The organism is Pseudomonas sp. TMW22091, from assembly GCF_022496705.1.
GTDB classification, from domain to species: domain Bacteria; phylum Pseudomonadota; class Gammaproteobacteria; order Pseudomonadales; family Pseudomonadaceae; genus Aquipseudomonas; species Aquipseudomonas saxonica.
This window is the reverse complement of sequence record NZ_SCFI01000004.1, coordinates 1-57,671: the sequence shown is the minus strand read 5'-3', so window position 1 is coordinate 57,671 and position 57,671 is coordinate 1. Positions and strand designations below refer to the sequence as shown.

Annotated in this window: 45 protein-coding genes and 1 other RNA gene (1 of these 46 running past the window's edge); 39 read left to right on the top strand and 7 right to left on the bottom strand. The window is 52.7% G+C overall.

The genetic code is table 11. The features are described from left to right. From gyrA to EQV93_RS09210, 28 genes are all read left to right on the top strand, one after another. On the top strand, positions 1 to 1,700 hold the 3' portion of the coding sequence (gene gyrA / locus EQV93_RS09345) for a DNA gyrase subunit A (RefSeq protein ID WP_146383747.1). The gene continues 964 nt to the left of window position 1, outside the view; the window shows 1,700 of its 2,664 coding nt (coding positions 965-2,664); the start codon falls outside the window, past its left edge; its stop codon occupies positions 1,698 to 1,700. Positions 1,701 to 1,895: 195 nt separating this feature from the next. Beyond that, positions 1,896 to 2,981: a 3-phosphoserine/phosphohydroxythreonine transaminase gene (gene serC / locus EQV93_RS09340; protein WP_122783291.1), complete on the top strand. Its 1,086-nt coding sequence runs from the start codon at positions 1,896 to 1,898 to the stop codon at positions 2,979 to 2,981. Beyond that, positions 2,981 to 4,075, top strand: coding sequence for a prephenate dehydratase (pheA, locus tag EQV93_RS09335; protein WP_122783292.1), 1,095 nt, complete (start codon positions 2,981 to 2,983; stop codon positions 4,073 to 4,075). Before serC ends, pheA begins: the two co-directional genes overlap by 1 nt. A 12-nt stretch (positions 4,076 to 4,087) precedes the next feature. Beyond that, a complete protein-coding gene (gene hisC / locus EQV93_RS09330) occupies positions 4,088 to 5,200 on the top strand; it encodes a histidinol-phosphate transaminase (RefSeq protein ID WP_122783293.1) in 1,113 nt (370 codons plus the stop codon). 28 nt (positions 5,201 to 5,228) lie between these two features. Then, positions 5,229 to 7,436 carry a bifunctional prephenate dehydrogenase/3-phosphoshikimate 1-carboxyvinyltransferase gene (locus EQV93_RS09325; RefSeq protein WP_240891564.1) on the top strand — a complete coding sequence of 736 codons (2,208 nt, stop codon included), beginning with the start codon at positions 5,229 to 5,231 and terminating at the stop codon, positions 7,434 to 7,436. Beyond that, on the top strand, positions 7,433 to 8,122 hold the full coding sequence (cmk, locus tag EQV93_RS09320; RefSeq protein WP_146383745.1) for a (d)CMP kinase: 690 nt from the start codon (positions 7,433 to 7,435) through the stop codon (positions 8,120 to 8,122). The genes EQV93_RS09325 and cmk overlap by 4 nt, the downstream gene beginning before the upstream one ends. A 123-nt stretch (positions 8,123 to 8,245) precedes the next feature. Then, complete coding sequence (gene rpsA / locus EQV93_RS09315) at positions 8,246 to 9,940, top strand: 30S ribosomal protein S1 (RefSeq protein WP_122783295.1); 1,695 nt, start codon at positions 8,246 to 8,248, stop codon at positions 9,938 to 9,940. A gap of 338 nt (positions 9,941 to 10,278) precedes the next feature. Then, a complete protein-coding gene (gene ihfB, locus EQV93_RS09310; RefSeq protein ID WP_240891435.1) occupies positions 10,279 to 10,575 on the top strand; it encodes an integration host factor subunit beta in 297 nt (98 codons plus the stop codon). A 24-nt stretch (positions 10,576 to 10,599) separates the two neighbouring features. Further along, a complete protein-coding gene (locus tag EQV93_RS09305; RefSeq protein WP_122783297.1) occupies positions 10,600 to 10,848 on the top strand; it encodes a lipopolysaccharide assembly protein LapA domain-containing protein in 249 nt (82 codons plus the stop codon). Positions 10,849 to 11,164: 316 nt separating this feature from the next. Further along, positions 11,165 to 12,535, top strand: coding sequence for a Wzz/FepE/Etk N-terminal domain-containing protein (locus EQV93_RS09300; protein ID WP_122783298.1), 1,371 nt, complete (start codon positions 11,165 to 11,167; stop codon positions 12,533 to 12,535). A 79-nt stretch (positions 12,536 to 12,614) separates the two neighbouring features. Further along, positions 12,615 to 14,099: an MBL fold metallo-hydrolase RNA specificity domain-containing protein gene (locus tag EQV93_RS09295; protein WP_240891563.1), complete on the top strand. Its 1,485-nt coding sequence runs from the start codon at positions 12,615 to 12,617 to the stop codon at positions 14,097 to 14,099. A gap of 39 nt (positions 14,100 to 14,138) precedes the next feature. Next, complete coding sequence (gene rfaH / locus EQV93_RS09290; protein WP_240891434.1) at positions 14,139 to 14,663, top strand: transcription/translation regulatory transformer protein RfaH; 525 nt, start codon at positions 14,139 to 14,141, stop codon at positions 14,661 to 14,663. A 164-nt stretch (positions 14,664 to 14,827) separates the two neighbouring features. Then, positions 14,828 to 15,718 (top strand): glucose-1-phosphate thymidylyltransferase RfbA, encoded by an 891-nt coding sequence (rfbA, locus tag EQV93_RS09285; protein WP_240891433.1) that lies wholly within the window; start codon positions 14,828 to 14,830, stop codon positions 15,716 to 15,718. Next, positions 15,718 to 16,260 (top strand): dTDP-4-dehydrorhamnose 3,5-epimerase, encoded by a 543-nt coding sequence (gene rfbC / locus EQV93_RS09280; RefSeq protein ID WP_240891432.1) that lies wholly within the window; start codon positions 15,718 to 15,720, stop codon positions 16,258 to 16,260. The genes rfbA and rfbC overlap by 1 nt, the downstream gene beginning before the upstream one ends. Positions 16,261 to 16,319: 59 nt before the next feature. After that, positions 16,320 to 17,597 (top strand): Vi polysaccharide biosynthesis UDP-N-acetylglucosamine C-6 dehydrogenase TviB, encoded by a 1,278-nt coding sequence (gene tviB / locus EQV93_RS09275; RefSeq protein WP_240891431.1) that lies wholly within the window; start codon positions 16,320 to 16,322, stop codon positions 17,595 to 17,597. Positions 17,598 to 17,635: 38 nt separating this feature from the next. Beyond that, positions 17,636 to 18,670 (top strand): NAD-dependent epimerase/dehydratase family protein, encoded by a 1,035-nt coding sequence (locus tag EQV93_RS09270; RefSeq protein WP_240891430.1) that lies wholly within the window; start codon positions 17,636 to 17,638, stop codon positions 18,668 to 18,670. A gap of 61 nt (positions 18,671 to 18,731) precedes the next feature. Continuing rightward, on the top strand, positions 18,732 to 20,177 hold the full coding sequence (locus tag EQV93_RS09265; protein ID WP_240891429.1) for a lipopolysaccharide biosynthesis protein: 1,446 nt from the start codon (positions 18,732 to 18,734) through the stop codon (positions 20,175 to 20,177). Further along, positions 20,174 to 21,091: a glycosyltransferase family A protein gene (locus EQV93_RS09260; protein ID WP_240891428.1), complete on the top strand. Its 918-nt coding sequence runs from the start codon at positions 20,174 to 20,176 to the stop codon at positions 21,089 to 21,091. Before EQV93_RS09265 ends, EQV93_RS09260 begins: the two co-directional genes overlap by 4 nt. A 50-nt stretch (positions 21,092 to 21,141) precedes the next feature. Further along, positions 21,142 to 22,374, top strand: coding sequence for an O-antigen polymerase (locus EQV93_RS09255; protein ID WP_240891427.1), 1,233 nt, complete (start codon positions 21,142 to 21,144; stop codon positions 22,372 to 22,374). 8 nt (positions 22,375 to 22,382) lie between these two features. After that, the gene (locus EQV93_RS09250; RefSeq protein WP_240891426.1) at positions 22,383 to 23,426 is read left to right on the top strand and encodes a glycosyltransferase family 4 protein; all 1,044 of its coding nucleotides are present in this window, start codon (positions 22,383 to 22,385) and stop codon (positions 23,424 to 23,426) included. A gap of 24 nt (positions 23,427 to 23,450) precedes the next feature. Further along, a complete protein-coding gene (gene asnB, locus EQV93_RS09245) occupies positions 23,451 to 25,328 on the top strand; it encodes an asparagine synthase (glutamine-hydrolyzing) (protein WP_240891425.1) in 1,878 nt (625 codons plus the stop codon). A 2-nt stretch (positions 25,329 to 25,330) separates the two neighbouring features. Beyond that, positions 25,331 to 26,473 (top strand): glycosyltransferase family 4 protein, encoded by a 1,143-nt coding sequence (locus EQV93_RS09240; RefSeq protein ID WP_240891424.1) that lies wholly within the window; start codon positions 25,331 to 25,333, stop codon positions 26,471 to 26,473. After that, positions 26,473 to 28,431, top strand: coding sequence for an asparagine synthase (glutamine-hydrolyzing) (gene asnB / locus EQV93_RS09235; RefSeq protein WP_240891423.1), 1,959 nt, complete (start codon positions 26,473 to 26,475; stop codon positions 28,429 to 28,431). Before EQV93_RS09240 ends, asnB (EQV93_RS09235) begins: the two co-directional genes overlap by 1 nt. Further along, complete coding sequence (locus tag EQV93_RS09230) at positions 28,428 to 29,558, top strand: glycosyltransferase family 4 protein (RefSeq protein WP_240891422.1); 1,131 nt, start codon at positions 28,428 to 28,430, stop codon at positions 29,556 to 29,558. The genes asnB (EQV93_RS09235) and EQV93_RS09230 overlap by 4 nt, the downstream gene beginning before the upstream one ends. Next, positions 29,555 to 30,517 carry a UDP-glucose 4-epimerase family protein gene (locus EQV93_RS09225; RefSeq protein WP_240891421.1) on the top strand — a complete coding sequence of 321 codons (963 nt, stop codon included), beginning with the start codon at positions 29,555 to 29,557 and terminating at the stop codon, positions 30,515 to 30,517. Before EQV93_RS09230 ends, EQV93_RS09225 begins: the two co-directional genes overlap by 4 nt. Positions 30,518 to 30,560: 43 nt before the next feature. Next, the gene (locus EQV93_RS09220) at positions 30,561 to 31,574 is read left to right on the top strand and encodes an MraY family glycosyltransferase (protein WP_240891420.1); all 1,014 of its coding nucleotides are present in this window, start codon (positions 30,561 to 30,563) and stop codon (positions 31,572 to 31,574) included. A 133-nt stretch (positions 31,575 to 31,707) separates the two neighbouring features. Beyond that, positions 31,708 to 33,705, top strand: a complete 1,998-nt coding sequence (locus EQV93_RS09215) for a polysaccharide biosynthesis protein (RefSeq protein WP_240891419.1) — start codon at positions 31,708 to 31,710, stop codon at positions 33,703 to 33,705. A 109-nt stretch (positions 33,706 to 33,814) separates the two neighbouring features. Further along, entirely contained in the window at positions 33,815 to 34,144 is a 330-nt protein-coding gene (locus EQV93_RS09210) for a ComEA family DNA-binding protein (RefSeq protein ID WP_122783317.1), read from the top strand. A gap of 110 nt (positions 34,145 to 34,254) precedes the next feature. Here the strand turns inward: EQV93_RS09210 and EQV93_RS09205 are convergent, their stop codons facing one another. Next, positions 34,255 to 34,422: a DUF2897 family protein gene (locus EQV93_RS09205; RefSeq protein WP_122783318.1), complete on the bottom strand. Its 168-nt coding sequence runs from the start codon at positions 34,420 to 34,422 to the stop codon at positions 34,255 to 34,257. Positions 34,423 to 34,649: 227 nt separating this feature from the next. On the opposite strand from EQV93_RS09205, the gene pyrF reads away from it, so the two are divergent. Beyond that, positions 34,650 to 35,348, top strand: coding sequence for an orotidine-5'-phosphate decarboxylase (gene pyrF, locus EQV93_RS09200; RefSeq protein WP_167654241.1), 699 nt, complete (start codon positions 34,650 to 34,652; stop codon positions 35,346 to 35,348). 44 nt (positions 35,349 to 35,392) lie between these two features. On the opposite strand, the gene EQV93_RS09195 is transcribed toward pyrF, so the two are convergent. Continuing rightward, complete coding sequence (locus tag EQV93_RS09195) at positions 35,393 to 36,397, bottom strand: NADP-dependent oxidoreductase (RefSeq protein ID WP_146383726.1); 1,005 nt, start codon at positions 36,395 to 36,397, stop codon at positions 35,393 to 35,395. A gap of 205 nt (positions 36,398 to 36,602) precedes the next feature. On the opposite strand from EQV93_RS09195, the gene EQV93_RS09190 reads away from it, so the two are divergent. Continuing rightward, positions 36,603 to 37,364, top strand: a complete 762-nt coding sequence (locus EQV93_RS09190) for an SDR family oxidoreductase (RefSeq protein ID WP_122783321.1) — start codon at positions 36,603 to 36,605, stop codon at positions 37,362 to 37,364. Between the two features lie 18 nt (positions 37,365 to 37,382). Here the strand turns inward: EQV93_RS09190 and EQV93_RS09185 are convergent, their stop codons facing one another. After that, positions 37,383 to 38,573 (bottom strand): benzoate/H(+) symporter BenE family transporter, encoded by a 1,191-nt coding sequence (locus EQV93_RS09185; protein WP_146383724.1) that lies wholly within the window; start codon positions 38,571 to 38,573, stop codon positions 37,383 to 37,385. Positions 38,574 to 38,810: 237 nt separating this feature from the next. On the opposite strand from EQV93_RS09185, the gene EQV93_RS09180 reads away from it, so the two are divergent. Further along, the gene (locus EQV93_RS09180; RefSeq protein WP_122783323.1) at positions 38,811 to 39,578 is read left to right on the top strand and encodes a GntR family transcriptional regulator; all 768 of its coding nucleotides are present in this window, start codon (positions 38,811 to 38,813) and stop codon (positions 39,576 to 39,578) included. A 154-nt stretch (positions 39,579 to 39,732) separates the two neighbouring features. Here the strand turns inward: EQV93_RS09180 and guaD are convergent, their stop codons facing one another. Genes guaD through xdhA form a run of 4 tightly spaced genes read right to left on the bottom strand, consistent with a single transcriptional unit; the run spans position 39,733 to position 45,736 of the window. Further along, entirely contained in the window at positions 39,733 to 41,031 is a 1,299-nt protein-coding gene (gene guaD / locus EQV93_RS09175) for a guanine deaminase (RefSeq protein WP_240891418.1), read from the bottom strand. Between the two features lie 8 nt (positions 41,032 to 41,039). Then, positions 41,040 to 41,882: a xanthine dehydrogenase accessory protein XdhC gene (gene xdhC / locus EQV93_RS09170; protein ID WP_122783325.1), complete on the bottom strand. Its 843-nt coding sequence runs from the start codon at positions 41,880 to 41,882 to the stop codon at positions 41,040 to 41,042. Further along, positions 41,875 to 44,286, bottom strand: coding sequence for a xanthine dehydrogenase molybdopterin binding subunit (gene xdhB, locus EQV93_RS09165; protein ID WP_240891417.1), 2,412 nt, complete (start codon positions 44,284 to 44,286; stop codon positions 41,875 to 41,877). Before xdhB ends, xdhC begins: the two co-directional genes overlap by 8 nt. Beyond that, positions 44,279 to 45,736, bottom strand: a complete 1,458-nt coding sequence (gene xdhA, locus EQV93_RS09160; protein WP_146383721.1) for a xanthine dehydrogenase small subunit — start codon at positions 45,734 to 45,736, stop codon at positions 44,279 to 44,281. The genes xdhB and xdhA overlap by 8 nt, the downstream gene beginning before the upstream one ends. Positions 45,737 to 45,961: 225 nt before the next feature. Here xdhA and EQV93_RS09155 point away from each other — a divergent pair, with 225 nt between their 5' ends. The 8 genes from EQV93_RS09155 to recR all read left to right on the top strand — a co-directional run bounded on the left by EQV93_RS09155 (position 45,962) and on the right by recR (position 57,433). After that, positions 45,962 to 46,621, top strand: coding sequence for a GntR family transcriptional regulator (locus EQV93_RS09155; protein ID WP_122783328.1), 660 nt, complete (start codon positions 45,962 to 45,964; stop codon positions 46,619 to 46,621). A gap of 2 nt (positions 46,622 to 46,623) precedes the next feature. Continuing rightward, the gene (smc, locus tag EQV93_RS09150; RefSeq protein ID WP_240891416.1) at positions 46,624 to 50,112 is read left to right on the top strand and encodes a chromosome segregation protein SMC; all 3,489 of its coding nucleotides are present in this window, start codon (positions 46,624 to 46,626) and stop codon (positions 50,110 to 50,112) included. A 258-nt stretch (positions 50,113 to 50,370) separates the two neighbouring features. Then, positions 50,371 to 51,249: a cell division protein ZipA gene (gene zipA, locus EQV93_RS09145; RefSeq protein ID WP_122783330.1), complete on the top strand. Its 879-nt coding sequence runs from the start codon at positions 50,371 to 50,373 to the stop codon at positions 51,247 to 51,249. 99 nt (positions 51,250 to 51,348) lie between these two features. Continuing rightward, positions 51,349 to 53,706, top strand: coding sequence for an NAD-dependent DNA ligase LigA (gene ligA, locus EQV93_RS09140; protein WP_240891415.1), 2,358 nt, complete (start codon positions 51,349 to 51,351; stop codon positions 53,704 to 53,706). Between the two features lie 218 nt (positions 53,707 to 53,924). Continuing rightward, an RNA gene (gene ffs / locus EQV93_RS09135) (signal recognition particle sRNA small type) lies at positions 53,925 to 54,021 on the top strand. A 227-nt stretch (positions 54,022 to 54,248) separates the two neighbouring features. Further along, entirely contained in the window at positions 54,249 to 56,297 is a 2,049-nt protein-coding gene (gene dnaX, locus EQV93_RS09130) for a DNA polymerase III subunit gamma/tau (RefSeq protein ID WP_240891414.1), read from the top strand. Between the two features lie 78 nt (positions 56,298 to 56,375). Further along, a complete protein-coding gene (locus EQV93_RS09125; RefSeq protein ID WP_122783037.1) occupies positions 56,376 to 56,714 on the top strand; it encodes a YbaB/EbfC family nucleoid-associated protein in 339 nt (112 codons plus the stop codon). A gap of 116 nt (positions 56,715 to 56,830) precedes the next feature. Next, the gene (recR, locus tag EQV93_RS09120; RefSeq protein ID WP_146383717.1) at positions 56,831 to 57,433 is read left to right on the top strand and encodes a recombination mediator RecR; all 603 of its coding nucleotides are present in this window, start codon (positions 56,831 to 56,833) and stop codon (positions 57,431 to 57,433) included. Positions 57,434 to 57,671: the final 238 nt, after the last annotated feature.

Below are 57,671 nucleotides of genomic sequence, written 5' to 3'. Positions count from 1 at the left end.
ACGCTCAGACTCAGCTGCAAGCGGTGTTCGGTATTAACATCGTTGCCCTGATCGACGGTCGTCCGCGCATCCTCAATCTCAAGGATCTGCTTGAAGCATTCGTTCGTCACCGTCGCGAAGTGGTTACGCGTCGTACGGTATTCGAGCTGCGCAAAGCCCGTGAGCGCGGTCATATCCTTGAAGGCCAGGCCGTTGCCCTGTCCAACATCGATCCGGTTATTGCGTTGATCAAAGCCTCGCCAACCCCGTCTGAAGCCAAGGAAGCGCTGATCAGCACGCCTTGGGAATCAACGGCAGTTGTGGCCATGGTTGAACGTGCTGGCGCCGATTCTTGCCGCCCAGAGAACCTTGATCCGCAATACGGCCTGCGCGACGGCAAGTACTTCCTGTCGCCAGAACAGGCTCAAGCGATTCTCGAGTTGCGTCTTCACCGCTTGACCGGTCTGGAGCACGAAAAGCTGCTGGCCGAGTATCAGGAAATTCTCAACCAGATTGGTGAGTTGATCCGCATCCTCAACAGCGCTGTGCGTCTGATGGAAGTGATTCGCGAAGAGCTGGAAGTCATCCGCGCTGAATATGGCGACGTGCGCCGTACTGAAATCCTTGATCATCGTCTCGACCTGACGCTGGGCGACATGATTCCGGAAGAAGAGCGCGTTGTGACGATTTCCCATGGCGGCTATGCCAAGACTCAGCCACTGGCTGCGTATCAGGCACAGCGTCGCGGCGGTAAGGGTAAATCAGCGACTGGCGTCAAGGATGAGGACTACATTGCTCACCTGCTGGTTGCCAACAGTCACACCACGCTGTTGCTGTTCTCCAGCAAAGGCAAGGTGTACTGGCTCAAGACGTATGAAATCCCTGAAGCTTCCCGTGCAGCTCGTGGTCGGCCGCTGGTCAACCTTCTGCCGCTGGATGAGGGTGAGTACATCACCACCATGTTGCCGGTCGAGGAATACACCGAAGGTCACTTCATCTTCATGGCAACCGCTAATGGCACCGTGAAGAAGACCCCGCTGGAATCCTTCAGCCGTCAGCGTAGCGTCGGCTTGATCGCGCTGGAACTGGACGAAGGTGATGTGCTGATCAGCGCCGCTATCACGGATGGCGAGCGCGAAGTCATGCTGTTCTCCGACGGCGGCAAGGTTACGCGCTTCAAAGAGTCTGACGTGCGTGCAATGGGTCGTACGGCTCGTGGTGTGCGCGGCATGCGCCTGCCAGAAGGTCAGAAGCTTATTTCGATGCTGATCCCGGAAGAAGGTAGCCAGATTCTCACTGCTTCGGCACGTGGTTATGGCAAACGTACGCCGATCAGTGAGTTCCCTGAATACAAGCGTGGCGGTCAGGGTGTCATCGCCATGGTCAGCAATGAGCGTAACGGCCGTTTGGTCGGTGCGGTTCAGGTGCAGGACGGCGAAGAAATCATGCTGATTTCCGATCAGGGCACACTCGTTCGTACCCGTGTTGATGAAGTGTCGAGCCTGGGTCGTAACACTCAGGGCGTCACCTTGATCAAACTGGCCAGCGATGAAACGTTGGTAGGGCTTGAGCGAGTTCAGGAGCCGTCGGAAGTCGAGGGTGAAGAGCTTGAAGGCGAAGGCGAAGGTGGTACTGAGCTCGAAGGCGAGACCGTTCGCGACGGTCTTGATGATGAGCAGCCGCTAGAGACAGGCGCTGACGAAGAGCAGCCGCAGGAATAAGCGGACACACAGGGGGCGGATGAAGATTCGCCCCCTTGTTGTATGTGCGCAGCGAGCGTGCTGGCGATGACTGACTAACACTCAACATCCATGCTGACTGTTACACCGCTATCACAAGCAGGCTCGATCGTGCGCTCAATGATGTGCCGCCAACCAATTAATTGCGTGACCCACCAAATCAGAGCGAGAGTGGATGTGAGCAAACGAGCCTATAACTTCTGCGCAGGTCCTGCTGCGCTCCCTGAAGCTGTCCTGTTGCGGGCCCAGTCAGAATTGCTTGACTGGCATGGCAAGGGCCTGTCGGTCATGGAGATGAGCCATCGAAGCGATGAGTTCGTGTCCATTGCGACCAAGGCTGAGCAGGATTTGCGTGACCTGCTGTCTATTCCCTCGAATTACAAAGTGCTGTTCCTGCAGGGCGGCGCGAGCCAGCAGTTTGCCCAGATTCCGTTGAATCTACTGCCCGAAAGCGGTACTGCCGACTACATCGATACCGGTATCTGGTCGCAAAAAGCGATTGAAGAAGGTTCGCGCTTTGGCCACATCAATGTGGCGGCCAGTGCCAAACCTTACGATTACTTTGCGATTCCGGGCCAGAACGAGTGGAATCTTTCCAAGAATGCTGCGTATGTCCACTATGCGCCCAACGAAACCATCGGCGGCCTGGAGTTTGACTGGGTTCCAGAAACGGGCGATGTGCCACTGGTTGCAGACATGTCTTCGGACATTCTGTCGCGTCCGATTGATGTGTCGCGTTTTGGGATGATCTACGCCGGTGCCCAGAAAAACATCGGCCCGAGCGGTATTTTGGTCAACATCATTCGTGAAGACTTGCTGGGCCGTGCCCGGTCGATTTGCCCGACGATGCTGGACTACAAGGTCGCAGCCGACAATGGCTCGATGTACAACACGCCGCCGACACTGGCCTGGTATTTGTCCGGCCTGGTGTTTGAGTGGCTGAAAGAGCAGGGTGGAGTTGAAGCAATCGGCAAGCTCAATGAAGTCAAAAAACGTACGTTGTATGACTTTATTGATGCCAGTGGCTTGTACAGCAACCCGATCAACACCCCTGATCGTTCGTGGATGAACGTGCCGTTCCGCCTGGCGGATGACCGTCTCGACAAGCCGTTTCTGGTGGGTGCCGAGGCGCGTGGGTTGTTGAACCTCAAGGGGCATCGCTCAGTGGGCGGAATGCGCGCTTCGATTTATAACGCTGTAGACATCAATGCGGTTAACGCGCTGGTGGCTTACATGGCAGAGTTCGAAAAGGAACACGGCTAATGTCCGAGCAAGAACTCAAAGCGCTGCGCGTACGCATCGACAGCCTGGACGAAAAAGTTCTGGAGCTGATCAGTGAGCGCGCTCGCTGCGCACAAGAAGTGGCGCGCGTCAAAATGGCTTCGCTGGCTGAGGGTGAAGTGCCGGTCTTTTATCGCCCGGAGCGTGAAGCTCAGGTGCTCAAGCGAGTCATGGAACGCAACAAGGGGCCGTTGGGCAACGAAGAGATGGCGCGTTTGTTCCGCGAAATCATGTCGTCCTGCCTGGCGCTGGAGCAGCCGCTGAAAGTGGCTTATCTGGGCCCTGAAGGCACCTTTACTCAAGCGGCGGCGATGAAGCACTTTGGTCATGCTGTGATCAGCAAGCCAATGGCGGCCATTGATGAGGTGTTCCGTGAAGTCGCAGCTGGCGCTGTCAATTTTGGCGTGGTGCCGGTTGAGAACTCCACCGAGGGGGCTGTGAACCACACGCTGGACAGCTTCCTTGAGCACGATATGGTGATTTGCGGCGAAGTCGAGCTGCGTATCCACCACCATTTGCTCGTAGGTGAGAACACCAAGACCGACAGCATCAGTCGTATTTACTCCCATGCGCAGTCATTGGCTCAGTGCCGCAAATGGCTGGACGCGCATTACCCGAATGTCGAGCGTATTGCTGTATCAAGCAATGCCGAAGCGGCCAAGCGGGTCAAGGGTGAGTGGAATTCGGCGGCCATTGCTGGCGATATGGCGGCGGGCTTGTACGGCTTGACCCGTCTGGCCGAGAAAATCGAGGATCGCCCGGATAACTCCACGCGTTTCTTGATGATTGGCAACCAGGAAGTGCCGCCGACCGGCGATGATAAAACCTCGATCATTGTATCGATGAGTAACCGTCCGGGCGCTTTGCATGAATTGCTGGTGCCATTTCACGAGAACGGCATCGACTTGACGCGTATCGAGACGCGGCCTTCGCGTAGCGGTAAATGGACCTATGTATTCTTCATCGATTTTGCTGGCCATCACCGCGACCCACTGGTCAAAAGTGTTCTGGAACAAATCAGTCAAGAAGCCGTGGCGCTTAAAGTGTTGGGTTCCTACCCGAAAGCGGTTCTGTGAGGCAGTCATAACATGAGCGGTGATTTTCTCGCCCTGGCGCAGCCGGGCGTACAACAACTTTCTCCATACGTCCCGGGCAAGCCTGTGGATGAGCTGGCGCGTGAGCTGGATATAGACCCGGCGACCATTGTCAAACTGGCGAGTAATGAAAACCCTTTGGGCGCGAGCCCCAAGGCGCTGGCAGCCATTCAAGGCGAGCTGGCCGAGCTGACGCGTTATCCAGACGGTAACGGCTTTGCTCTCAAGAGTCTGTTGTCTAGCCAGTGTGGCGTGCAGCTGGACCAAGTCACGCTGGGTAATGGCTCGAACGATATTCTGGAGCTGGTCGCGCGCGCGTATCTGGCGCCGGGCTTGAATGCGGTCTTCAGTGAGCATGCGTTCGCTGTGTATCCAATCGTCACTCAGGCCGTGGGGGCTGATGCGCACGTGGTGCCAGCCAAGGACTGGGGGCACGACCTTCAGGCCATGCTCAAGGCGATAGACAACAATACCCGTGTTGTTTTTATTGCGAACCCGAACAACCCAACGGGAACCTGGTTCGATGCAAATGCGCTGAATGAGTTTTTGCAGGATGTGCCTGAGCGCGTGCTGGTGGTGCTGGATGAGGCCTATATCGAGTACGCCGAGGGTGGCGAGCTGCCAGATGGTCTGGAGTTTCTCTCGGCTTACCCCAACCTGCTGGTTTCACGTACGTTCTCCAAGGCTTACGGCCTGGCAGCCTTGCGTGTGGGTTACGCGCTGTCGAGCGCCGTGGTGGCGGATATATTGAATCGCGTCCGTCAGCCCTTCAATGTGAATAGCTTTGCACTGGCTGCGGCCTGTGCCGCGCTGCAGGATGCCGACTATCTTGCAGAAAGCCGTCGTCTTAACGACGCGGGTATGCACCAACTACAGGAAGGTTTTCGCGAGTTGGGCCTGGGCTGGATTCCGTCCCGGGGCAATTTTATTGCGCTGGATCTCGGTCAGTTGGCCGCTCCTGTGTATCAAGGCCTGTTGCGTGAAGGCGTCATTGTGCGCCCGGTGGCCAATTACGGCATGCCGAACCACTTGCGTATCACCATAGGTTTGCCGGCCGAGAATGCTCGCCTTCTTGAAGCGCTGGCCAAGGTCCTTGTTCGTGGTTGATGTCATGTCGTTGCAACCTGTTACACCTATTGTGGGGCGCCTGGTGGTTGTGGGTCTGGGCCTGATCGGTGGCTCCTTTGCCAAGGGCATGCGCGAAAGCGGATTATGCCGTGAGGTCGTGGGTGTCGATCTGAATGCAGTTTCGCGCGCTCGGGCGGTAGAACTGGGCGTGGTCGATCGTTGTGAGCCTGACTTGGCTGCTGCGTGTATCGGGGCCGATGTCATTCAGTTGGCGGTCCCGATTCTGGCCATGGAGAAAATGCTCGGTCTGCTGGCCGGCATGGATCTCGGTGATGCTGTACTGACCGATGTGGGCAGCGCCAAAGGCAATGTAGTGCGCGCTGCGACTCAAGCCTTTGGTGGCATGCCGGCGCGATTTGTGCCGGGTCATCCCATTGCCGGTTCTGAGCAAAGCGGGGTTGAGGCATCGAATGCCAGTTTGTTTGAGCGCCATAAAGTTATTTTGACGCCTGTAGCCCAGACCGATCCTGAAGCATTGGCCCTGATTGATACGCTGTGGCGTGCCCTTGGGGCTGATGTTGAGCATATGCAGGTTGAGCGCCACGACGAAGTTTTGGCAGCAACCAGCCATTTGCCGCATTTGCTGGCATTTGGCTTGGTGGACTCTCTTGCCAAGCGCAATGAGAATCTGGATATCTTTCGCTATGCAGCGGGAGGTTTTCGGGATTTCACAAGAATCGCCGGAAGCGACCCGGTAATGTGGCATGACATCTTTCTCGCAAATCGCGAAGCGGTGCTGCGCACATTAGATACATTTCGCACTGATCTCGACGCCTTGCGCGACGCGGTCGATGCAGGGGATGGGCATCAATTGCTGGGCGTTTTTACACGCGCACGTGTTGCTCGCGAGCATTTCAGTAAAATCCTGGCCCGCCGGGCATATGTGGACCCTATGAATTCAAATGATCTGATTTTCCTGGCAAATCCTGGTGGCCAAGTTTCTGGCCGTATTCGTGTACCAGGTGACAAATCCATCTCTCATCGTTCGATCATGCTCGGCTCGTTGGCTGAAGGCACGACCGAGGTTGAGGGTTTTCTGGAGGGCGAAGACGCACTGGCAACGCTGCAAGCGTTCCGCGACATGGGTGTGGTGATTGAAGGGCCAAATGAAGGTCGCGTTACCATTCATGGCGTTGGGCTACACGGCTTGAAAGCGCCGCCAGGGCCTATCTATCTGGGTAACTCGGGTACCTCGATGCGTTTGTTGTCCGGCTTGTTGGCCGCGCAAAACTTCGATACCACCCTGACGGGCGATGCTTCTCTGACCAAGCGTCCGATGAATCGCGTCGCTAATCCATTGCGCGAAATGGGCGCCGTCATTGAAACCGCGGCTGAAGGTCGTCCGCCAATGACCATCCGTGGTGGTCATACCCTTAAAGGGATGGATTACACCTTGCCGATGGCCAGTGCGCAGGTTAAGTCCTGCTTACTGCTGGCGGGTCTCTATGCCGAAGGCAAAACATCGGTCACTGAGCCGGCGCCTACTCGCGACCATACCGAACGTATGCTGCAAGGCTTCGGCTACCCGGTTACGGTGAATGGCCCTACAGCTTCGGTTGAGTCTGGCCATAAGCTGACGGCGACTCATATTGAAGTGCCGGGTGATATCTCGTCTTCGGCTTTCTTTTTAGTGGCTGCATCGATTGCGCAAGGCTCTGACCTGTTGCTGGAGCATGTCGGCATCAACCCGACCCGCACAGGTGTTATCGACATTCTGCGTTTGATGGGGGCTGATATCACCCTTGAGAATCAGCGTGAGGTGGGCGGTGAGCCTGTTGCGGATCTGCGAGTGCGGGCGGCCAAGCTAAAAGGGATCGAAATTCCTGAAGCGCTTGTGCCGTTGGCCATTGATGAGTTCCCGGTATTGTTCGTGGCCGCTGCCGTGGCTGAAGGCAGAACGATTCTGCGCGGCGCAGAAGAGCTGCGAGTCAAGGAGTCTGATCGTATTCAGGTCATGGCGGACGGTTTGCTGGCTCTGGGTGTCAAGTGTGAGCCGACGCCGGATGGCATCATTATTGATGGCGGCACCATCGGTGGTGGTGAGGTGCACGGGCATGGTGATCATCGCATTGCGATGGCCTTCAGTGTGGCGTCCCTGCGTGCCACGGCACCGATACGTATCCATGATTGCGCCAATGTGGCGACTTCCTTCCCTAACTTCCTGGCACTGTGCAAGCAAGTTGGCATGCGGGTCGCTCAAGAGGCGCAGTCGTGAACAGCCCGGCACCGGTCATTACCATTGATGGGCCGAGCGGCTCAGGCAAGGGGACGGTAGCGGGGCGTCTGGCCAACGATTTGAAGTGGCGGTTGCTGGATTCGGGCGCCTTGTACCGTTTGCTTGCTTTCGCTGCGGCCAATCACGGCGTTGCGCTGGAAAACGAGCCTTTGCTGAGCAAATTGGCAGCGCATCTTGATGTGCAATTCGTCGGGGCGACGAATGGCAAGGCGGCGAGCATTATCCTGGAAGGCGATGATGTAACTCATTCCATCCGCAGTGAGCAAGTGGCGGCCGGAGCTTCAAAGGTGGCGGCGCTACCCGCTGTGCGCGCGGCTTTGCTCGAGCGTCAGCGTGCATTTCGTGAGTTGCCGGGGCTCGTGGCCGATGGTCGGGACATGGGTACAGTGGTTTTTCCCGACGCTCCGCTGAAGATTTTTCTGACGGCGAGCGCCGAGGAACGAGCGCGCCGCCGTTACTTGCAGTTGAAGGCCAAGGGCGATGATGTTAGTCTCCCGCGTCTGCTGAAAGAGATTCGTGCCCGTGATGAGCGTGACACGCAGCGTGCAATAGCCCCGCTCAAGCCGGCGGCTGATGCCATACAGCTGGACTCTACGGAGTTGTCAATCGAGCAGGTGCTTGAACGCATCATGAGTGAAATCGCACTTCGCGATATTGCCGGATGACCAAGAAAGCAGGCAGGAGACCAGAAATAGTCCTGTTTGCCTTCTTTTATATGAACGTAACCCACATTGTCTGGAGTGTGGCTGATGGGCGTATTCCTTCGCCCTTATTCAACAGGAATTAAAATGAGCGAAAGCTTTGCAGAACTCTTTGAAGAAAGCCTAAAAACCCTGAATCTTCAGGCAGGCTCTATCATCACCGCTATCATCGTTGATATCGATTACCAAGCTGGTTGGGTAACCGTTCACGCTGGTTTGAAGTCTGAAGGCCTCATCCCGCTGGAACAGTTCCACAACGACGCTGGCGAACTGAACATCAACATCGGTGATGAAGTTCACGTTGCGCTGGACGCGGTCGAAGACGGCTTTGGCGAAACCAAACTGTCCCGTGAAAAAGCCAAGCGCGCTGAATGCTGGATCGTTCTGGAAGCAGCCTTCGCAGCAGAAGAAGTGGTTAAGGGCGTTATCAACGGTAAGGTTAAAGGCGGCTTCACTGTCGACGTTAACGGCATCCGTGCGTTCCTGCCAGGTTCTCTGGTTGACGTTCGTCCAGTGCGCGACACCACGCACCTGGAAGGCAAAGAGCTGGAATTCAAGGTCATCAAACTTGACCAGAAGCGCAACAACGTTGTTGTTTCGCGTCGCAGCGTTCTTGAAGCAGAGAACTCGGCTGAGCGTGAAGCTCTGCTGGAATCCCTGCAAGAAGGTCAGCAAGTTAAAGGTATCGTTAAAAACCTCACGGATTACGGCGCATTCGTCGATCTGGGTGGCGTCGATGGCCTGCTGCACATTACCGACATGGCTTGGAAGCGTATCAAGCATCCTTCCGAAATCGTCAACGTTGGCGACGAGATCGATGTCAAGGTTCTGAAGTACGATCGCGAGCGCAATCGTGTTTCCCTGGGCCTGAAGCAACTGGGTGAAGATCCATGGGTTGCTATCAAAGCTCGTTACCCAGAAGGTACTCGTGTTACCGCTCGTGTAACCAACCTGACCGACTACGGCTGCTTCGCTGAGCTGGAAGAAGGCGTTGAAGGTTTGGTACACGTTTCCGAAATGGACTGGACCAATAAAAACATCCACCCTTCGAAAGTCGTACAAGTCGGCGACGAAGTGGAAGTTATGGTTCTGGACATCGACGAAGAGCGTCGTCGTATCTCCCTGGGCATCAAGCAGTGCAAATCTAACCCGTGGGAAGATTTCTCTGGCCAGTTCAACAAGGGCGATAAAATCTCCGGCACCATCAAGTCGATCACCGATTTCGGTATCTTCATTGGTCTGGACGGCGGCATCGACGGCCTGGTTCACCTGTCCGACATCTCCTGGAACGAAGTGGGCGAAGAAGCCGTACGTCGTTTCAAGAAGGGCGACGAGCTGGACACCGTTATCCTGTCTGTTGATCCAGAGCGTGAGCGCATCTCCCTGGGTATCAAGCAACTGGAAAGCGATCCGTTCTCCGAGTTCGTTCAAGAGAACGACAAAGGCGCAATCGTTAAGGGCATCGTGAAAGAAGTTGACGCTAAAGGCGCCATCATCACTTTGGCTCCGGATATCGAAGCGACTCTGAAAGCCTCCGAAATCAGCCGTGACCGCGTTGAAGACGCGCGCAACGTTCTGAAAGAAGGCGAAGAAGTAGAAGCCAAGATCATCAGCGTTGACCGCAAAAGCCGCGTAATCCAACTCTCCATCAAGTCGAAAGATGATGCTGAAGAGAAAGAAGCAATCCAGAGCCTGCGCGACAAGCCAGCTACCTCTGACATTGCTGCTGGTCCGACCACTCTGGGCGACCTGCTGCGTGCACAAATGGAAAAACAGAACTAAGTTCTGATTGACCATAGAAAAAGGGCGACTTCGGTCGCCCTTTTTTGTGTCTGAAATTTGAGATGCGCCGGTGTGGCGGCTGTGAGCGAGCGTGTACGGTGCTGCGCAATTGCAGGGGTAACCTTGTGAGCTTTGCGTTAGGCCGCATATAGCGTGTCTGGGAGAGTTCGAGAACTGCTCGGTGACGCTATGTAGGTCTGTCGGTGTGCGATAAAGAGCTGCTCACATGTTGCATCTGTTCTCGCAAAGATAGTCAAGTCCTGGGCTGTTCAAATTGTTGTGATCGTGCTAAAACCTTTGAAGCGCTGATCTAGCTGCTTGAAAAAGAAGGGAAAAATATGACGAAGTCGGAGTTGATCGAACGAATTGTCACCCATCAAGGGCTGCTCTCATCCAAAGATGTTGAGCTGGCTATCAAGACCATGCTTGAGCAAATGTCACAATGTCTGGCTACTGGAGATCGCATCGAGATCCGTGGTTTCGGCAGCTTCTCGCTACACTACAGAGCCCCCCGCGTGGGCCGAAACCCCAAGACCGGTCAGTCTGTGCGGCTCGACGGTAAATTCGTCCCGCATTTCAAGCCTGGCAAAGAGTTACGCGACCGCGTGAACGAAGAAGAGGAAGACGACAATTGATCCTTGTGGGAAAAGGAGGCGCCCATGCATATTTTTAAAAAGGCTGTGTTGAGCGTTGTCGCTCTGCTGATTTTTTTTGGCGTGGTGATTTTTATTCTTGAAAATCAACAAACCACGTCTTTGACATTCCTTGGCTGGCACTCTCCGCCGCTATCGACTGCGCTCTATTTTGTCGGTGCGTTGCTCGTCGGTCTGGCGATAGGTCCTCTTCTTGGCATGTTGGTTTACTGGCGCAAGCGAACCGCATTGAAGCGTGAGCTGCGCTCTGATTAAGGTTTTGCGTCATGTTCTAGCGCCAAGTGGTCCGAGTGATGTGCGAAAGCTGAAGACGTCCAAGCGGCGAATATCTCGATGGGCTGTGCGGCCATCTTCTGTAGGATCGTTCGCACAGGTGCGTGAGTTTCTAGTCAAGTCTTGTATTGTTTGGTAAAACTGGCAAAATCCGGTCTGTTCTCGATTGCCAGCTATTTTTGTGCTTCTTCAGGTGCGCAGTGACGCAAGCTCTGATGAAAAAAATTAGAAAATTAAGCACGTAAGAAAATTTCTGCATAACGAGCCCGCAGTTTCTTTTTGAAGGCAGGCCTTTGTTGTGACTAGTATTTCCCGGATCCCCCGTGGTTCATCAGTAGATGAAGTCGATCTCTTTGCTTTGTTTCAGGCAATCTGGAAGCAAAAGGCAATTGTTATCGCTGCTACCGTCGTCAGTGGGCTTATCGCTCTCGGTTATGCCTATGCTGTAACCCCAGAATACCAAGTCACCAGTGTGCTGCGGCCAGCGGCTATCAACGAGCTTGATGCCCTCAATCGTTCGGGCGTTTATCCGCTTCCGCCAAACGAAGCCTTGTTAAAAGTGGGAGCCAGTCTCGAGTCGTATGATTCGCGCCTTGGTTTCTTCCGCGACAATCAAGAGCTTTTCAGTGAGTTCAAAAGACCGGGTCGTACCCTTGAGCAAAGTTTCGAGGAGTTCAATCGCGACTCGCTCCGTCTTATGCAGCCGGATCCCAAAAAATCAGACTCCCTGACCTCGTTTATCAGTTTGGAGCTGAATTACCCTAAAGGGGTGGATGGCGTAAAGATACTCAATGGCTTCGTCGACTACGCAATCAAAGCTGAGCGTGAGCAAATTGCAGCGGATCTGGCGGTTATCGTTAACAACCGTTTAACTGAGCTCAAGGGCAAGATCAATGCTGCGCGTTCGAGTTATGAGAATGACAAGGAAGCGCGTATTGCCACACTTGAGGAGGCCGATACGCTTAAGCGTGTGAGGCTGGAAGACGAGTTGAAAGCCCTGCGTCAGCAGTTAAAAATGCGACGCACTGACAGAATGGCTCAGTTGACAGAGGCAATTGGTATCGCGAAGTCGTTGGGTATTCAGAAACCAACTACGCCTTCTGCGCTGGGTGATTCTGCGCGCACGGGTGACTCCAGCGTGATGCGAACGGAAATCAACAATCAACAAATTCCGTTGTATTTTATGGGCGTAGAAGCGCTTGAAGCCGAGCGCTCAGCTTTGCAACAACGGAAAACGGATGACTTCACCGAAAGTCGAGTCGCCCAGATTGCCAAAGAATTGCAGTTGCTGAAAAGCAATCGTGAAGTCGAAGTGCTCAAGCAACGCCAGAATGAAGATGTGTTCCTGAAAGGTGTGGAGCCGCTTCGTGCAGAAGTGGTCAGGTTGGGTAATTTGAGCAATCTCGACATCTCGGCGTTGAAGCTAGTGTCGGTGGACCGTAAAGCGCTGGCACCCACATCGCCGATCAAGCCAAGAAAAGCGTTGATCTTGCTGCTAGGTTTAGTACTAGGAGCAATGCTCGGTGTGCTAATCGTACTTGTTCGCTACTTTATGCTTGCGCGAAACGCCAGTCTTCATGCCTCCGCTTCGCCAGTCCTCCCTGCGACCTTGGGGAACGGCAGCGGAGCACCCAACAGCGGAAAGGTTTTGCAAAACGATCGGCCCTGAAAAGCATTAACGCCAGATGATTGCTGGCGTTATTTGTGGACTAATTGCCTCTTCATGGAGCTGTATCGAGAGCAAGTTTATGCCATATCCGCACATCCTTCACCATGGCGCAATTGATGGCGTCACTGGGTCATGTCACCAATTAAAGATGGACGCTCATAGCAGTCTGTTAATTGACTGTGGCCTGTTTCAAGGGATTGATCAGAAAGAAGGTGGCGGTGAAATAACGTTTTCCCTGGAAGGAGTCGACGCACTGGTCGTGACTCATGTTCATGCAGATCACGTCGGGCGCATTCCTTATTTACTGGCGGCAGGTTTCAAAGGTCCGATCATTTGCAGTGAGCCTTCGGCCAAACTACTTCCTTTAGTGCTGGAGGATGCGTTCAAACTTGTGTTCAGTCGTGATGCTCACACTGTACAACGTTACCTGCAGCAGGTTCGCCGACAGATAATAGCCATCCCGTTTGACCAATGGTTCTGTGTATCTGAGTCCCAAGCCTTGCATGCGCGTGTTCGTTTGCAGCAAGCCGGTCATATACTCGGTTCTGCTTTTGTTGAGTGCGACGTACGCTACCCAGAGACTGAAACTGACCAGCGCTTTGTATTTTCCGGTGATATTGGCGCTTCACACACGGCGTTAATAGCAAGCCCGCGTTCCCCTGAGCGTGCTGACATTTTGATCCTTGAGGGCACTTACGGCGATCGCCTGCATGAAGACAGAAAAAAGCGTCAAGCTTTGCTGGAACATGCCATCGACAAAGCCCTTGAGGATCATGGCACGATCTTGATACCTGCCTTCAGCCTGGGTCGTACCCAGGATCTTCTCTACGAGATTGAAGACATTCTCCATCGCAAATCATTAATCGTCCCTGGCAGGGAGAGCGCAGGTGACGATGTGTCTTTGCCAATCAATTGGCCGCAAGTCCCAGTAATAATTGACTCGCCACTGGCAAGTCGATTGACAGAAGTGTATCGCGAACTGGAGACATTCTGGAGTACTGACGCGCAACAGCGAGCCAGCTCTGGAAGGAAGCCTTTGCACTTTCGGCAGCTTATTACTATCGATAGCCACGCCAAGCATATGCAGACGGTGAATTACTTGAGCAGTACCGGTCGTCCTGCGATAGTCATTGCGGCAAATGGCATGTGCTCCAATGGTCGCATCGTAAATTACCTCAAAGCGATGTTGGGTGAGCCGCGGCATAATGTTCTGTTTATTGGCTATCAAGCACGGGGTACCCCCGGATACGCCATACAAAAATACGGCCCGCGTGGAGGGTATGTTGAGCTTGATGGAGAGAACTGTAGTATTCGGGCAGGCATCACGACCCTTGGCGGATACTCAGCGCATGCGGATCAATCAGGCTTGTTGAGTTTTGTGTCCGGCATGAATTCATGGCCCAAGCAAATTCATTTAGTGCACGGTGAAATAAGCGCTAAACAGGCGTTGGCACGGGAACTCACGAAGCTTTATGCCACTCAAAATCTGCCAGTGGACGTGCTGATACCCACAAGCGATCCTCAGTCAGCCCTTCAAAGCCAGCAGTTCGATAAGCAGCGATAAACATGATTGCAGCCATGGAAGATGTTTAATGTTGGGTAAATGGATATAACAACTACCACACCGGACCAATCCACCGCATTCAGGCAGTGTGACTGGTACCTGGTGCAATGTAAGCCGAGACAGGACGAGCGTGCCGAAGAAAATCTCGTGCGCCAGGGCTATGAATGCTCACGCCCTGCCTGTCAGCGCCTTCGGGAGGTGCGCGGCAAGCAGAAAGTCGTCCAAGAGTCTTTGTTTCCAGGCTATCTGTTCATACGTATGCCTAGCGGTGCTAATTGGGCTCCCTTGCGTTCCAGTCGCGGCGTAGCACGCGTGGTTGCGTTTGGGGGGCAGCCAGTGCCAGTAGGGCAGGGGCTGGTCGAGCGGCTGCAAGCACGTGCTCAAACTGCTGTTCTTTCACCCTTAATGCCGGGTGATAAAGTCACGGTAAGCGATGAAGGTTTTGCGGGGCTTGACTCAATTTTCATGTGCATGGACGGTGAGGAGAGGGTAATACTCCTGATTAATTTAATGAACCGTCAACATAAGATCAGTCTGCCGATGACGTCAATCGTCAACGGCTAAGCAGTACTCGGGCAACAGGCCTGGGCAATGAAGAATTTGTACCGTTCTCAGGAAATTGACGATCAATCCTGGGGCGGTAGCGTGTTCAAGAGATAACACCATTTAATCATTCACCTGCCGGCGCTGCAGGTGCTGTACAGAATAGAAAAGGAAATGTTCTAGAGATGACCACCCCGAACCGTAAAGGCATCATTCTCGCAGGAGGTTCAGGTACACGCCTGCATCCTCTGACTCTGGGCGTCTCCAAACAGATGCTGCCTATTTACGACAAGCCCATGATCTTTTATCCGCTCTCGGTATTAATGCTGGCAGGGATGCGTGAAATCTTGATAATTTCTACGCCTGAAGATTTACCTTGCTTTAAAAAACTACTGGGGGATGGTAGTCAATACGGAATCGAGTTGAGTTATGCCGAGCAGCCGAGTCCTGATGGATTGGCGCAGGCATTTATTATTGGTGAAGAATTTATCGGCGCTGATTCTGTATGTTTGATCCTTGGGGATAATATTTTTTATGGTCAGCACTTTTCGGATAATTTGAGAAGTGCCATGTCGCAGGCCACTGGTGCAACGGTGTTTGGTTATCATGTTTCAGACCCTGAGCGCTTCGGGGTTGTCGAGTTCGATGCCACGGGTTGTGCATTGAGTATTGAAGAGAAACCAGAAAAGCCTAAATCCAACTATGCAGTTACGGGTTTGTATTTCTACGATAATCAAGTAGTAGAAATAGCCAAAAATATCAAACCGTCCCCTCGGGGAGAGCTTGAGATTACAGACGTGAATCGCGCCTATCTGGAACAGAAACGTTTGACTGTAGAAATGTTAGGGCGCGGGTTTGCTTGGTTGGACACTGGCACTCACGAGTCCCTCCTCGAAGCGAGTCATTTTGTGCATACCATTGAGCAACGCCAGGGCTTGAAAGTGGCTTGCCTTGAAGAGATTGCCTTTAATAAAGGTTGGATTGACACTACTCAGTTATACAATCAAGCGGAATTTTATAAAAAAACGGGTTATGGGCAATACCTGAAGAAAATCCTGAATGAGCAAAGCGCCTAATGAAAGTAATACGAACTGCCATCCCGGATGTCCTGGTGTTTGAGCCATCGGTCTATTCTGATGAACGCGGTTTTTTCATGGAAAGTTTTAATGCTGCTCTTTTTCATGAACTGCTAGCGGAACATAATGTTGCCTGTCCCAGTCCTTTTGTTCAAGATAACCATTCCTGTTCGAAGAAAGGTGTATTACGGGGGTTGCATTATCAAAAGCAGCCCTATGCACAAGGAAAATTAGTAAGGGTGATCAAAGGTGCTGTGTACGATGTGGCTGTCGATATCAGACCTGAATCACCAACTTATATGAAGTATGTGGGTGAGAGACTAGATGCCTCTAATAAATATATGATGTGGATTCCTGAAGGATTTGCACATGGGTTTGTAGCGTTAGAGGATGATACTCATTTCCTTTATAAAACGACGAATTATTATGATAAGTCCTCTGAAGGCACCATTTTGTGGAGTGATCCTTCTCTAGCAATTCAGTGGCCTGATACAGGTGGATATATAGTAAGCGCTAAAGACGCTGAAGCATCATCGATGTGAATGAAGTGTCTTTGTCAGTTGTTTAAACCCTATATTTAGATGTTGGAAAGGTTAAAAGTATGCACTCCTTGAATGAATTGAAACTCGCCGTTATTGGATTGGGTTATGTGGGTTTGCCGTTGGCTGTTGAGTTCGGCAAGCATCGTGAGGTAGTGGGATTTGATATTAATCAGCCACGTATCAATGCCCTTAAATCAGGGAGTGACTCAACACTTGAAGTGAGTGATAGTGAACTGAAAGAGTCTGTGGGGCTGAGTTATACATGCAATGTAAGCGAGATGTCGGCCTGTAACACATTTATTGTCACAGTTCCCACTCCGATAGATCAACATAACAAACCAGATCTGACACCTTTAATCAAAGCTTCAGAAACTATAGGTAAAGTTCTGAAGAAAGGTGATATTGTAATTTATGAGTCCACTGTCTACCCAGGCGCTACAGAAGAAGACTGCGTTCCTGTATTGGAGCGTGTCTCGGGCTTGACATTTAATGTTGATTTTTTTGCCGGTTACAGCCCCGAGAGAATTAATCCGGGTGATAAGGAACATCGCGTTACTACAATTAAAAAAGTGACGTCTGGCTCAACCCCTGAAACAGCTGACTTGGTCGACTTGCTTTATAACCAAATTATTACTGCTGGTACACACAAGGCCAGCAGCATCAAAGTTGCTGAAGCTGCCAAAGTCATTGAAAATACACAGCGTGATTTAAATATTGCACTAATCAATGAGCTGGCGATTATTTTCAATAAGTTGGGTATTGATACTGAGTCCGTGCTCGAGGCAGCGGGTACAAAGTGGAACTTCTTACCTTTCAGACCTGGTTTAGTTGGCGGACACTGCATTGGAGTTGATCCTTATTACCTCACTCACAAGGCACAATCAATCGGTTATCATCCAGAAATTATTCTCGCCGGTCGCCGCTTGAATGATGGTATGGGTGCTTATGTTGTCTCGCAACTTGTTAAAGCAATGCTCAAGAAACGTATTCACGTTGAGGGAGCTCGTGTTCTGATCATGGGACTTACGTTCAAAGAGAACTGCCCAGATTTGAGAAATACAAGAGTTGTAGATATCGTTCGCGAGTTGGCAGAATACAATATCGCTGTCGATGTTTTTGATCCTTGGGTAAATGCACACGAAGCGGATGAAGAGTACGGTATACGTCCAGTGCAGTGCCCGGAAAATAATAAATATGACGGTATCGTGCTTGCAGTTGCACACAATGAGTTTCGTGAGTATGGAGCTTCCAGAATTCGCGAGTTTGGGAAGATTGATCACGTACTTTTTGACTTGAAATACCTTTTGGATCGTGAAGAGTCTGATATACGTTTGTAATTTTAGTTTTTTTAACTCAGCCACATGCGGATCCGACAATGTCTCAATATGAGAATGTACAAAATATTTTAAAGCAATCACCGAAAGTATGGTTGGTCACTGGTGTGGCTGGGTTTATAGGTTCTAACTTACTTGAGTTCCTTTTAGGTTTAGGCCAGAGAGTGGTTGGGCTTGATAATTTTGCTACGGGCCATCAACGTAATCTTGACGAAGTGAAGCTTAAGGTAGGGGGGGAAGCATGGTCCAACTTTACCTTTATAAACGGTGATATTCGTAAATTAACAGATTGTGAAAATGCATGTCAGGGTGTTGACTATGTTTTACATCAGGCAGCATTGGGCTCGGTCCCCCGATCTTTGAATGATCCAATAACAACAAATAGCACAAATATCGATGGTTTCTTGAATATTCTGGTCGCTGCACGAGATGCAAAAGTTAAAAGTTTTACTTACGCAGCTAGCAGTTCAACCTACGGCGATCATCCAGGTCTACCGAAAGTAGAAGATATAATAGGAAAGCCTTTATCTCCCTACGCAGTGACTAAATATGTCAACGAACTCTACGCTGATGTTTTCGCCCGCTGTTACGGATTCAATACGATTGGTCTGAGGTATTTTAATGTTTTCGGACAGCGCCAAGATCCAGAGGGTGCCTACGCCGCCGTGATTCCTAAGTGGGCGGCAGCAATGATTGAAAATGAAGACATTTATATTAATGGTGATGGTGAGACCAGTCGGGATTTCTGTTTTATAGAGAATACCGTCCAAGCTAACATTCTGGCAGCGACGACAGTAAGTGAAAGTGCAAAAAATCAAGTCTTTAACGTCGCTGTTAGTGGGCGTACTACATTGAACCTACTTTACTCGACTCTTCAAGAAACTCTAGCTCAATGTGGCGTTGTTTATAATAAAAAGCCGATATATAGAGAGTTTCGCGCAGGTGATGTACGCCATTCTCAAGCGGATATAAGCAAGATCCAATCACTATTGGGGTATAAACCTGAATTTGGAATGGTGGCCGGGGTTGAAAAGGCGATGCCTTGGTACATTGGTTTTGTAGGTGCTAATAGTTAATGATGCTTTGCCTGGTACTACACTTTCATCGTATTAGTATTATGTATAAAAGGATGATTGCGTGTTAGCAAAACACGGAATAACTTATCTTGTAGTTAAACTGTTTCCCGCAGTTTTGTCACTTTTATCGCTTGTGATTTTTACACATATATTGTCGCCTGAAGAATATGGTGTTTATTCATTAAGCATTTTAGTGGCTGGATTGGGCAATGCGGTTTTTCTCCAGTGGATAAGTCTGGGCATAGGCCGTTATTTGCCGTCGGCAGAAAACGCGCAGGAGCGTATGAATTTACTCGCGACCGCCCGTACACTATCGCTATGTGTGTCACTTATACTGATAGGAGGTACATTAGCAATTTGGTTGATGGGTTATTTAGGTTCATACGGTGTTGTGCTTTGGGCGGTCGGGAGTTTATGCGCCATCCAAGGATGGAATGATCTAAACCTTAGAATACAAAATGCCAATCTAAATCCTTTAGATTATGGGAAGATTCTGACCCTAAAAAGTGTTGTTGGTTTTGTATTAGGCGTGTTGAGCGCGTATCTTGGTTTTGGGGCAGAAGGGATACTAGTATCAATAATGTTAGGGTTTGCGTCTGCCAGCTTCTTGAGTAAAAATATATGGAGTAAATTACCCTGGTGGTTTATAGATAAACCAGTTTTGAGCAAGTTGCTGACATATGGTGCACCTTTGACCATAACCTACTTGTTGATTTTTGTTATAGACGCTTCGGATCGCTTCTTCATCGAGCGGATAATTGGAATTGAGGCGGTTGGGATCTATTCTGCTGCATATGAAATTAGTCAGTACTCCATAGGCACACTTGCGGCGGTAGTAAATTTAGCAGCTTTACCGTTAGTAATAAGTGCGATGGCCAAGCACGGTGTAGAGGGCGCTCAAGCCCAACTGCGTAAATCGTTTCTCTTTATTTTGGCAGTGGCTTTGCCCGTTTCGGGTGGTTTGTGTATGGTTGCCCCTGAAGTGGCCAATACGTTGATGGGATCACGATTCAGTGTAGAGGCAGAAAGAATCATTCCTTGGATTGCGCTGGCTATTTTCATAAGCGCAATGAAGTCCTATTATTTTGATTATGCTTTTCAATTGGCTCAATCTACACATGTACAAATGTTCATTGTTTTCGTGTGTGCCATTATTAATATAGCGTTGAATTTCTGGTTGATACCAAAATATGGGATGTTAGGCGCCGCCATTTCCACGGTTATTGCTTTCGCTGTGGCCTTGGGATTGAGTTGGATATTGGGGAGGAAAGTATTTCCTATGCCCACGCTACCCTATAAAGACACAGCTAAGTTGCTTGTAGCGTTTGCATGCATGATTATTTCCGTTGGAAGCTTGTCTCTGGATATATCGTTGTTGAGCTTGGCTGTTAAGGTTTTAGTAGGTGGTATGGTTTATGCTATTGCACTAATCATTATGGATATGTGGGGGTGCAAGATCATGTTGTCTAAATTGCTAGTCTCATTAAAGATGAAGTATAAGAAATGATTGAAAATGTGCCGTATTTTACAGTGTTCACGCCTACCCTGAATCGCGCCTATATTTTGCCAAAAGTTTACGAGGCTCTCCAATCTCAAACATTTCAAGATTTTGAGTGGATAATAATAGATGATGGTTCAAGTGATGATACTCGAATATTAGTCCAAGAATGGATTGCTGATGGCATATTAAATATTCGGTATTTTTATCAGCATAATCAAGGTAAGCACGTAGCTCATAATTTAGCGGTTGAGCACGCTGTTGGTGAATTATTTCTCGTTTTTGACTCGGATGATAGTTGTGTGAGCAATGCGTTGGAACGATTCAAGAGTCTATGGGAAGGTATTCCCTCGAACCAAAGGAATCAATTCTCTACGCTATCTGTCTTGTGCTTTGGGGAAGACGGTACTGTGCTAGGACGTGAATACCCTGAGTCACCTATTGATGGTATTACCCTTGATGAACAGCGCCGGTTGCGTTCATTTGGTGACAAATGGGGAATTAATGTAACCCGAGTATTAAAAGACTTTAAATTTCCAGTTTTTCCTGATGAGAAATTCATAGCAGAAAGTCTTGTTTGGAATCGAATATCTCAACATTATTCAGCTCGTTTTGTTAACGAAAAACTATGCCGGAAAATATACCGTGCTGATGGCCTGACCCATGCAGCGGTGAAATTAAGAGTTAATAACCCTTCTGGAGCAACGCTTGTATACTTCGAAGAGCTTTCAACGCTCACTGTCTTTTCTGAAAAACTAAAGTCTGCGATAAACTTTGTCAGGTTTTCATTGCGAAATAAATCTTACGTTGTGCCTCGTCCAGGGTTGCGAACATTCTTGTTTGTGTTCATTGCGTTCCCGGCAGGCGTACTTTTTTTTCTGCATGACACCTATAAGATCAGTAAGATCAACAGGGTTAGATAAGTTAGTTGGTGTATTTAGCCTGTGAGAGTAAATAGCTTATGTATAGCTTGATGGCAGGTCTGATTTTATTATCGTTTGCATCTTTTTCATGGTTTATATTAAGGGACTTCTTTCATCCCTCATTAGTGTTTACGGCAATTTGGGGGGTGGGATTGTGCGCTATTTCACTTACGCCAAACTTGGGTTTTTTTGAAGTGGAGTCCGATGCGTTATTGTTATTTGTTGCAGGTGGGCTGGTTTTTTGCTTTGCATCGATGGGGATGGAAAGATTACTTAGTCATACAGGTATTAATACGGAAAGTTTTTTTTATAGCGAAATTAATTACAAAAAAGTCTTTTTTACATTTGCGTTACTCCATATGCTGATTCTGCCTTTTGCTTTGGCTGATTTGCAGGCATTAGGGGATAGTTTTGAGCAGATAGCATATGCTGCAAGAGCTATGTCTGTAAGTGGCGATGCAGTTTTCGGAAAGATAACGTCAAATTATCTTTTGGTGGGTTTGGTGTTGATTCCCTTGATGCTTAAAGCGGTCGCTACCAAAAAAATATCTTTTACGGCTTTTTTAATAATATCTGTGCCATGGTGTATTTTCATATTGATTGGAACCGGTCGTGCTGCTTTAATTCAAATGTTACTTGGGCTGTTGATTGTATATCATTTGTCAAGTGGTAGGCTGCCCATAAAAGTAATTATAGTGGCTAGTTCTGTATTGGGGTTGGTATTGATAGCTGGTGCTGTTGCTACCAATAAAGTTGACTTGTCTGCGAATGCAGGGTTGGGGGGGATGGTTTTTGTTTTTTTAAGACATCTCGCTGGTTATGCTTTGCAAGGCCCAATATTGTTCTCGTTGTATTTTGATAAAATAATCGATGTTTTTCCAAATTGGAGTCCGTTTGTTTCTTTCTGTCACCTGCTTTCAGCTTTGCAAATGTGCACACCTCAATCGGTCCATGCGGATTTTAATCAGTACGGGCCTGGGTTAGATGGAAATGTATATAGTATATATTTTTCGATCTATCCAAATTTTGGAGCTGTTGGGGCTTTAGTTTTCTTAACTATGTATTCACTTTTCTCTACGTACATATATTTTTATGCTAAGTCTGGAAATTTACTATGCCTTGTAATTTCGGCCTACTTATATTCTGCCAGCGTGTTATCGCTCTTTTCTGATACTTTTCTTCCTTCATTGTGGTTTTTTATTAAAATTTTGTGTGTGGTCATAGCTGTGCTGATTTGTTTCAGCGTCCGCAGCCGTTCATTACAACAGCGTCATGTTGCCTGAGGTTTTTAATGAAAGATTATTGCTCGGTCATGGTTTTCACTCAAGGTAAACAAGTTCCTAGTACACGTTTCCGGGTTGAATATCTTAAAACGGCTCTTGATAAACGCGGTGTAAAGCTATCCCTAGCTAATGCGCATACTTCTGCATATCCTCCTTCATCCTTTAAGAAACGGTTCTTATGGATAGTTACTGAGTTGCTCACACGTATTAAGCAAGTCTGCAAAAGTCAAAAGCATGACGCCGTCATACTCCAGCGAGAGTTTCTATCTACGCTTCCCACGCTGGAGTTTCTAACAAAACGTCCGCGTATCCTTGACGTCGACGATGCGATATGGATGCATCGAAAGGGTTGGGCGGCGAATACGATAGCGAAGCATGCCGATCACATTGTTTGTGGTAATAACTTCCTTGCGGAATACTTTAAGAAATTCGGTAAACCCATCACGATTATCCCTACACCTGTTGATACAAGGCGATTTATTTCAGAAACAAAAGTCGAACCTCTGAAGATTATCGGATGGTCTGGAACCTCTGGAGGGTTTCGATTTTTGTACTCGATCCAAAAAACTTTGGCTGCTGTATTAAAAGATAACCAAGGTTGGAAGCTGCGTATTGTTTCAGATGTTCCGCCGATATTTACTGATATTCCAGAAGAGGATATCGAGTTTATTAAGTGGAGCGTGGGTGATGAAGTATCCACTATAGCATCCATGGATATAGGCATTATGCCGTTGGATGATAATGAGTGGTCTCGTGGAAAATGCAGCTATAAAATGCTGCTTTATATGGCTTGTGAAGTACCGGTTGTAGTGTCTGATTGCGGGATGAACAGTGAAGTGCTCGCGCATGGGCCAGTGGGATATGGCGCTGTTACTGAGTCAGATTGGTATGACTATTTAACGGTGTTGATCAATGATCCTATTAAGCGCGAGACGGCTGGAAAGATGGGGCGCAAGGTAGTTCTGGACCACTATTCTGTCGATCAAGCGATTGAGAAGTGGGAGCAGGTAATAAAATCTGTACTTCCCCATAAAGCTTACAATATTGATTAAATTGATCTATTAAAGGATTTCAGTGTGTGCGGACTAGCTGGTTATCTTAATTCTACACTCACTAGTGAGAGCGAACCCCATCTTCAATTAATGGTTTCTGCTCTCAGTCACCGAGGGCCAGATGATGCAGGTGCCTGGTCAGATAATAAATATATTGCTTTGGGCCATGCCCGACTCGCGATTCAAGATCTTAGCCCGGCAGGTCATCAGCCAATGCCGTCTGCTAGTGGCCGATATGTCATCGCGTTCAACGGTGAAATTTATAACCATTTAGTGCTACGCGGCATGCTTGAGTCCGCTGGTCTTGCCCCTAAGTGGCGCGGGCATTCGGATACCGAAACACTTTTGGCATGTTTCGAAAGTTGGGGTATAGAAAAAACCTTAATGTCAACAGTTGGTATGTTCGCTATTGCCTTATGGGATAGCTATAATTCACAGTTGACTTTGGCACGTGATCGTTTAGGCGAAAAACCTCTTTACTGGGGTTGGCAAAATGGTAATTTATTATTTGGCTCTGAGCTTAAAGCTTTGAAGGCACACCCTGCATTTGATGCAAACATAGATCGAAGTTCTCTGGCCCTTTTTTTACGTCACAATTACATACCTGCTCCATATAGTATTTACGAAGGTATTGAAAAACTTAATCCGGGTACGTATGTCACCGTCACGCCTAATGATACGAGGGCAGACGTCACACCACAGGAGTATTGGTCCTACAACAAAGTTGCGCGTGCAGGGCTTGATAGCCCTCTAGAAGGAGACTCAAGTTCCATTCTTGATACGTTAGAGAGTCGGCTTAGCCAAAGCATTCGCATGCAAATGCTAGCGGATGTTCCTTTGGGCGCTTTTTTGAGCGGAGGAATCGATAGCAGTTTAATCGTGGCGTTAATGCAGCAGCAGGCGGAACGCGCGGTAAAGACTTTTACTATTGGTTTTAACGAGGTGGGATTTAATGAGGCCGAATTCGCTGCAACTGTTTCTCGACATTTAGGTACAGAGCACACCGAGATCTACGTTGAATCTAAAGATGCTTTAGACGTTATACCTCTTCTGCCGCAAATGTATTGTGAGCCGTTTGCAGACAGCTCTCAAATTCCGACGTTCCTAGTTAGCCATTTAGCTAAACAGAAAGTTACTGTAGCATTAAGTGGTGACGCTGGGGATGAATTGTTCGGTGGTTATAACCCTTATCAGTTTGCACCTCGTATCTGGAAAGCTATAAGTAAGTGTCCACTACCATTGCGTCGCGTGGCGGCAGACCTACTTATGAAGGCACCCCTTAATGGGCAGCTTATAAAATTACTGGAAGTGGCAGGCTCTCCCACGAGAGAATCTTTTTACCATCAACTAATGAGTCACTGGAAACAACCCCTCAGCATAGTGAGTGGTGGACATGAATTACCCACTATTTTGACGACTCCTGAAAGTTGGCCTCAGGTTGATACATTCGAAGAGTGGATGATGGCCATTGATGCGCAAACCTACATGGTCGACGACATTCTAGTAAAAGTAGACCGTGCCGCCATGGCTAACAGTCTTGAGACCCGAGTCCCATTTCTGGATCACCGTGTAGTTGAAATGGCTTGGCGACTGCCTGCTGATTTTAAAATCAGGCAAGGGAAAGGCAAGTGGGCGTTAAGAGAAATTTTGCATAGGCACGTCCCTAAGCAAATGTTCGAAAGACCGAAGAAAGGCTTCTCTATACCGGTTGGTGAATGGCTTCGTGGACCATTACGCTCTTGGGCTGAAACTTTGCTAGATGATCAAAGATTGCTGCGTGAGGGTTTTTTCAATCCCAAACCGATACATGATATTTGGCAGCATCATCTTCAGGGTAAAACAGATCACTCCACTAAGCTTTGGGGGGTTTTAATGTTCCAAGCCTGGTTGGAGCAACAGTAAAAATGAAAATAGTACATGTAATTGTAGGCCTTAATGTTGGTGGCGCTGAATTGATGCTCTACAGATTGTGCAGTGCTTTATCTTCTGGCTCTGATGATGAGCATATGGTGATTTCCCTGACCTCTTTGGGCGAGGTTGGGTCACTGCTCCAAGCCCGCGGTATCACTGTTGTCCCGTTAGGAATGAGTGGTGTTACCAGTGCTTTGCACGGGCTTATAAAGTTGGTACGGGAGCTCAAACATGCCAAGCCTGACATCGTCCAAACTTGGATGTATCACGCTGATCTATTGGGCGGCGTGGCTGCGCGTTTAGTCGGTGTGCGTAAAATAATTTGGGGAATTCGAACAACTGACATCAATAAAGGCGGTGGTAAATTAACGATTTTGGTACGTAAAATTTGTTCATGGCTTTCAGCATCGGTACCCACAGTTATTATTTGTGCGGCACAGGCTTCTCGTAAAGCACATAGTGCAATTGGTTATGCTTCCAATCGTATGATCGTAGTCCCCAATGGCTTTGATATGGGAGCATTAGTCGCCTCTGAACAAGATCGCCAAGCTCTGCGCATGGCTTATGGCGTTGAACATAATGAGCTCCTTATAGGAAGTCTCGGTCGCTTCCATCAAGTCAAAGATCATTCAACCTTTATTCACGCTGCAGGCATTCTAGCCAAGAAATTTACCCATGTTAAATTTTTGCTTGTAGGCCGGGATGTCGATATTAATAATTTACAGCTCATGTCAAACATAAAATCCACAGGCTATGAAGAGCGTTTCATTCTGCTCGGTCAACGCCAAGATGTGGCTATTTGTTTAAAGGCAATGGATGTTTTCTGTTTGCATTCTTATACTGAGGGCTTCCCAAATGTCTTAGGAGAGGCGATGAGCATGGGCTTACCTTGTGTTACTACTGATGTAGGGGATGCAGCATTTCTAATAGGTGATAATGGTCTTGTCGTGCCTCCCCAGGCGCCTGTGGAATTGTCAACTGCTCTCGCTCACTTGATTGAATTGAGTCCTGAGGAGCGTCGCGAAATTGGACAGGGCGCATATCAGCGCATCGTTGATAATTTCACTATGAAATGTGCTGAACTTAGATTCAAAGAAATCTATGATGCTCTCAACTTGAACGAGGATATTCGTTAGTGTGCGGACTATGTGGGATATTTGACTCGCGGAATAGTAATTTATCCTCCGTAGTCACATTGATGAGTAATGCACTATTTCATCGCGGCATTGATGATGCCGGGGTGTGGGTTGATGAAACTCACGGGCTCGGCCTAGGCCACAGACGCTTGGCGATTGTGGATCTAAGTGCCGCTGGTCACCAGCCAATGCATTCTGAATGTAATCGCTTTGCTCTGGTTTTTAATGGAGAAATTTATAATCACTTCAATCTTCGGCGTAAAATAGACACTGAGTTGCCGTCCCCTTACGCGTGGAAAGGCCACTCAGATACTGAAACTCTCCTTGTAGCACTTATCAATTGGGGAATTGAGAAAACTTTACAAGAACTCGTTGGCATGTTCGCTTTTGCATTTTGGGATAAGAAAAACAAAGTGTTGAGCCTTGCCCGAGATCGCCTCGGTGAAAAGCCTCTTTATTACGGCTGGCAGGGTGAAGTTTTATTTTTCGGTTCTGAACTCAAGGCTATTAAGGCAGCTCCATATTTTCGGCCTGAGGTAGACCGAGATGCATTAACACTGCTCCTGCGGCACAACTGCATTCCTGCTCCATATAGTATCTATAAAGGAATTTCTAAGTTACTCCCAGGTCATTACATATCCCTTCCTCTTATAGATATCAGTGCGGCGAAGGCAACTCATTCGAAAGCCTATTGGTCTGTAAATGCAGTGGCTGCAGCTGGGCTTGCTGATCCATTTTTGGGAACTCCTGCGCAAGCGACCGACTTACTTGAGCGACAACTCACTGAATCTATTGGACAGCAAATGTTGTCGGAAGTACCTCTGGGCGCATTATTAAGCGGCGGCGTAGACAGCAGTGTTGTTGTTGCTCTGATGCAAGCGCAAAGTAAACAAGCCGTTAGTACTTTCACTATAGGCTTTGATGAGGGGGGGTATGACGAGGCGGTTCACGCTAAAGCGGTCGCCAAACACTTAGGCACCCAGCACAGTGAGCTTTACGTGCGTCCTGAAGATGCGCTGCCTATTATACAGAGGCTGCCATCGATGTACTGCGAGCCGTTTGCTGACAGTTCTCAGATCCCTACTTTCCTAGTCAACCAGATGGCAAGTAAACAAGTTAAGGTTGTTCTCAGTGGGGATGGTGGGGATGAGCTTTTCGGCGGTTACAATCGCTATTTAAGCGCAAAGAATGTCTGGGAGAAGATGCAGCGCCTACCGCCTGTTGCCCGTCGATTATCAGCACAGGCGCTCAAATCACTTTCTCCGACTACATGGGATCGCTTATTTGCGGTAGCCAAGCCAATTCTCCCCAAGCGCTTACATGTCAGTTTACCTGGCGATAAAGCGCACAAACTTGCTGGCGTTCTCAACCTTTCCAGCGGTCCTGAATTTTATTTGCAGCTCAATAGTCACTGGACTGAGCCTGCCAACATTGTCATTGGTGGTGTTGAACCTAAAACCACGTTTACTGATTCCGCACGTTGGCCTCAAACCGATTGTTTCGAACACTGGATGATGGCAATGGATGCGCAGACTTATATGTCCGACGACATATTGGTAAAAGTCGACCGCGCTTCTATGGCTTGCAGTATCGAGGGGCGTGTACCGATGCTTGATCATCGGGTGGTAGAGCTGGCCTGGCGATTCCCGCTCGATCTTAAAATTCGTAATGGTCAGGGAAAGTGGTTACTCAGAGAGGTGCTTTATCGTCATGTCCCCAGAGAGCTGATCGAGCGCCCTAAACAAGGTTTTGGGATACCGCTGGGCGCCTGGCTGCGTGGTCCACTGCGTGAATGGGCTGAGTCATTTTTAAGTGAATCCCGACTGTTAAAAGAAGGTTATTTTCACCCTGGGCCAATCAGAAAAATGTGGCAGGAGCATCTTGATGGAAGTGCAAATTGGCAATCTCAACTCTGGAATATATTAATGTTTCAAACGTGGCTGGATGAACAGGCATGAGTAAAGTTATTCTTTTTATTGTTAATGATCCCGGGTTCTTCATTTCTCATCGTCTGGCCGTTGCCAAAGGCGCTCAAGCAGACGGTTATGTAGTTCATATTGCATGCATGCCAGGGCCCGCAGTCGAAAGGTTCAGGACGGAGTCATTTGCCTTTCATTCTTTACCGTTGTCGCGAAGCGGGCGTAATCCTTTCGCCGAACTCGGTTTGATGTACGCGATTTGGAAATTGCTGTGGCGCGTGCGTCCCGATGTCCTGCATCTTGTAACTATCAAACCTGTGCTCTATGGCGGTATTGCATCTCGACTGGCTCCAGTGAAGGGTGTTGTTTCGGCCATTTCTGGATTGGGATTTGTTTTTCTCTCTAAAGGCATCAAAGCTTCACTTACACGTCGTGTTGTCAGCGGGTTTTATCGTGTCGCTTTAGGCAAAAAAAATCTGCGCACGATTTTTCAGAATCCGGATGATAGAGATTTGCTTTTGGCCATGGGCGGGTTAAGTAAGTCCAAAGTAACTATGATCCGAGGGTCTGGAGTTGATTTGTCCCAGTATGCAGCATTGCCTGAACCTGAAGGTGAGGTTGTGGTCTGCATGGCAGCCAGATTGCTCAAGGACAAAGGTGTACTTGAGTTTGTTGAGGCCGTAGAGATACTAATTGAACGTGGCGTTAAAGCTCGTTATCAATTAATCGGAGATATAGATCCAGGCAATCCTGCGACTGTCTCTTCGGAGCAACTTGACGAGTGGCGCAAGAAAGGCTGTATAGAATTGCTGGGATATCGGACTGATATCGCGACCCTTTTTGCCGCATCACACATTGTTACACTGCCGTCCTACAGGGAGGGCTTGCCAAAAGTATTGGTTGAAGCGGCTGCTTGCGGTCGGGCCGTTGTTACTACAGATGTTCCGGGATGCCGGGATGCTATTGATGAAAACATTACCGGGTTACTGGTACCTGTCCGAAATGCTGAAGCATTGGCAGATCAATTGCAGGTTTTGATTGAGAATCCTGCGCTTCGCCAAAAGATGGGTATTGCAGGACGTGAGCTTGCTACTAAGGCATTTGCTATAGAGAAAATCGTAGAGCAGCACATGGATGTCTACAGGCAATTGGAGCGCTCTGCGTGAACGATCAAACAACAGTTCTCATCACAGGATCTACCGGCTTTGTAGGCGCGGCATTGGTCAAGCAATTGGCATCTCTCATGACATGTCAGGTACGAGCACTTGTACGGTCTAAAGGAGTAGTGTTTGCAGAATCGGTGACTCCCGTTTATGTCGGTTCGGATTACCTGACCTCCGGTAATGTGCCGTTGACGGGCGTTGATGTATTAATTCATTGTGCGGCGCGTGTACACGTAATGTCTGATGCCAGTAGTGATCCGTTATCTGAATACCGCAAAATCAATGTTGATGGAACGTTGAATCTCGCAAAGCAGGCAGCACAATCGGGGGTGAAAAGGTTCATTTTCATCAGCTCAATCAAGGTAAACGGTGAGGAGACACAAGTCGGCACGCCTTTCACTGCGGAAGATATTCCAGCGCCCTCTGATCCTTATGGCGTGTCCAAAATGGAAGCCGAGCAGCAGTTGATGTCGCTTGGTAAAGAAATCGGGATGGAAATTGTGGTCATTAGGCCGGTGCTGGTTTATGGGCCTGGAGTCAAGGCAAACTTCCGTAGCATGATGAACTGGTTGAATAAAGGTTGGCCGCTCCCGTTGGGAGCTATTCGTAATCAACGGAGCTTTGTCGCGCTGGAGAATCTGATCGATTTGATCATTACTTGCATTGAGCATCCTGGGGCGGCAAATCAGGTATTTCTGGCAAGTGATGGCTACGATATGTCTACGACCCAATTGCTGAAGCAACTGGGGGAAGCATTAGGACGACCGGCCCGCTTGATTCCTGTCCCAGTATCCATCTTGGTACGCGCGGCCTCTTTACTAGGGCGGCGATCTGCTGCACAACGGCTATGCGGTTCTTTGCAAGTAGATATACAAAAATCTAGGGATTTATTGGGTTGGAGCCCGCCCTCGACGGTGGAAAATGCGCTACGCAAGACGGCAAGCAATTTTCAGTCCTCTTGAGTCGGATAGCCAATCCCAAGGTAGAAATATAATGGAGTTGTTAATGAACCGACTAGTCTGGCTTTTGCCCGCTGTGGCAATTCTAGCGCTACTACTAACCTGGATGTTGAAACGCTACGCGCTTTCCAGAAGTTTGATTGATATACCTAATGCGCGGAGTTCGCACTCTTTGCCTACTCCACGTGGAGGAGGAGTTGCTGTAGTCATTAGCTTTCTGATCGCTTTGCTTGTGCTTTGGACAGCAAACGACGTTTCGAACTCTGTTTTGTGGGCATTACTAGGTTCAGGTGCATCTATCGCCGTTATAGGCTTTCTGGATGATCACGGGCATATTGCTGCCCGCTGGCGTTTGCTTGGTCATTTCAGTGCAGCCTTCTGGGCCTTGTACTGGCTGGGTGGTATACCTGAAATCATATTTTTCAATACCCCCGTTAATTTTGGGTGGCTGGGTATTATTCTCGGTGCTTTCTATATTGTATGGATGTTGAATCTTTACAATTTCATGGATGGTATTGACGGTTTAGCCAGTGTTGAGGCCTTGTGTGTCTGCCTTGGTGCATGTGTGATTTATATTGCACTTGGTTATATCGAGCTTATTTGGTTGCCCTTAGCGTTATGTATGGCCGTACTGGGATTTCTTTTTTGGAATTTTCCTCCTGCGCGTATATTTATGGGAGATGCGGGTAGTGGATTTTTGGGGATAACGCTAGCTGTACTTTCTTTGCAAGCAGCATGGCATGATCCGAAGTTTTTTTGGGTGTGGATAATTTTACTCGGTGTGTTCATTGTCGACGCTTCATTCACCCTGATTCGACGCCTGTTCAGCGGATGTAAGGTCTATGAGGCCCACCGTAGCCATGCCTATCAATATGCTTCGCGCCAAATGGGCAAGCATTTGCCAGTGACCTTGGCTGTGCTGGCAATCAATATGTTCTGGTTGCTCCCCATCGCTATTGGTGTAGCTCTGCTGGAAATAGATGGATTGGTAGGGGTAGTAATTGCCTATATCCCACTGGTTTTATTAGCAATTAAATTTCATGCCGGTGAAAAAGAGTGAGTGGTACACATGCCTTGTTTTCTGGAGTTTAAGCTAGAGAATTTCCTGTACTTCAACTAATATTGTGGATTCCAATATTTTCAGTTACGTCGCACTTCAGCGATTCAGAAATTCAAGGTTGGCAAAAAAATCTATGGATAAGATTCGGGCATATTTACTCAGCCTATCACGCAAGCAAAAGCGGGTTATACAGGTCGCGACTGATGTGGTTCTCGTTTGGGTAGCGTTGTGGCTATCTTTCGTTGTGCGGCTAGGCATCGATGAAATGATTAACCCGGTTAGCTTACACCTATGGTTATTTATCTGTGCCCCACTTATCGCCATCCCCCTGTTCATCCGCTTCGGCATGTACCGCGCCGTCATGCGCTACTTCGGCAACGATGCCCTTATCGCGATTATCAAGGCCGTCAGTCTCTCATCGCTGATCTTGGCGGTTGTGGTCTATTGGTACAGCAACCACGACAACGTCGTGCCCCGCTCAATCATCTTCAACTACTGGTGGTTGAGTCTGATCATGCTCGGTGGCTTGCGTCTTGCCATGCGCCAGTACTTTTTGGGTGACTGGTTTGCAGCCGCTCAGCATGTTCCTTTCACCAGTCGTGACGACGGTTTGCCCCGTGTAGCCATTTACGGCGCGGGCGCTGCGGGCAATCAATTGGTCGCTGCACTGCGCATGGGGCGTGTGATGCGCCCTGTGGCGTTTATTGACGACGACGAAAGCATTGCCGATCGGGTGATCTCCGGCTTGCAGGTATTCAAGTCCGAAAACATTCAACAAATGATAGATCGCACCGGGGCGCAGGAATTGCTATTGGCGATTCCTTCTTCTTCGCGTGGGCGACGTCGTGAGATTCTGGGGTTGCTTGAAGGCTTCCCGCTGCACGTTCGCAGTATTCCTGGCTTTATGGATTTGGCCAGCGGCCGGGTAAAGGTCGATGATATTCAGGAAGTCGATATCGCTGACTTGCTGGGTCGTGATGCGGTACCCGCTCAAGGTGAATTGCTGGAGCACTGCATCAAGGGCCAGAGTGTTTTGGTCACGGGTGCAGGCGGCTCCATCGGTTCTGAGTTGTGTCGTCAGATTTTGGAACTTCGACCAACGACGCTTCTTCTGTTCGAACACAGTGAATTCAATCTCTACTGCATTCTTTCGGAACTTGAGCAGCGTATTGAGCGCGAATCGCTGTCGGTCAAGCTGTTGCCCATACTCGGTTCTGTGCGCAATGAGCAAAAGCTGCTGGATGTGATGAAAACCTGGAATGTCGACACGGTTTATCACGCCGCTGCTTACAAGCATGTGCCGATGGTTGAGCACAACATTGCAGAAGGCGTACTCAATAACGTCATTGGCACACTCAATACTGCTCAAGCGGCTTTGCAGTCGGGTGTGGCTAACTTCGTGTTGATTTCGACTGACAAGGCGGTGCGGCCTACCAATGTCATGGGCAGCACCAAGCGTTTGGCTGAAATGACACTGCAAGCGCTCAGCCGTGAAGCGGCGCCCGTATTGTTCGGTGACAAGGCCAATGTGTCCCGGGTCAATAAAACCCGATTCACCATGGTGCGTTTTGGCAATGTGTTGGGGTCTTCAGGCTCCGTCATCCCACTGTTCCATAAGCAGATCAAGTCGGGCGGCCCGTTAACCGTTACCCATCCCAAGATTACCCGGTATTTCATGACGATCCCGGAGGCCGCGCAGTTGGTGATTCAGGCCGGCTCAATGGGGCAGGGCGGTGATGTATTCGTGCTGGATATGGGCGAGCCGGTGCGTATCGTCGAGCTGGCAGAGAAGATGATCCATCTGTCTGGCTTAAGCGTTCGTTCCGATAAAAATCTGCATGGCGATATCGAGATTGAGTTCACAGGCCTGCGGCCTGGTGAAAAGCTTTACGAAGAGTTGCTGATCGGTGACAACGTTGTAGCCACCCAGCATCCGATGATCATGAGCGCCAATGAGGATATGTTGTCCTGGGATGAGCTGAAACAGCGATTGAGCCAATTGCTCTCAGCCGTTGATGAGGATGACTACACCCGGGTTCGGCAGTTGCTGCGCAATACGGTCAGCGGTTATGCGCCAGAGGGTGAAATTGTGGACTGGATCCACCAGCAGCGTCGTGCAGAGCCTTTATAACTACACACCCTGCAATGCACTGATTTTTGACACTCCATAGCCATCGCCTACGTTTGGAGTACAGCTCAGGAAAGCTGTTTCCACTTAACGATGTAATGGAGTGTCATTTATGCGTAGTGCCTTAATTTCTTCGATGTTTTTGGCTTTGGTGGTCGGTATCTCCAGCGGAGTTCATGCGTCTCCTGCGCCAGTTGGTGCTGATCCGATTGTAGCTGCGAACATCTTGCCGGATGCGGAGTTGGTCACGATCAACCTCAATACGGCCGATGAGGTGACACTCCAGCGTGAGCTCTCCGGTGTAGGCGCCGCCAAGGCCAAAGCCATTGTGGCGTACCGTGAGGCTAATGGTGAGTTCACTTCTGCTGATGAGTTGCTGGAAGTGAAAGGCATTGGCAAAGCCATTTATGAAAAAAATCGCGACAAGGTAGCGGTTAATTAAACCGGTTACTTGAATGCTTGAGGCCAGTCATTGACTGGCCTTTTTCGTTTCCAAGTTTAAGGTTTGTGATTGCAGCCGCTTCAAAATTACCGCTCAAACCACCCGCAATCTCACCCGTCCTTGTTCTCTTTCGCATCCATTTCAGCATTACGCTCGGCAACACGCTTACGCTGTTCTTCAGTCAGCTCGACTTTGTTGGCTGTCTCACGCAGGGTCATCAATGCGCCAACGATGGCGCCGATGGCAACGATCAGAATTAACCAGGCATACCACGGCATTGTGTTCTCCTTGAAGGGTTATACGCTGGGCAAGAGGTTTACCCAGCGGGCGTTCTTTCATATGTGAGTAAGGTGATGTTCAGTGGTTCAATTGTAGGCCGGTTATTCCAAATAGCACTCTATGGGGCCACCGGGATTAAAATCGTGAAAATTCGATCATCGGGTGCCGGAGAGCGGCTGGTTCCGCTACAATGCGCGCCGATTTCGACCAGCCTGAGAACCCGCTAATGTCCGACTGCCAGACTCCTATTATCGTTGCCCTGGATTTTCCTACGCGCGACGCCGCACTGAAACTGGCCGATCAGTTGGACCCCAAGTTGTGCCGCGTCAAAGTGGGTAAAGAGCTGTTCACCAGCTGTGCTTCAGAAATTGTCGGCACGTTGCGTGACAAGGGGTTTGAAGTATTCCTCGACCTTAAATTCCATGACATTCCCAACACCACCGCAATGGCTGTTCAAGCGGCTGCCGAGATGGGTGTGTGGATGGTCAATGTTCACTGTTCGGGCGGTTTGCGCATGATGGCTGCTTGCCGTGAAGTGCTCGACAAGCGTACTGGCCCACAGCCGCTGCTGATCGGTGTGACGGTGTTGACGAGTATGGAGCGCGAAGACTTGGCCGGTATTGGCCTGGATATCGAGCCACAGGAGCAGGTATTGCGCCTGGCAGCCCTGGCGCAAAAAGCCGGCATGGATGGTCTGGTTTGTTCGGCTCTGGAAGCACAAGCCCTGAAGGCTGCACACCCGTCGCTGCAATTGGTGACGCCGGGTATTCGCCCAGCGGGCAGTGCTGTCGATGACCAGCGTCGTATTCTGACGCCGCGTCAGGCGCTGGATGCAGGCTCGGATTATCTGGTGATTGGCCGTCCGATCAGCCAGGCAGCGGACCCGGCCAAGGCTCTCGCTGCAGTGGTTGCTGAGCTGGCTTAAGAGTCAGTAATCGCTGCCGCATTTACGCGGCAGCGATTACGATTTCAGACCTTTAGAATCAATTTGCCGTTGTTCTCACCGCTGAACAACTTCATCAGGGTTTCCGGGAACGTTTCCAGACCCTCGACAATATGTTCTCTGCTTTTCAATTGGCCTTTGGCCAACCATCCCGCCATTTCTTGCCCCGCAGCGACATAGCGGTCGGCGTAGTCCATCACGATAAAGCCTTCCATGCGCGCGCGGTTGACCAGCAATGACAGGTAGTTGGCCGGGCCTTTTACAGCCTCTTTGTTGTTGTACTGGCTGATGGCGCCGCAGATGATGACGCGGGCCTTGAAGTTCAGTTGGCTCAGGACTGCGTCGAGGATGTCGCCACCGACGTTGTCAAAATACACGTCGACCCCTTTGGGGCATTCACGTTTAAGGCCCGCGATGACGTCTTCGTTCTTGTAGTCGATAACCCCGTCAAAGCCGAGTTCTTCGATCAGCACTTTGCATTTCTCTTTACCCCCGGCAATGCCGACCACACGGCAGCCTTTAAGCTTGGCTATTTGCCCGGCAATACTGCCCACCGCGCCTGCTGCTCCCGAAATCACAACCGTGTCACCGGCTTTAGGTGCGCCGACCTCGAGTAATGCAAAGTAGGCCGTCATCCCTGTCATGCCCAGTGCAGACAGATACACCGGCAAGGGGGCAAGTTTTGGATCGACCTTGTAAAAGCCCTGGGGTTCTCCGAGGAAGTAATCCTGTACGCCCAAGGCGCCATTCACATAGTCGCCAACAGCAAAGTCCGGGTGGCAGGAGGCAATTACTTCGCCGACCCCAAGAGCGCGCATGACTTCACCCAGGCCCACAGGCGGAATATAGGATTTGCCCTCATTCATCCAGCCACGCATCGCCGGGTCGAGGGACAGGTATTGATTTTTGACCAGAATCTGGCCTTCTTTCGGTTGCCCGACCGGCACTTGCTGGTACGTGAAGGTATCGCGGGTGGCTGCACCAACGGGGCGTTTGGCGAGAAGAAATTGGCGGTTGGTCTCGGTGGTCATCGCAGGCTCTCAGCGTTAAAGACAAAGCCTGTTGATAGACCTTCTTGAAGCGGTGAGCAAGTGCCTGCTGAGTTACGAATGGTTTTTTATCAGTTTGAGTGATTATTGTGGTCGGGTGTTTATCACTTCGATAAATAAGCGCTTGATAGACGACAGCGTAGCGTTTCCTGGCTTGAGAGCCTGTACCCCTGTGAGGACAAGAATAATGAGCATGACGTTTTCCGGTCAGGTTGTGGTGATCACCGGAGCCGGTGCTGGCATTGGGCGCGCCACCGCGTTGGCCTTTGCCGCTGAGGGTTTGAGCGTGATAGTGGCTGATGTCGATGTGCCGCGCGCCGAGCAGACCGTTGAGCTCATTCGGGCTGCGGGTGGTAACGCGCACTGTGTGCCGTGCGATGTGACCCGCGAACTGGATGTGAAGCATCTGATGGAGCAGGTGTTGCTGATTTACGGTCGCCTTGACTACGCCTTCAATAATGCCGGTATTGAAATTGAACAGGGGCGCCTGGCTGACGGCACGCAGGACGAATTCGACGCCATCATGGGCGTCAATGTTAAAGGCGTCTGGTTGTGTATGAAGTATCAGTTGCCGCTATTGATGGCTCAGGGCGGTGGTGCAATCGTCAATACTGCGTCTGTGGCAGGGTTGGGAGCAGCGCCGAAGATGAGTATTTACTCGGCGTCCAAGCATGCGGTGATTGGGCTGACCAAGTCGGCGGCCATCGAATATGCCAAAAAGCATATTCGCGTCAATGCGGTGTGCCCGGCGGTGATCGATACCGATATGTTCCGCCGGGCCTACGAATCTGATCCCAAAAAGGCTGAGTTTGCGGCAGCCATTCACCCGGTGGGACGTATCGGCACCGTTGAAGAAGTCGCCAGTGCCGTTTTGTATTTGTGCTCCGACGGTGCCGCGTTCACCACCGGGCATGCATTGGCGGTCGATGGTGGCGCGATGGCGATCTAAAGGGTTGACCGACAGCCCCTACTTGGCTTTCCAGTTCAAGATCATCAAGGTCAACACCCCTGCGACGATGCCCCAGAACGCCGAGCCTACTGAAAACAGTGTCATGCCGGAAGCGGTCACCATGAAGGTAACAAGCGCCGCTTCGCGTTCTTTCGCTTCGCTCATGGCGATGGTCAAGCCATTGATGATGGAGCCGAACAGGGCCAGTGCTGCAATCGACAACACCAGTTCTTTGGGCAAGGAGGCGAACAGTGCCGCCAGTGTGGCCCCAAAGATGCCGGCAATACCGTAGAAAATCCCGCACCACATCGCCGCCGTGTAACGTTTTTTCGGGTCTTCGTGCGCATGCGGCCCGGTGCAGATGGCGGCGCTGATCGCGGCGAGGTTGATGCCGTGGGAGCCAAAGGGCGCCAGCAGTAGCGAGGCCACGCCCGTGGTAGTGATCAGCGGGGAGGCGGGGACGGTGTAGCCATCGGCGCGCAGCACTGCAATCCCCGGCATGTTTTGCGACGTCATGGCGACCACAAATAAAGGGATGCCGATGCTGATGGTGGCCGCCAGCGAGAATGAAGGCGTGGTCCACACGGGTATGGCCACCTCCAGAGCAAAACCGCTGAAGTCCAGCAGCCCGAGCAAGCCCGAGAGCAGTGTGCCGACCACCAATGCCGCCAAAACGGCATAGCGTGGGGTCAGGCGCTTCACGATCAGGTAGGTGGCGAACATGCCGATTACTAGCCCGGTGCGGTGTTGGGCTGCGACGAATATTTCACTGCCGATTTTGAACAGGATGCCGGCCAGCAAAGCCGCCGCCAGTGACGCCGGTATGCGTTTGACCAGCCGCTCGAAGCTGCCGGTCATGCCGCAAATGATCACCAGCACTGCACAGGTGATGTACGCACCGATGGCCTCGTCATACCTGACGCCACCCAGGCTGGTAATCAGCAGTGCGGCACCGGGTGTCGACCAGGCAATGGTGATGGGCGTGCGATAACGCAGCGACAAGCCTATGCTGCACACCGCCATGCCAATGGATAGCGACCAGATCCACGAAGAAATTTGCCCGCTGCTCAGGCCCGCTGCCTGACCGGCCTGGAACATGAGCACCAGCGAGCTGGTGTAACCGGTCATCATGGCGATAAAGCCGGCAACCACCGCCGAGGGTGACGTATCGGTCAGCGGATGCAGGCGCGGCAGAGTGGCGTCGTTCATGAAGCGAGAGTCCTTGTTCTTGAATAAGTACGGTTGCGATGGCGCTGGCGTCAGCCTAAGCGCAAACGTTACATTTCGTTGCCATACAGACGGTGGCGCAAATGACCGTACAGTCGTACTGGCACTGCTGGTTGTGTACAATGCGTGCTGTTTTTTTCGCATTAATTCTCTGTCAGCGACGTCCGTTTACGTATTAACGTAGCGCCTATTCGCCGCCGCTTTCCCACACGAGTGCCCATGAACGAACAGTTGCAGCCTCTCAAGAAACAACCCCGTGCAGGCAAGACCGGCCGCACTGGAACCCAGGATGACATCGTCTACGCGCATATTTTCGAGGCGATCCTCGAACAGCGTCTGGCGCCTGGCACAAAGTTGAGCGAAGAAGCGCTGGGCGAAATCTTTGGGGTGAGTCGCACCATTATTCGACGCGCACTGTCCCGTCTGGCTCACGAGGGCGTCGTGTTATTGCGGCCCAATCGTGGCGCGGTGGTGGCGAGCCCTAGCGTAGAGGAAGCACGCCAGGTGTTTTTCGCCCGTCGACTGGTTGAAAAGGCGATCACGGAATTGGCGGTTGTGCATGCTACGGCCGAGGATTTGTCGCAGCTACGCGGCATGGTGCAGGACGAGCGCGACAGTTTTTCGCGAGGTGATCGCGGGGCTGGCATTCGGCTTTCGGGTGAGTTCCACCTCAAGCTGGCCGAGGCGGCCAAGAATGCGCCCTTGATCAGCTTCCAGCGCAGTCTGGTGTCGCAGACGTCCTTGATTATTGCCCAGTACGAGAGTGGCAACCGTTCGCACTGCTCATACGACGAGCACATGCAATTGATCGACGCCATTGAAGCGCGGGATGCCAAGCAGGCGGTGCATTTGATGATGCACCACATGGATCACATCGACAGCAAGCTCAACCTCGACGAAGAAAGCGCGTCGGATGATTTGCATGCGGTGTTTTCGCACTTGCTGCAAACCAAAGGTAAAAATTCACGTTCAGCCCCCAAACTCTGAGCTTTTCGTAGCAGTTGCCGAAGGCGACGTCCGATCACGCAGTGATCGTAAATTGGGTGAGTGCGGCCAATCAGAAATAACGCATTCTGCGACTTTACGACGGCTGCGCCGCCGGACGCAGCCTTCGGCAGCTGCTACGGGTTGAGGCTTGTCCTTAGCGTGCGTGCACCAAATTGCCCGCTGCATAGGTCTCTTTCACGGTGCGGTCGTCGCCCAGGGTCATCAATACGAACAGGGTTTCAGCGATGTTTTTCGACTGCTGAAGGCGATAGCTCATCAATGGCGTGGCGTTGTAGTCGAGAACCAGGAAATCGGCATCGCTGCCCGGTTGCAGGTTACCGATACGGTCTTCAAGACGCAGTGCCCGTGCTCCGCCCAGGGTCGCCAGATACAGCGACTTGAACGGGTTGAGGCGGGCGCCTTGCAGTTGCATGACCTTATAGGCTTCGTTCAGGGTGTTGAGCAGCGAAAAGCTGGTGCCGGCACCCACATCCGTTCCCAAACCGACATTGAGTTTGTGCTTTTCAGCCATCGGCAAGTTGAACAAACCACTGCCCAAAAACAGGTTGGACGTCGGGCAGAATGCGACAGCTGAACCTGTTTCTGCCAACCGTGCGCACTCTTCATCACACAGGTGCACGCCGTGGGCAAACACTGAGCGCTCACCCAGCAGTTGGTAGTGGTCGTACACATCCAGATAGCCTTTGCGTTCAGGGAAAAGCGACTTCACCCACTCGATTTCCTGCAGGTTCTCGCTGATATGGGTATGCAGGTACACGTCCGGGTATTCGCCCAGCAGTTTGCCGGCCAGCGTCAGCTGCTCAGGGGTGCTGGTGGGGGCGAAGCGGGGAGTGACGGCGTAATGCAGGCGGCCTTTGCCGTGCCAGCGCTCGATCAGGGCTTTGCTTTCGCTGTAGCCGGATTCGGCGGTGTCGGTCAGGTACTCGGGCGCATTGCGGTCCATCATCACTTTGCCGGCGATCAAGCGCAGGTCCAGACGTTGGGCGGCTTCAAACAGGGCGTCAACCGATTGCGGGTGAACGCTACCAAATACCAGTGCGGTGGTGGTGCCGTTGCGCAGCAGCTCCTTCAGGAAAATATCCGCGACTTCGTCGGCGTGCGCCTTGTCGGCGAACTGCTTTTCGCACGGGAATGTGTAGGTGTTCAGCCAGTCCAGTAATTGTTCGCCATAGGCGCCGATCATGCCGGTCTGCGGAAAATGGATGTGGGTGTCGATAAAGCCCGGCGTTATCAGCGCGTCGGTGTATTCGGTGATGGGGGTGTCGCTGGCCAGCGTCGCCAGCAGTTCACTGGCGTGGCCGACATCGCTGATCTGACCGTTCTCAACCACCAGCAAGCCGTCTTCGAAGTACTCGTAGGACGCTTCTATTCCGACTTCGGCAGGGTCGGCGATGCTGTGCAAAATGGCGGCGCGGTAGGCTTTGCGGGTCATGACGTTTCTCAAGTCGTGGCGTGGCTGCGTCTTGATGACGGCAGCAAGTGCGTAATGGGTTCGGCGCGGGCGGTGTGCTGGCCGAAATGGGCATTGTAGGTGGCGATAATTTCGCCGGCGATGGAAATGGCAATTTCAACAGGCAACTTGCCTTTGACTTCACTCAACCCCATCGGGCAGCGCATGCGCTGCAGGTGTTGTGGACTGATACCTCGATCGCGCAGGCGATGCTCGAACTTTACGCGCTTGGTTTTGGAGCCGATCAAGCCAAAATAAGTAAAGTCGTTGCGTTTGAGCAGTGCGGCGCTGAGTTCCAGATCCAAAGCGTGATTATGCGTCATCACGATGCAGTAGCAACCGGCTGGCAGGTCAGCTATTTCGTCGACGGGTTCATCGGTGACGATTTTACGCACGCCCGACGGAATGTGCTCGGGGAATTCCAGCTCGCGTGAGTCGATCCAGCGCACGCGGCAGGGCAGGCTGGCAAGCAGCGGCACTAAGGCGCGCGCTACGTGGCCTGCGCCAAACACGGCGATCTGCGCCTGCACCTGCCCCATCGGTTCGAACAGCAACACGGTGGCACCCCCGCAACACTGGCCCAGACTGGCGCCCAGGCTGAAGCGCTGCAGTTGAGTGTCTTGTTTGCCGCTTTCGAGCATGTCGCGGGCAATGGTCATGGCTTTGTATTCCAGATGCCCGCCACCGATGGTGTCGTAGGTGCGGGTGGCGCTGACCACCATTTTCGAGCCGGCATTGCGAGGGGTCGAGCCGAGTTCTTCGATGATGGTGACCAGCACGCAAGGTTCGCCTTGTTGCTGCAAGTCGGCGAGGGCGCTTATCCAGTTATTCATGGCAATGTCCTTCGACAGCGACGGCTTCATGAGTACGGTGTGTATTCACCCTGTGTTTGCGCATTTGCTCGCAGCCCCACAGCACGCGTTCGGGCGTAGCCGGTGCGTCGATGCTGGGGTGCACGCGGTAATCCGCCAGGCTGGCGACGGCGTCCTTGATGGCGCACCACGCAGCGATGCCGAGCATAAACGGTGGCTCGCCCACGGCCTTGGAGTGGAATACCGTGTCTTCCGGGTTTTTGCGGTTTTCGACCAAGGTGACGCGCAAGTCCAGCGGCATGTCGGCGACGGCCGGGATCTTGTAGCTGGCCGGGCCATTGGTCATGAGTTTGCCTTTGGCGTTCCACACCAGTTCTTCCATGGTCAGCCAGCCAGCACCCTGGAGGTAGCCGCCTTCGACCTGACCTATATCGATGGCCGGGTTTAACGAGGCGCCGACGTCGTGCAGGATGTCGGTGCGCAGCATTTTGTATTCGCCGGTCAGGGTGTCGATGATGACTTCGGCGCAGGCGGCGCCAAAGGCGAAATAGTAGAACGGCCTGCCGCGTGCCTGGGTGCGGTCATAGAAAATCTTCGGTGTTTTGTAGTAGCCCGTGCTCGACAGCGACACTTGGCCGAAGTACGCCTGCTGGATCAGGCTTTCAAAGCTCAGCAGTTGTTCGCCAATGCGTACTTGGCCATTGCGGAAAACCACCGACTGATGCTCGACTTGATATTTATCAGCCGCAAAGGTCACCAGACGCTGCTTGATGATTTCAGCGGCGTTTTGCGCAGCCTTGCCGTTCAGATCGCTGCCGCTGGAGGCTGCGGTAGGTGAGGTGTTAGGCACTTTGTCGGTATTGGTCGCAGTGATTTGCACCCGGCTGACGTCGATCTGGAATACCTCGGCCACCACTTGCGCAACCTTGATGTTGAGGCCTTGGCCCATCTCGGTGCCGCCGTGATTAAGGTGGATGCTGCCATCGGTGTAAATGTGGATCAGTGCGCCGGCCTGATTGAGAAAGCTGGCGGTAAAGGAAATGCCGAATTTGACCGGGGTCAATGCCAGGCCTTTTTTCAGGATGGGGCTGCTGGCGTTGAAGGCTATGATCGCTTCGCGCCGCTCTGCGTACTGGCTGCTGGCTTCCAGTTCCGCGGTCATTTCTTCGAGCAGGTTGTGTTCCACGGTCTGGTGATAGTGGGTCACGTTGCGTTCGGTCTTGCCGTAGTAGTTGGCCTTGCGCACGGTCAGCGGGTCGAGTCCCAAATGGCGGGCGATACGGTCCATGACTTCTTCAATGGCCACCATCCCTTGTGGCCCACCAAAGCCACGGTAGGCGGTGTTTGAAGCGGTGTTGGTCTTGCAACGATGGCCGTTGATGGTCGCGTCGCCCAGGTAATAGGCGTTGTCGGCATGGAACATGGCGCGGTCAACGATAGAGTTGGACAAGTCCGGTGAATAGCCGCAGTTGCCCGCCAAATCCAGCTGGATCCCTTGCAGTCGGCCTTGATCATCAAAACCGACGTCATATTCGATGTAAAACGGATGACGCTTGCCGGTCATCATCATGTCTTCCACACGCGGCAAGCGCATTTTTGTCGGCTGGCCAGTCAGCCGTGCCACCACTGCGCACAAGCAAGCCGGGCTAGCGGCCTGTGTCTCCTTACCGCCAAAGCCTCCGCCCATTCGACGCATGTCGACGACGATTTTGTTCATTGAAACGTCGAGGACTTCGGCCACCAGTTTCTGGATTTCAGTCGGATTCTGCGTCGAGCAGTAAACGATCATCCCGCCATCTTCGGTGGGCATGACAGAAGAAATTTGCGTTTCCAGGTAGAAGTGTTCTTGCCCGCCAATGTGCAAATTGCCTTGCAGCCGATGAGTGGCTTTGCTCAGGGCGCTGCTGGAATCGCCGCGTTGGTGGGTGTGGCTGTCGAGCACAAAATGCTTTTTGCGCAAGGCCTCCACCACATCAAGCACGGGTTCCAGATCTTCGTACTCAATAATGGCTGCCATCGCGGCTTTGCGGGCGGTGTCCAGGTCGTATGCGGCCACAGCCAGCACCGGTTGGCCAACAAACTCGACGGTGTCGATGGCCAGCAGCGGGTCGCCGGGCAGTAGCGGGCCAATGTCTTTCAGGCCGGGAATATCGGTGTGGGTGATCACCAGCCGAACGCCATCGAAGGCATAGCAAGGCGAGGTATCAACTCTGAGGATTCTGGCGTGAGCACGGTCGGACAGGCGTGCGTAGAGATGCAACTGGTTAGGAAACTCCAGGCGATCGTCGATGTACTGCGCTTCACCGGACACGTGTTTCTCGGCGCTGTCGTGTTTGACGCTACGGCCCACACCGGTCTTCAGGTCTTGCTGGAAGAGGGCGCTGAGCTCGGCTTGTGTCGGTTCGGTCTTGTGCTGGTTAGACATAAGCGGTCACCCGCGTTTCGAGGTGGGGTGTTTGCTGCTCGATGAAATATTTGCGCAGCAGGTTTTGCGCGCTCAACAGGCGGTATTCCTTGCTGGCGCGAAAGTCGGAGAGCGGGGTGAAATCGTCGGCCAGTGCGGCGCAGGCATGCTCAACGGTGGCTGAGTTCCAGGGTGAACCCAGCAAAACGGCTTCGCAGCTGATGGCCCGTTTGGGCGTTCCCGCCATGCCGCCATAGGCAATGCGTGCCTCGGCTACTCGGCCCTGGTCGATGCGCAGGTTGAAGGCTGCACAGACGGCGCTGATGTCGTCATCCAGGCGTTTGGATACTTTGTAGGCGCGAAAGGTATGGCCAGGTTTGGCGCAGGGTATGACGATCTTTTCAATAAACTCGCCTTCCTGACGGGCTGTCACTCGGTAGTCGATAAAGAAATCTTCAATCGCCAGCGTGCGACGAACTGCACCTTTGCGCAGGACTAGCTGCGCGCCGAGTGCAATGAGCAGGGGCGGGGTGTCGCCAATCGGTGAAGCATTGCCAATGTTGCCGCCCAACGTGCCTTGATTGCGAATTTGCAGTGAGGCAAAGCGGTGCAGCAACTCCCCGAAGTCCGGGTATTCAGTTGTGAGCGTTGCATAAGCGTCTGTCAGCGTGACGGCAGCGCCGATTTCCAGCTGATCGCCGACGCGTTCGATGTGCTTCATGTCGGCCACATTGCCGACATGAATCATGACCGTTAGCGGGCGATGCATCTGAGTCACTTCCAGTGCCAGATCAGTCCCGCCCGCCAGCAGGCGTGCTTGTGGCTGCGCTTGATACAGTTCGGCCAGATCGTCGATGGTCAGGGGCGACAGGCAGCGTTTGTCATCTTTGTGCAGCTCAGCGGGCGGTGCGGTTGCGATGGCTTTAAGCCGGTTGAGAGTCTGGCTGTGGTGCGCATCAAATTGGTCCGGTTGGCGAGAGCAGCAGGCCTGTTCGGCGGCTGCCAGAATCGGCCTGTACCCTGTACAGCGACACAGGTTGCCGGCGAGGGCTTCGTGGGCTTGCTGGCCATCATGATTGCCCGTGGTGTTTTTTTGCAGGGCGAACAGCGACATGACAAACCCCGGCGTGCAAAAACCACACTGCGAGCCGTGGCAGTCCACCATTGCGCGTTGCACGCTGTGCAGTTGGCCTTGATGCTTGAGGTCTTCGACGCTGATCAGTTGTTTGCCGTGAAGGGTCGATACAAAGGTCAGGCACGCATTAATGCTGCGGTAGCGCAATTGCTCGGCGCCTTCCTGATTGGTATGCAGCTCGCCGACTACGACGGTGCAGGCGCCGCAGTCGCCGCTGGCGCATCCCTCCTTGGTACCGGGTTTGTGCGCATGCTCGCGCAAGTACTCCAGCACGGTAATATTCGGATCCAGTGCGTGCTCAGTGCGCAATGTCTGGTTAAGTAGGAACTGGATCACGCATCACCTCGCAAAATCATTATTTTTCTTCAAGCGGGATCTACTGAATCTAGTCAAAGCTGACCTTCGGGTCAACAAATGGCCTTCGGCGATCCCTGGAATTCATATCCACCCGATTTAATTGCTTAAATCGTGCCAAATTGGGCCCTTGGGCCTCTGCGCGAGTACGTATCAACTGAGTTACACTGCGCCGCTTGCACTGATCAAAGATTCTGAAGGTAAAACATGACGTTCAAGGCGCCGGATAGCCTCGCCGAGCAAATCGCTCACCACCTCGCCGAACGGATCATTCGCGGGGAGCTCAAGCCTGGGGAGCGTATTCAAGAACAGAAGGTCACGCTGGCGCTTAATGTCAGCCGTGGTTCTGTGCGCGAAGCATTGCTGATCCTTGAACGCCGCCATTTGATCGCCATCCTGCCTCGGCGCGGCGCCCAAGTGACTGAGCTGACCACGCACAATGTGCAGAGCCTGTGTACGTTAATGAGCGAGATGTACATCTTGCTCGGTAACGCCGTGGCCCAGCGCTGGTCGGTGCCTGCCGACCTGGGCCCGTTCCTGCAAATCCAGCAGCGTTTGACCGCCTGCCTGGAGCGTCAGGACATCAGCGCCTTTGTTGAGGAAAGCTTCAATGTGATGCGTGCGGCGTATCCATTTGCGGATAACCCGTACTTGCAGGAAACCGTCGAAAACCTGCAGCCAGCCATGAGCCGTGCCTATTACCTGGCACTGGAACAGCGCAAGGCCGAGATGAGCGAGTTTCTGGCCCTGTTCGCGCAGTTGCTGGAGGCCGTGCTGGCGCGTGATTTGCCGCAAGTTCGAGTGGTCCTGAGCTGCTACTCCCAGCGCAGTTGTGCGCTGGTGTTGTCTGCCTTGACGGGTGCCTGAGCGTGCGTCTGACCTGTATCAAGCTGGCTGGCTTCAAGTCTTTCGTCGATCCGACCACGGTTAACTTCCCGAGCAATATGGCCGCGGTGGTTGGTCCTAACGGATGCGGCAAGTCGAACATCATCGATGCCGTACGCTGGGTAATGGGCGAGAGTTCGGCTAAAAACCTGCGTGGCGAGTCGATGACGGACGTCATTTTCAATGGCTCCACAACCCGCAAGCCGGTCAGTCAGGCCAGTATCGAACTGGTCTTCGATAACTCCGATGGCACTTTATTGGGCGAGTACGCGGCTTACGCTGAAATTTCCATTCGCCGTAAAGTGACTCGCGACAGCCAGACCACCTATTACCTCAATGGCACCAAGTGTCGTCGACGCGATATCACCGATATTTTCCTCGGCACCGGCCTTGGCCCGCGCAGTTATTCGATCATTGAGCAGGGCATGATCTCGAAGCTGATCGAGTCCAAGCCCGAAGACTTGCGCAACTTTATCGAAGAGGCGGCCGGCATCTCCAAGTACAAGGAGCGCCGCCGCGAGACTGAAAACCGTATTCGTCGTACCCATGAAAACCTCGCCCGTCTAACCGACCTGCGAGAAGAGCTGGGGCGTCAGCTTGAGCGCTTGCACCGTCAGGCGCAGGCCGCTGAGAAATATCAGGAGTACAAAGGCGAAGAGCGCCAGCTCAAAGCACAGCTGTCGGCCCTGCGCTGGCAGGCGCTGAACGATCAGGTCGGGCAGCGCGAAGCGGTCATTGGGACTCAGGAAGTCAGCTTCGAAGCCTTGGTGGCTGAGCAGCGTAATGCCGATGCCAGCATCGAGCGCTTGCGTGATGGGCACCATGATCTGTCAGAGCGCTTCAATTTGGTGCAGGGACGCTTCTATTCGGTCGGTGGCGACATTGCTCGGGTGGAACAAAGTATTCAGCACGGTCAGCAGCGTTTGCGCCAGTTGCAAGACGATTTGCGTGAAGCGGAACGCTCGCGCCTTGAAACCGAGTCGCACCTGGGGCATGACCGCACGATGTTGGCAACCTTGGGTGAAGAGTTGGAAATGCTCGCACCCGAGCAAGAGCTGACCAGCGCAGCGGCTGAAGAGGCCGCCGCCGCGCTGGAAGAGTCTGAACACACCATGCACGGCTGGCAGGAGCAGTGGGATGCGTTCAATCTGCGTTCGGCTGAACCGCAGCGTCAGTCTGAAATCTTGCAGGCCCGTATCCAGCAGCTGGAGACCAGCATGGAGCGCGTGGCTGAGCGTCAGCGCCGCTTGGCAGAAGAGCGTGCCTTGCTGGCGGCAGACCCTGAAGACGCGGCCATTCTTGAGCTGAGCGAATTACTGGCCACCAGCGAGCTGACCCACGAAGAACTGCAAGCGGCTGAAGAACAACTGGTTGAGCGGCTTGAGCAGGTGCGGCATGACTTGCAGCAGGCCACGCAGAATCAACAGCAGGCACAAGGCGAGCTGCAGCGCCTCAATGGTCGTCTGGCTTCCCTTGAAGCCTTGCAACAAGCGGCGTTGGATCCGGGCACGGGTGCCGGTGAGTGGCTGCGTGAGCAGCATCTGGCCGAGCGTCCGCGTCTGGCCGAAGGGTTGCGAGTTGAGGCGGGTTGGGAGCTTGCCGTTGAAACCGTACTGGGGGCCGACCTTCAGGCCGTGCTGGTGGATGATTTTGCTGCGCTTGATCTTCCCGGGTTTTCTCAAGGTGACTTGCGTCTGTTCAGTGCCGGTACTCAGGCTGAGCGAATGGCTGGCAGCTTGCTGGATAAGGTTGAAGCTGACTTTGACCTGGGACCGTGGCTGGGTCAGGTCAAGCCGGTGGAGACCCTTGAGCAGGCGCTGGCTTTACGCAATCAATTGGCTGACGGTCAAAGCCTGATCAGCCGCGACGGGTATTGGGTGGGGCGAAACTTTCTGCGGGTGCGCCGTGCCAGCGAGGCTGAAAGCGGCGTGTTGGCGCGCGGTCAGGAAATCCAGCGTCTGGGCCTGGAGCGCGATGAGCGTGAAGCCACCCTGGCGACTCTTGAAGAGCACTTGCAGCACCTGCGTGAGCAGCAACTGACGCAAGAAGAGGCTCGGGAGCAGGTTCGCCGTCGCTTGCAGGACGAAGCCCGTCAGCAAGGAGAGATCAAGGCAAAGCTGTCGGCCAGTAAAGCCAAGGTCGAGCAATTGACCTTGCGTCGTCGCCGCCTCGATGAAGAGCTGGCCGAGTTGGGCGAACAGCGTGCCTTGGAGCACGAGCACGTGGGTGAATCTCGCTTGCAGCTTCAGGACGCGCTGGACGCCATGGCCACCGATACCCAGCAGCGCGAATTGCTGCTGGCTCAGCGTGACAGCTTGCGCGAGCGGCTCGATCGGGTGCGCCAGGAAGCGCGTCAGCACAAGGATCATGCGCACCAGTTGGCCGTTCGATTGGGCTCGCTAAAAGCGCAGCACGATTCCACCCGTCAGGCCCTTGAACGGCTTGAAATGCAGGCCGAACGCCTGGCCGAGAAGCGTGAACAGCTCAACCTTAATCTGGAGGAGGGCGAAGCCCCTCTTGAAGAGCTGCGTCTTAAACTCGAAGAGTTGCTCGACAAACGCTTGACCGTGGATGAAGAGCTTAAGGTGGCTCAGGCGGCCCTTGAAGATGCCGACCGCGAATTGCGCGAGGCTGAAAAGCGTCGTAATCAGGCAGAGCAGCAGTCGCAGTTGATTCGCGGCCAGCTTGAACAGCAGCGCATGGAGTGGCAGGCGCTGACCGTGCGACGCACCACGCTGCAAGATCAGTTGCTGGCCGATGGTTATGACTTGCATGGTGTGCTTGCCACCCTCAATGACGAGATCAATGAACAGCAGGCCGAAGAAGAATTGGAGCGCATTGCTGCGCGTATTCAGCGTCTGGGTGCAATCAACCTGGCAGCCATTGATGAGTATCAGCAGCAGTCCGAGCGCAAGCGTTATCTGGATGCCCAGGATGCCGATCTGGTCGAGGCGCTCGAAACGCTGGAAAACGTGATTCGCAAGATCGACAAAGAGACGCGCAGTCGCTTCAAAGATACCTTTGATCAGATAAATGGTGGATTACAGGCGCTTTTCCCAAAAGTTTTCGGTGGTGGCAGCGCTTACTTGGAACTGACGGGCGAAGATTTACTCGATACAGGGGTAACGATCATGGCGCGTCCACCGGGCAAGAAGAACAGCACGATCCATTTGCTGTCCGGTGGCGAGAAAGCACTGACGGCTCTGGCCTTGGTTTTTGCCATTTTCAAACTCAATCCGGCACCGTTTTGCATGCTCGATGAAGTCGATGCACCGCTTGATGATGCCAACGTGGGCCGTTATGCCCGACTGGTTAAAGAGATGTCGCAGACCGTGCAGTTCATTTACATCACCCACAATAAAATCGCCATGGAGATGGCCGATCAGTTGATGGGCGTGACAATGCATGAGCCCGGTTGCTCGCGTCTGGTAGCGGTCGATGTCGAGGAGGCAATGGCAATGGTCGATGCATGAGCTATAAGCATGTAAGGGCGAAATATTTTGTTAGTAAGTGATTTCCTGGAAATTTGACCGAATTTGTTTATAGAGCGAAGGTCACACGGCATTAGCTCATTGCGACGGACGGTGTAAAGTTATCTTTGGTCGTGCTAATTTAGCGTTTCATTTTTTGTACGTGGGCAAAACGCCATTCAGAACATAGAGTTGGCGCCACGTTTTAAAGGGCTTTAGGCTCTTCTTCATAGAATCATTTTTTTAGGGGCACGGGATTACATGGAAATCGGTCTGCGCGAGTGGCTGATCGTCATCGGCATAGTGGTCATCGCCGGTATTCTTTTTGATGGCTGGCGCCGTATGCGCGGTGGCAAAGGCAAACTTAAGTTTCGCCTGGATCGCAGCTTTTCAAATGCCCCGGACGAGGAGACCAGTGCTGAGTTGCTCGGTCCTTCCCGGGTTTTGGACACTCCGGGTCATAAAGAGCCGCAGCTCGATGAGCATGATTTGCCATCGGTCAGCATGCCGGCCCGTGATAAAGGCGCCAAGCGCAGCAAGCGTTCAGGCGAGCCAAGCCAGGGTGATTTGAACCTCAACCTTGATCTTGAAGATGATGGCCCGAGCCTCAGCGCTCGAGATGATGACTTTGTTCATGACGCCAAGCCGCGTGGTCGCTCGACGCCTGCGGTATCGGCCAGTGAAGAGAAAGCCCAGCCTCAGCCAGAAGCTCAGGAAGTGTTGGTCATTAGCGTCATCAGCCGTGACACCAATGGCTTCAAAGGGCCTGCGTTGTTGCAGAACATTCTCGAAAGCGGCCTGCGATTTGGTGAGATGGATATTTTCCATCGCCACGAAAGCATGGCTGGCAACGGTGAAGTGCTGTTCTCCATGGCCAATGCCGTGAAGCCGGGTGTGTTTGATCTGGACGATATCGACCTGTTCAGTACCCCTGCGGTCAGCTTCTTCCTCGGCTTGCCGGGGCCGCGTAATCCTAAGCTGGCCTTTGATGTCATGGTGGCGGCTGCCCGCAAGCTGGCCCAAGAGCTCAACGGTGAGCTTAAAGATGACCAGCGCAGTGTTTTGACGGCACAGACCATCGAACATTATCGTCAGCGCATCGTCGAATTCGAGCGTCGTGCCCTGACCCAAAAACGCTGAGCAGAGGGGGGGCTGGTGCGCTGGCCCCCACTGACAAATGAAATGAATAACTCAAGAGCAGCCCTGGCTGCTCTTTTGCTTTGTGAGAGAACACCCGCCATGACCGCCGCCAATACCCGCATTCTAGAGCTGCGTGCTGAACTGGATCAGCACAACTATCGCTACCACGTGCTGGACGAGCCGAGCATTCCGGACGCTGAATACGATCGTTTGTTTAACGAGCTCAAAGCGCTGGAAGCGGAGCATCCCGAGCTGATCACGGCTGATTCACCGACCCAGCGGGTCGGCAGCGCGGCGTTGTCTGCCTTCACTCAGGTGCGTCACGAAGTGCCGATGCTGAGTTTGGGGAACGCCTTTGAAGAAACCGACATGCGTGACTTTGATCGTCGTGTGCGCGATGGCCTGGACATGCCTGCAGGTGATCTGTTCGGTGGCGGCGCTGAAGTCGAATACAGCTGCGAACCCAAGCTCGATGGTCTGGCGGTCAGTCTGCTGTATCGGGATGGCGTTCTGGTGCGCGGTGCAACCCGTGGTGATGGCACTACGGGTGAAGACATCAGCGTCAATGTGCGCACGGTGCGTAACATCCCGCTCAAGCTGCATGGCAGTGGCTGGCCCGCCGTGCTGGAAGTGCGCGGTGAAGTGTTTATGTCCAAGGCGGGTTTTGAGCGTCTCAATGAGTCTCAGTTGGCTGTGGGCGCCAAGACGTTTGCCAACCCGCGTAATGCGGCGGCGGGCAGCCTGCGTCAGCTGGACTCGAAAATTACCGCCAGCCGCCCGCTGGAGTTTTGTTGCTACGGGTTGGGGCAGGTGTCTGAAGATATCTCGGATACTCACATCGGCAACCTTAAACAGTTGCAGCAATGGGGCATGCCCATCAGTCATGAGCTGAAGCTGGCCAAGGGCATCGGCGAATGCCTGGATTACTACCGTGACATTGGCGAGCGCCGTGTGTCGCTGCCGTATGAAATTGACGGCGTAGTGTTCAAGGTCAACAGCCTGGCATCACAACGCGAGTTGGGCTTTCGCGCGCGTGAACCGCGCTGGGCCATTGCACATAAATTCCCGGCAATGGAAGAGCTGACCGAGCTGCTGGATGTGGAGTTTCAGGTGGGCCGTACCGGCGCGGTCACGCCCGTGGCGCGCCTCAAGCCGGTGAAAGTCGCCGGTGTAACGGTGTCCAACGCTACCTTGCACAACATGGACGAAGTGGCGCGTTTGGGGTTGATGATTGGCGATACGGTGATTATCCGCCGTGCAGGCGATGTGATTCCGCAAGTTGTGCAGGTGGTGCTTGAGCGTCGGCCTGCCGATGCGCGTCCCGTGCATATTCCTGAGAAGTGCCCAGTGTGCGGCTCGCACGTTGAGCGCACGCAATTGATCAAACGCAGCAAGGGCCGCGAAACCATCAGTGAAGGAGCGGTGTACCGCTGTGTCGGTCGGTTGGCCTGTGGGGCGCAGCTCAAGCAGGCGATTATTCATTTTGTGTCGCGCCGGGCGATGGACATCGAAGGCCTGGGCGAAAAGAGCGTGGAGCAACTGGTGGACGAAGGTCTGGTGAGCTCACCTGCCGACCTGTACACCCTGACCTTCGAGCAGATTGTCGACCTGGAAGGCTTTGCCGAACTGTCGAGCAAGAATTTGCTCGCGGCAATCGCTGACAGCAAGCGGCCGACCCTGGCGCGCTTTATCTATGCGCTGGGTATTCCGGATGTGGGTGAAGAAACGGCGAAAGTTCTGGCCCGTTCGTTGGCCTCGCTGGAGCGTGTGCAACGTGCCTTGCCGCAAGTGCTCACCTATCTGCCGGATGTCGGGCTGGAAGTGGCTCACGAGATTCACAGTTTCTTCAGCGACGCGCACAACCAGCAAGTGATCGCCCAACTGCTTGAGCGGGGGCTTGAATTGCAGGATCAGGGCGAGCTGGGTGCCGAGTTCGCGGCCAGCGCCACGCTCGGTGGTCTGATCGACAAATTGCATATTCCGTCTGTGGGGCCGGGCGGTGCGCAGAAGCTGGCGGATAAATTTGGCTCCCTTGAAGCGGTGATCAATGCCGATTGGCTCGATATGCGCCAAGCGCTGCCAGAGAAGCAGGCCAAGGCGGTGCGGGAATTCTTCGACAATGCCGAAAATGCTCGCATGGCACTGGCGGTCGAGGCGCAACTGCGTGAGTTCGGCATGCATTGGCAGAGCGAGAAAAAGGCGGTTGAAGGCTTGCCACTGGCCGGGCAGACCTGGGTGTTGACCGGTTCGCTGGAGTTGATGAGCCGGGATGTGGCCAAGGACAAGCTTGAGAGCCTGGGCGCCAAGGTGTCGGGTTCGGTGTCTGGCAAGACCCACTGCGTGGTTGCGGGGCCGGGCGCAGGCTCCAAGCTGGTCAAGGCCAATGAGCTTGGGCTTAAAGTGCTGGATGAAGAGGCCTTTGTCGCGTTCCTGGCGCAGCAAGGGATTTCGATTTAGCGTTTGGAGCAATCCGTGCCGCTGACGACTCGTCAGCGGCTACGCGATTAAGTGTTCGCTGCTTGACCGCGAACAGGCCTTCGAGAGAGAGACCGCCACCTCTGAATCCAAGTCATTGAGACGGCTCATTTTTTTATTCGGTCATGGCGGTTGTAAGTTTTTCTCAGACAGGTACAATGGCGCCGTTCGCTGCCAAGCGGATGTTGTTATGGTGACCCTATCGGTCCCTCCGCAACGATTACCCGTGAACCTGGTCAGATCCGGAAGGAAGCAGCCACAGCGGGAACATTGTGTGCCGGGGTGTGGCTGGTGGGGTTGCCTCCATTTTAGAAGTCCTCATTTGCGCAGGGCTTTTAGTCAGAAATTCAGCATCTCCCTCATCTAAAAATCAATCGACGCTTTATGCCTCAGTCGACATTTTTTTGTGGGCGCAGAAAACGTACTTCAACTGCACCAAGCAGTTTAAAGTGCGCATCGGATGCAATTTTGCCCTTGCTCCGCTAGCATTAGCCCCTTCCGCTTTTCAGACGCGACGGTTATCAATGAGTTATCAGGTTCTTGCACGTAAATGGCGTCCGCGCTCGTTCCGCGAAATGGTCGGCCAGACCCATGTGCTCAAGGCTCTGATCAACGCCCTGGACAGTCAGCGCCTGCATCACGCCTACCTGTTTACCGGGACGCGAGGTGTCGGCAAGACCACCATTGCGCGGATCATCGCCAAATGCCTGAACTGTGAAACAGGTATTACCTCGACGCCATGCGGCGAGTGTTCGGTGTGCCGGGAGATTGATGAAGGGCGCTTTGTCGACCTGATCGAAATCGACGCCGCCAGCCGCACCAAGGTGGAAGATACCCGCGAGCTGCTCGACAACGTGCAGTACGCCCCGAGCCGTGGGCGCTTCAAGGTCTACCTGATCGACGAAGTGCACATGCTCTCCAGCCATTCCTTCAATGCGCTGTTGAAAACACTTGAAGAGCCGCCGCCCTACGTCAAGTTCATTCTGGCGACGACCGATCCGCAAAAGCTGCCCGCCACCATCCTTTCTCGGTGCTTGCAGTTCTCGCTGAAAAACATGACCCCTGAGCGCGTGGTCGAACACTTGAGCCATGTGCTGAGTGTCGAGAACGTGCCGTTCGAAGACGACGCGCTGTGGTTGTTGGGCCGTGCGGCCGACGGCTCGATGCGTGACGCCATGAGCCTCACCGATCAGGCCATTGCCTTTGGTGAAGGTAAAGTGCTGGCGGCGGATGTGCGGGCGATGCTCGGCACCCTCGACCATGGTCAGGTATTCGATCTGCTGCATGCCTTGATTGAAGGGGATGCGCGGGCATTGCTTGAGGCGGTTCGTCATTTGGCCGAGCAAGGCCCGGACTGGAATGGCGTGCTGTCCGAAATTCTCAACGTGTTCCACCGCGTTGCCATTGCTCAGGCGTTGCCTGAGGGTGTCGACAACGGTCACGGCGATCGTGATCGCGTGCTGGCGCTGGCCAAGGCGATGCCGGCGGAAGACGTGCAGTTTTATTATCAGATGGGCCTGATTGGCCGGCGCGATTTGCCGCTGGCGCCCGACCCGCGAGGCGGCTTTGAGATGGTCTTGCTGCGCATGCTGGCCTTCCGCCCGGCAGATGCGACAGACTCGCCGAGTCAGCCGCTAAAGCCAGTGGGGATCAGCCAGGCCACAGTTGATTCCGCTCAATCCGTGGCGGCGCCAACACCTGTTGCTCCAGCCGCCAAGGCAGTGGTTGTTGAGGAGCCCACGCCAGAGCCGGTGGTCGAGACTGCACCGGCACCTGTAGAAGCGCCCAAAGTAACTGCGCCACCGCCGGTGGACTTGCCGTGGAACGAGCCGTCTGTTCCGGTGGTCGATGACACGCCAGTGCCTGAGCCGATGCTGGATACGGTCAGCGAACCGCCCGAACTGCCGCCGATGCCGTTGCCGACGCCCGACAGTGTGGTGCCGGACGCCCCAGAGTGGGTGGCGCCGTCCATGCCTGAGCCCACGGTGGATCAGGTTGACGCCGCGTTGTCGGGGATGGATCGCGATGACGAGCCGCCGCTGGATGAAGACTACATCGAGCCGGACATGGACTCGGCTGCCTACAGCTACCTGGATGAGTTGGCCAGCGAGCATGCCGCAGAACCTGCGCCAGAGCCGGAACCTATGCCGGCGGCAATGCCAGCCACGGGCCTGGCCCTTGAATGGCTGAATATGTTCCCCAAATTACCGGTATCGGGGATGACCGCGAGCATTGGTGCCAACTGCACCTTGATTGCGGTGGAAGGGGATAACTGGCTTTTGCATCTGGACCCGGCGCACAGTGCGCTGTTTAACGCGACCCAGCAGCGCCGACTCAATGATGCACTGAACCAGTACCACCAGCGCACACTCAAAGTCACTATTGAGCTGGTCAAGCCAGAGCAGGAAACCCCGGCTCAGGCAGCGGCACGCTTTCGGGCAGAGCGACAGCGTCTGGCTGAAGAGTCGATTTACGCAGATCCGCTGGTGCAAAAAATGATTGAACAGTTCGGTGCGGCAGTTCGCGACGATACGATCCAGCCTGTCGACGTTGAAGAGGCCAAGGCCTCCTGACGGCAAAGGTATACATTTACAGCTCGGGGTTCTTAAAGCCGCGGGTGCATTGTCCAAATAACGTTTGAGGTGATTCCCATGATGAAAGGTGGCATGGCCGGCCTGATGAAGCAGGCGCAGCAAATGCAGGAAAAAATGGCCAAGATGCAGGAAGAACTGGCCAACGCCGAAGTCACCGGTAAAGCGGGTGGCGACATGGTGACGGTGGTGATGACCGGTCGCCACGACATCAAGCGCGTCAGCATCGACCCGACACTGCTGGAAGGTGTGAGTGAAGATGATCGCGAAGTGCTGGAAGACTTGTTCGCCGCTGCCGTCAATGACGCCGTGCGCAAGATCGAAGCCAACAGCCAGGACAAAATGTCGGGCGTTACCGCTGGCATGCAACTGCCGCCGGGCATGAAGATGCCGTTCTAAGGCGCTGAAATGCCAGGCCCCGCGCCTGGCATTTTTTTGCCTGTTTTACGGGTATTTGACCTGGTTTCACCCTGCGGGTATAAACCGCTTCTCGTTGTTTTGTCGGACCTTTCCTTATGAGCTTTAGCCCCCTTATTCGCCAATTGATCGATGCCCTGCGTACCTTGCCGGGTGTGGGTCAAAAAACCGCACAGCGCATGGCCCTGCAATTGCTGGAGCGTGATCGCAGTGGCGGGTCGCGTTTGGCGCTAGCCTTGAGCCAGGCTATGGACGGCGTGGGGCATTGCCGTCTGTGCAGAACCTTGACCGAAGATGACCTGTGCCCGCAGTGCGCCGATGTGCGCCGTGATGACACCTTGCTCTGTGTGGTGGAAGGGCCGATGGATGTATATGCCGTTGAGCAGACCGGCTACCGCGGACGTTATTTCGTGCTCAAGGGGCATTTGTCGCCTCTGGATGGGTTGGGGCCGGAGGCCATCGGGATTCCGCAATTGATGGCGCGCATTGCCGAGCAAGGGACCTTCAGAGAGGTGATTCTGGCGACCAACCCAACGGTGGAGGGTGAAGCGACAGCGCATTACATTGCCCAGTTGTTGAGCAACAAGGGGTTGATCGCCTCGCGTATTGCCCACGGTGTGCCGTTGGGCGGCGAGTTGGAGCTGGTGGATGGCGGAACCTTGGCTCACTCGTTTTCCGGGCGTCGGCCGATCGTTTTGTAGTCGTAGGCGTAAAGCCCCTCACCCTAACCCTCTCCCTGTATGGACCGGGGACATAGCGAACACAATGTTCGGAGACATCGCGAACACTTTTAATAGGACACATTGACCCTTAGGAGGTGTGATGTGTCCTGGAAAGAGGTGTCCGCCATGGATCTTCGTCTCGAATTCGTCGCCTTGGCCTCAGCTGAAGGCGCTAACATCAAAGCATTGTGCGAGCACTTCAATATCGGCCGCACGA

Bases quoted from the DNA above. Each gene is read 5' to 3' on its own strand.
- pheA (WP_122783292.1), top strand. From the start codon at position 2,981: ATGTCCGAGCAAGAACTCAAAGCGCTGCGCGTACGCATCGACAGCCTG.
- hisC (WP_122783293.1), top strand. From the start codon at position 4,088: ATGAGCGGTGATTTTCTCGCCCTGGCGCAGCCGGGCGTACAACAACTT.
- rpsA (WP_122783295.1), top strand. From the start codon at position 8,246: ATGAGCGAAAGCTTTGCAGAACTCTTTGAAGAAAGCCTAAAAACCCTG.
- ihfB (WP_240891435.1), top strand. From the start codon at position 10,279: ATGACGAAGTCGGAGTTGATCGAACGAATTGTCACCCATCAAGGGCTG.
- EQV93_RS09305 (WP_122783297.1), top strand. From the start codon at position 10,600: ATGCATATTTTTAAAAAGGCTGTGTTGAGCGTTGTCGCTCTGCTGATT.
- EQV93_RS09295 (WP_240891563.1), top strand. From the start codon at position 12,615: ATGCCATATCCGCACATCCTTCACCATGGCGCAATTGATGGCGTCACT.
- rfaH (WP_240891434.1), top strand. From the start codon at position 14,139: ATGGATATAACAACTACCACACCGGACCAATCCACCGCATTCAGGCAG.
- rfbA (WP_240891433.1), top strand. From the start codon at position 14,828: ATGACCACCCCGAACCGTAAAGGCATCATTCTCGCAGGAGGTTCAGGT.
- rfbC (WP_240891432.1), top strand. From the start codon at position 15,718: ATGAAAGTAATACGAACTGCCATCCCGGATGTCCTGGTGTTTGAGCCA.
- tviB (WP_240891431.1), top strand. From the start codon at position 16,320: ATGCACTCCTTGAATGAATTGAAACTCGCCGTTATTGGATTGGGTTAT.
- EQV93_RS09270 (WP_240891430.1), top strand. From the start codon at position 17,636: ATGTCTCAATATGAGAATGTACAAAATATTTTAAAGCAATCACCGAAA.
- EQV93_RS09260 (WP_240891428.1), top strand. From the start codon at position 20,174: ATGATTGAAAATGTGCCGTATTTTACAGTGTTCACGCCTACCCTGAAT.
- EQV93_RS09255 (WP_240891427.1), top strand. From the start codon at position 21,142: ATGGCAGGTCTGATTTTATTATCGTTTGCATCTTTTTCATGGTTTATA.
- EQV93_RS09250 (WP_240891426.1), top strand. From the start codon at position 22,383: ATGAAAGATTATTGCTCGGTCATGGTTTTCACTCAAGGTAAACAAGTT.
- EQV93_RS09240 (WP_240891424.1), top strand. From the start codon at position 25,331: ATGAAAATAGTACATGTAATTGTAGGCCTTAATGTTGGTGGCGCTGAA.
- EQV93_RS09230 (WP_240891422.1), top strand. From the start codon at position 28,428: ATGAGTAAAGTTATTCTTTTTATTGTTAATGATCCCGGGTTCTTCATT.
- EQV93_RS09220 (WP_240891420.1), top strand. From the start codon at position 30,561: ATGAACCGACTAGTCTGGCTTTTGCCCGCTGTGGCAATTCTAGCGCTA.
- EQV93_RS09215 (WP_240891419.1), top strand. From the start codon at position 31,708: ATGGATAAGATTCGGGCATATTTACTCAGCCTATCACGCAAGCAAAAG.
- EQV93_RS09210 (WP_122783317.1), top strand. From the start codon at position 33,815: ATGCGTAGTGCCTTAATTTCTTCGATGTTTTTGGCTTTGGTGGTCGGT.
- EQV93_RS09205 (WP_122783318.1), bottom strand. From the start codon at position 34,422: ATGCCGTGGTATGCCTGGTTAATTCTGATCGTTGCCATCGGCGCCATC.
- pyrF (WP_167654241.1), top strand. From the start codon at position 34,650: ATGTCCGACTGCCAGACTCCTATTATCGTTGCCCTGGATTTTCCTACG.
- EQV93_RS09195 (WP_146383726.1), bottom strand. From the start codon at position 36,397: ATGACCACCGAGACCAACCGCCAATTTCTTCTCGCCAAACGCCCCGTT.
- EQV93_RS09190 (WP_122783321.1), top strand. From the start codon at position 36,603: ATGAGCATGACGTTTTCCGGTCAGGTTGTGGTGATCACCGGAGCCGGT.
- EQV93_RS09185 (WP_146383724.1), bottom strand. From the start codon at position 38,573: ATGAACGACGCCACTCTGCCGCGCCTGCATCCGCTGACCGATACGTCA.
- EQV93_RS09180 (WP_122783323.1), top strand. From the start codon at position 38,811: ATGAACGAACAGTTGCAGCCTCTCAAGAAACAACCCCGTGCAGGCAAG.
- guaD (WP_240891418.1), bottom strand. From the start codon at position 41,031: ATGACCCGCAAAGCCTACCGCGCCGCCATTTTGCACAGCATCGCCGAC.
- xdhC (WP_122783325.1), bottom strand. From the start codon at position 41,882: ATGAATAACTGGATAAGCGCCCTCGCCGACTTGCAGCAACAAGGCGAA.
- xdhB (WP_240891417.1), bottom strand. From the start codon at position 44,286: ATGTCTAACCAGCACAAGACCGAACCGACACAAGCCGAGCTCAGCGCC.
- EQV93_RS09155 (WP_122783328.1), top strand. From the start codon at position 45,962: ATGACGTTCAAGGCGCCGGATAGCCTCGCCGAGCAAATCGCTCACCAC.
- zipA (WP_122783330.1), top strand. From the start codon at position 50,371: ATGGAAATCGGTCTGCGCGAGTGGCTGATCGTCATCGGCATAGTGGTC.
- ligA (WP_240891415.1), top strand. From the start codon at position 51,349: ATGACCGCCGCCAATACCCGCATTCTAGAGCTGCGTGCTGAACTGGAT.
- dnaX (WP_240891414.1), top strand. From the start codon at position 54,249: ATGAGTTATCAGGTTCTTGCACGTAAATGGCGTCCGCGCTCGTTCCGC.
- EQV93_RS09125 (WP_122783037.1), top strand. From the start codon at position 56,376: ATGATGAAAGGTGGCATGGCCGGCCTGATGAAGCAGGCGCAGCAAATG.
- recR (WP_146383717.1), top strand. From the start codon at position 56,831: ATGAGCTTTAGCCCCCTTATTCGCCAATTGATCGATGCCCTGCGTACC.